This is a genomic window from Streptomyces sp. NPDC054834 (genome assembly GCF_053611185.1).
The window spans coordinates 1-57,039 of record NZ_JBSGZV010000040.1 but is presented as its reverse complement, the minus strand read 5'-3'; the positions used below and the strand labels follow the sequence as shown (position 1 = coordinate 57,039).

Here is a 57,039-nt window from a genome sequence, read left to right as displayed (position 1 = left end):
CGGCGTGACCGGCATCGACGGGCACACACCAGCCAGCCGCGTCGCCAACCTGTCCGAACAGCACAGCTAGGCCGAGTCGCGGACCACCAGCTCCGGGTCGAAGATGACCGACGTCGCATCGGTGCGGCCGCCGTGGATGTGCTCGTCGAGCAGGCGGGCCATCTCCGCCGCCATCTCCTCGACCGGCTGGCGGATCGTGGTCAGCTGGGGTCGGCAGGTCACGGCGATGCTGGAGTCGTCGAAGCCGACGACCGCGACGTCCTCGGGCACCCGGCGTCCGCGCTCCTGTACGACCTGGCAGGCGCCCTGCGCCATGAGGTCGTTGGCGGCGAACACGCCGTCCGTGTCGGGGTGGCGGGCCAGCAGGTCGGACATGGCCGCGAGACCGCTGTCCAGGGTGAACCCGCCCTCGGCGACCGGGACGTAGGGGTGTCCGTGGCGGGCTAGCGTGTCACGGAACCCGGTAAGGCGCTCCTGGCTCGCCGCCACGTCCAGGGGGCCGCAGACCGTGGCGGGTCGGCGACAGCCGCGCGCGAGGAGGTGCTCCGCGGCGAGGCGTCCGCCGTCCCGGTGCGCCAGGTCCACGTAGGTGAGCGGGACCGGACGGGACGGACGGGCGAAGAGCACCGCGGGAAGCCGGGCGTCGGCGAGAAGGGCGGGCAGCGGGTCGTCCGCGTGGGTGGAGACCACGAGGGCGCCGTCGGCACGGCCTTGGCGCAGGTAGGTCAGCACCTCCTCCCGCGCCTCGGCGGACTCGGCGAACAGGAGGACGGGGTGCATCGAGCGGGGGCGCAGGAAGCCGACGATCCCGCTGATGACCCGTCCGAAGAACGGGTCCGCGAACACCGATGTGGCGAAGGCGTTCTGGCCGGCGTCCGTGGTGTCCCCGGCGCCGGACACCACGAGGGCGACGGTCTCGGCCCGCCGTGTCACCAGGGAACGGGCGGCCCGGTTGGGCGCGTAACCCGTCCGCTCGATGGCCCCGCGGACCACCTCCTGTATCTCGGGATCCACGTTGCGGATGCCGTTGACGACCCGGGACACGGTCGCCCGGGAGACACCGGCCTCCCGGGCGACGTCCTCCAGCGTCGGGGCCCGTCTGCTCATGCAGGCACCCTAACGGACCTGCGAATCAGGCAATAGAGTGCTCTCCCGGAGCGGGTCGTGCGCTCCGGGAGAGGGCCGTCCGTCAGGCGTAGACGCCGAACTCGTAGAGCGAGTAGCCCCAACCGGAGCCCCGCGCCGTGCCGTTGATGCGGACGTAGCGGCCGGTCCCGGTGACGTCGAAGTCGTCTATCCCGCCGTTGCCGTCGGACACGGTGTGTACGGTCTGCCAGTTCTGGCCGTCGTCGGAGGTCTGGATGGTGTAGGCCTTGGCGTACGAAGCCTCCCAGGACAGCTGGACGTGCCGGAACGTGGTGCGGGTGCCGAGGTCGACCTGGAGCCACTGGGGGTCGCTCCAGTCACTGGCCCAGCGCGTGGCCTGATTGCCGTCGACCGCGTTGGCCGCGGTGCACGGGCAGTCACCGTAACTCGCCTGGTAGGACGAGGCGGTGGCGGGTTTGCCCCGTGCCACATTGGTGCCGGAAGGAACCGGTGGGACGACGCGGATCGAGCGGGTCTCGACGCCGACGTTGCCCCGGCCGTCCGTCGCCTTGACGTAGACCTTCCAGACGCCCGGGCGGTCGGGTGCGGTGATCCTGAGACGGCCGCCGCCGAGGTCGGTGGAGGGCAGCGAGGCCAGGTTCTTGCTCTGGTCGATGTACATGCTGTTGTCGAGGACCTCGTAGGAGATCCGGTCGCCGTCGGGGTCGGAGGCCTGCACGGCCAGGACGAGGTCACGTCCGGCCTGCACCTGGCCCGCACCGCCCTCCACGGTCAGGTCGGAGATGACGGGCGGGGTGTTGTCGTGGCTGGTGTCGCCGCCATAGGCCTTCTTCACGGCGTAGTACGACAGGCGCTTCTGGCCGGCGGGCAGCAGGTTGAACCAGATGCCGCCGAAGTCGTACTCGGTGCCGTAGTGGAACATCGTGGCGCCGAGCGCGACCCCCTTGTGCCCGGTGACGCAGCCCCAGGCCCGCGTGTAGCCGTCGGCCTTGGCCTGGTCGGAGGGCTCCGACGGGACGCCGTTGGCGTCGTCGGGGACCTCCCACTCGCCGGCCGGCCCGGTCTCGGTGACGATGTAGGGCTTGGTGTAACCCCCTTGCTGCCAGGCCGACTTGATGTCGCAGACCGCGTTGTAGGAGTTCACGGCGTACAGGTCGAGGTCCGGCGCGTTCTTCTTGAAGTAGGGCCAGGCGCCGACCCATGCGTCGGTGGACGTGACCGGGTGGTCGGGGTCGACGGCGTGGATCTTCTTGGTGATGTCGTTGACGAGGGTGGTGTAGGCGTCGCGCTGTCTCTCCAGTTCGTCGCCGCTGTAGCAGTTCTGCAGCCCGAGGACAGACTCGTTGCCGACGTCCCACATGAGCACGCCGGGGTTGTCCTTGTAGGTCTGGACCCACTTGGGGAACTCATCGAGCACTTGGTTCTTGTAGGCGGTGTCGGTCAGGTAGTTGACGCAACCGCCGCTGCCGGGTCCGCCACCCGGTTGCAGCCAGAAGCCCGCGACGACCTTGATGCCCTGGGCGGCCGCGGAGTCGAACAGCGGCTTGCTGGTGGCGTCGGTGCCCCAGGTGCGGATCGTGTTGACGCCCATGGACTTGAGATCCGGCATGTACTTCTCGGCGTCCGCAACGCTCGGGCCCCAGGTCAGGCCCTTGATCTGGTACGGCTGCCCGTCCACCGTCAGCTGCCAGGCGCCCTGGCTGCCGGTGACCTTGACGACGCTGCCCGCGGCGTGGGCCTGGGTGGCGGGCAGAGCGGCGAGGAATCCGGCTGCCAGCACGCCGGCGGTGAGGGGTGCCGCGATGCGGCGGGTGCGGGGTCGTGGGGTCATTCGCGAACTCCTCAAGGCAGTCGGTAGTGCTCGTCGAGCGCGGCGCCCGCCTCCGGGTGGGTCTCGTCGTAGCCGCGCGCGTCGCACTGGAGCCCGCCGATGACGCAGTGGTCGACCAGGGCCTTGAGCGTGGGAGCGTCCCAGGCGTTGAAGAAGTCGTAGTGGAAGCTGTGACCCGTTCCGCTGGACAGCCGCACCTTCGACATGTCGCCGTTGACGGGGAAGGCCATCTTGAACTCGATCATCGGCAGTGCGACCGGGTGGTCGGCCGGGCACATGTTGTCGTTCGTGCCGGGCTTGACCACGGGGTAGGCCATGTGGCTCTTGTGGTCGGGGGTGTCGAGGTACTTGCCGTCCCAGCAACTGGGCGCCTGGAAACGGATGTTGAGCTGGACGTCCGCGCGGTCGGGGCAGGTCGCGGGGAACTCGGTGTTGAAGAAGCTGTCACCGCACTCCCAGCCCTCGACGAAGCCGGGGTGGTGCCGGAACTCGTCGGCGCTCTGCATGGGGTTGCCGACGACGAAGCGCAGGCCCTTGGGGAAGGGCCGGACGCTGGTGTAGTCAGTGACACCGGCCTTGTAGTAGATGACCTGCGGTCCGACGGGCAGGATCTGCTGGTCGCCGTTGTAGAGGGTGGGCATCCAGTAGCCGGACAGGTCGCCGGGGGCCTTGCACGTGGTGCCGCCGGCCGCCAGCGAGGCGGTCGTGCTGTTGGCGTCGGTCGTCGTGTTGCCCATGAAGGTGTGGTCGTGGGACTTGCCCGGTTGCTGCGGGTAGACGATGGGGTCGTCCGGCCTGGTGTGGGTGACAGAGCAGTTGGCCTGGAACTCGTGGAAGTAGCGGTGCGGCGGGTCCTGGGTGGACGGCGTCACGCCGGTGACGGGCGGGTTCGCGGGGATGTAGCCGTCGCCGTCCGGATCCTCCGGGGAGTTGGCCGTGGACGCGGCCATGGCATGACCGGAGTGGGTGGCCGCGAACGACTGCGCGGCGGCGCTGTGCGGTGTGGGCGGCCCGGCGCTGATGGCGACGCCGCCGAGGCCGAGCGAGGTCAGCAGGAACGCGCCGGTGATCAGCGTGGCTGACAGGCCTTTCGATCTCTGTGGCATGGAGACCTCCTCCTGAACGGTGGGGGTGTCAGAGGCCGTCGCGAGGCGTCCCTATGACGTGACGTCAGGCGAGCTGACGTGGGGGCGCCAGGAAACGTTCGGGAGAGCGCTCTCCCGCCGAGGAGTGTTGAGGGCATGCCATCAAGGTGTCAAGGGATCCGGCAGAAGAGGGACCCGGAAACGGGGGCGTTCACCTGGGTTCAGGAGCGGCCGGCCTGCTAGGAGCTGCGGACTCGTTCCGTCCAGTGGGAGTGGTTGGGCAGGCGGCCCCGATGGGCGTGCACCGGGCTTCGACGCGTATCGCCTCGACGTCCGTATGCATGGCCACAACGGTGACTCCCGGGACCGATGGGAACAACAACTCCTGCAACCGGGACAGCACCTCGTTCTCGGCCGTCGAATCCAGTCCGTTTCATCGGCCGCAAGCCCGTTTCATCGGCCGCAAGCCCGTTTCATCGGCCGCAAGTTCACTGTCCAGCTGAGCGGCGACACCCTGCTCGCCGACGGCGACTGGAGTCTGACCGCGGGCCCGTTGCTGCTGCGCTGGTACGGCCGTTCCGCCAATCCCAAGCGGCTCGTCATGCTGGGGGGCGAGAGGATCTGCGTCGCCGCGTCCCCGGGCCGACGGGTCTCGCAGACCCGGGCGAGCGACTTCCGGACCGTCGCGGTGTTCACCGCGGAACAGGCGAGCGCCGAGGGCGACGCGGGCCGGCTGCGGGGCTTCGCCACGTTCCGGCTCCGCTTCCACGACGGTTCCTGGCTGGAGCTGGGCCGGCTGGCCGAGCCAGAGGATGCCGACCACTTCCTGCGCACTGTAGACGGCTGACCCGCCGGCTCCACGCCGCGTCGCGCGTGAGCCCCGCCGCGAGTTCAGTAGACCGTGACGTCCCAGTGGTTGCCCTCGTCGCAGTAGAGGTTGCCGGAGGCGGCCTGCCACTGCGGGTAGCCGTCACCGCGGTAGCCGATGTAGGCGAAGCTGTTGTGCACATAGCCGTCCAGACACGAGTTGTGCGCCAGATCGACCTTGTAGCCGTTGTAGTGGCTGTAGGTGCCGGACGCGTGGCCGACCTCCGTGCCACCGGTGATGTTGACGGCACAGCCGCTGGCCCGCTTCAGCGTGATCATGGCGTCGACCGTGCCGGAGTTGATCTGGTCGAAGGACGTGCACGTCGAGTTGGAGCGAGTGGTGCAGTTGCCGCTGGAGCTCCAGGTGATGCCCGCGGCGGAGAGTTTCGCGGCCGCGGCCGACTGGGTCATCTTGCTGCCGCTGGCCTGGGCGGCCGGAGCCGCCACGGCGAGGGCGGCCGCCGTGAGCAGAGCGGGCACGGCGAGCCGGCGAGGACGGATGGGCACGGAGCCTCCTGTGGTGGGGGAGAGGCGGGACCTGCTGATCTGGCGCCCCCACGCTAGCGGGAATCGACGGTGGGACAAGTACGCGTCGTCGCCCTGCTCATGGATCGGACGCCGTCCTTGCGGGGGCGCGGGGGCGGATGCGCGGGAGATACGGTCGCCGGATGGCTGACGCACGCTTGACGACCTCCGCGTTACTCGTCCTGGGCATCATCGACAAGCTGAAGGAAGCCAGCGCCTACGACGTGAAGGTGGAGGCGGGCCGGACCGTCGCGCCGTTCTGGCCGGTGCCGCACGCGCAGCTCTACGCACAGTGCCTTCGCCCAGGTCATGACCCAGACCCCGGGCGGTCGCATACTGGCCGAGCTCAGCGGCGAGTCACAGACGGACCAGGACCTGGCCACCGCTTACCGGAAGCTTTTCTCGTCGCAGCGGCGCCGGCTGGCGGGAGAACGCCTCCACCGAGCCCGCGAGCTCGGCCAGATCCGCACCGACATTGACGTGCAATCCTCGTCGACCAGCTCTGGGGCGCCGTCTACCACCGACTGCTCATCCCCGACGAACCCGTCACCGACGACTTCATCATCGGACTCGTGAACAACCTGTTGGACGGAGTCCGTTTGAAGTTGTGCGGTGATGAACCCGGTGACAGCGGCGGGAGTGCGGTCCGCCGCCGTCCGAACGGCGGCGGACCGCACCCTTTTCATGGACGGCGCAGGACACTCGGCGCGGCGCGGGGAGGCGTTCGCCGATTCCGGGTGGGCGTCAGGCGCACCCGGCCGGGGTGGCCCGTGAGGCGTCGGAGATCAGCGCCTGTTGGGCCGTCCTGAGCCGTTGGACGTCGGGCTTGACGACCTTGCGGTCGTACGTCAGCAGGCCGTTGAGCTCACCCTCGACGTCCGAGATCTGGGTGTATACCGCGCCGTTGCCGCCCTTGCAGGCCAGCGCGTGGACCTCGGCGAGCTTGGCCAGGTAGTCGTCGGTGTAGGTCGCCGGGTCGACGTCGACGTACGACTGCTGCACGGACCAGGCGTGTCCCGGTACGGCAAGGCCGAGTCCGCCGTACTCACCGCTGACCAGGGCACGTCGACCGTCGGGGTGGGGCGGCAGGGCCGGACTGGGATAGCCGTGTTCGTCCATGATGTCGCCGGTGCCGCCGTCGTCGCCGAGGTTGAGCCCGGACATGGAGTTGACCAGCCGGGTCGGGTCCCAGGACTTGGCCTGGTCGGCGATGCGGGCCATGTCGTACTGGCCCCAGCCCTCGTTGAAGGTGACCCACATGACGACCGACGGGCTGCTGAAGTGCTCGTCGATCATCTGCTTCATCTCGCGCTCGTACTCGGCGCGCGCCTGGGCGGACGGGTTCACTCCGGCCGTCATCGCGGGCATGTCCTGCCACACCATCAGGCCGAGCCGGTCGGCCCAGTAGAACCAGCGGTCGGGCTCGACCTTGATGTGCTTGCGCACCGCGTTGAAGCCCATGCTCTTGTGCATCTTCAGGTCGTAGCCGAGAGCCTCGTCCGTCGGGGCGGTGTACAGGCCGTCCGGCCAGAAGCCCTGGTCCAGAGTGGCCATCATGAAGATCGGCTTGCCGTTGAGGAGGGTGCGCGGGACACCGTTCACCTTCTCGACCTTGATCGACCGCATCCCGAAGTAGCTGCCGACACGATCGGCTCCGACGCTCACCTTCAGGTCGTAGAGGAACGGGTCGTCGGGCGACCACAGACGCGGGTTTCGGATGCGCAGGGCCAGGGGCTTGCCGCTGCGGCCGGTGACGGTGGCCACCTTGCGTTTGCCCTCGTAGGCCGTCGCCGTGACCGGCAGGCCGTCGCGGACGCCCTGCGGCTCGACGGTGAGAGTGCCGGCGTCGACGTTCGGGGTGAGATTGAGCTGGTCGACGTGGTCGGCGGCCACCGGTTCCATCCACACCGTCTGCCAGATACCGGAGGTCGGCGTGTACCAGATGCCGCTGGGGTCCAGGCGTTGCTTGCCGACCGGCGGGTTCTCGCCGTCGGCCGCGTCGGTGGGGTCGTAGACGCCGACGATCAGCTCCTGGATGCGGCCGGGCTTGAGGGCGTCGGTGACGTCGGCACTGAACTTGTCGTATCCGCCCTGGTGTTCGGCCACCTTGGTGCCGTTGACATACACCTCCGCTCGCCAGTCGACCGCGCCGAAGTTCAGTTGCAGCCTCTTGCCGGAGCCGATCTTCCAGCCGGCCGGGACGGTGAAGGTACGCCGGTACCACATGCGGTCCTCGTGCCGTTCGAGCCCGGACAGCTGCGACTCGACGGGGTACGGGACGAGGATCTTCTCGCCGAGCTTCCTGCCCACCGGCGGTTGTTCTCCCGCCGTGGCTGCGGCGAACTGCCAGGAGCCGTTGAGGTTCTGCCAGGCACCACGCGTGAGTTGGGGCCTCGGGTACTCCGGGTGGGCGTTGCCCGGCCCGACCTTGTCGGCCCACTTGGTGCGCAACTCGTACGTCGACCTGTTGGCACCGCTGCTCCAGAAGGAGTTGACAACGTTGCCGTCCGTGCCGGTCAACCCGCCTTTACCGTCGTAGCGCACGTCGGCGAGACCTGACGCGGTGCCGGTCTTGTTGCCGACGACGGGCTCCTTCAGCGTGATGAGCAGCTTCCGGGGGTCGGCGGAGTCCAGCCGGGCATCCCCCAGGGGCCAGGCGGCGCCCCCGATCACGGCGTCGAGGTGCTCGCCGAGACCGGCCGGCGGCGCGTTGAGCGGCTGCGCGAACTCGAGGGCGAGGGTACGGCCGCTCGCCAGGACGGCGGTGGAGACGGCTCCGTCGTAGTCGAAGCCGTCGGGCAGGCGGAACGCGGACTGCGGTACCGCGGTCTTTGTGCCGTCGGGCGGGGTCCAGCGCAGGTGGAGGTTGGAGCCGCCGTAGTGCTCGAAGTATTCGACCTTGATGTCGTAGGCCTTGCCCGCAGTCAACTCGACGGCTTGGCCCGTCTGTTCGCGGTCCCAGTCGTCCACCCAGTGGTCGATGACCGCCTTCCCGTCGACCCACAGCCGGAAGCCGTTGTCGCCGATGATCGAGAAGGTGTGGGGGCCGGTCTTCTCCGGGACGATCTTCCCGGTCCAGCGGACGCTGACGTCGTCCGACTGGCCGGTGGCGAAGTTCAGACGCGGCTCCAGGGTGTCGAAGTCGAGGTTCGGGTCGAACCCGGTGGCTTTGAGCTCGTGGAAGTCGAAGGCGCCGGGGGCGGACTGGGTGTAGTACTCGCCCTTGAGGCCGTGGACTTCGACGGGATCGTCGGCCGCGGTGGCGGCGGGTGCCGCGGTGAGGCCGGCAAGGCCCAGTGCCGCGGCGAGCAGCAGGGCGAGGCGTTGTCCGAGAGGTCTGATGCGCACGAATCCTCCTTGGGTGAGGAAGGGTGGCGGCTCGTTGCTTCAGTCTGTACAACGTTGGAAGGAACGGCAGTTGGCATGAGAGCACGGCTCTCGACCTCTGTCCAGTGGCATGACAATCCCCGGGGTACGGGGCACTCATCGATGCTGAGGAGATCCCTTGCGGGTCAGCCTGAGGGACGTGGCGGAACGCGCGGGCGTTTCGATCAAGACCGTGTCCAACGTTGTGAACAACTATCCGCACGTCACCCCGGCCATGCGCGCCAGGGTGCAGGCGGCGATCGACGAGCTCGGTTACCGGCCCAATCTGACCGCGCGACATCTGCGCAAGGGCCGTACGGGGATCATCGCGCTCGCCGTTCCCGAGCTCGGTAACCCGTACTTCGCGGAGCTGGCCGGCGCCGTGATCGACGCGGCCGCGGAGCACGAGTTCACCGTCCTGCTCGACCACACGCGGGGCGAGCGCGAACAGGAGATCCTGGTCAGCCAAGGATTCCGGGGCGGTGTGATCGACGGGCTGATCCTCAGCCCACTGACCCTGGAGGCCGAGGATCTGCAGGGCCGGTCCGGCGACGTACCGCTGGTGCTGCTCGGTGAGCGCGAGTACGGCCTGCCCTTCGACCACATCGCGATCGACAACGTGGCGGCGGCCCGGTGCGCGGTGCGTCATCTGCTGGGCCGCGGCCGGACCCGGATCGCCTACCTGGGCGTGCGCACCGACTCCTTGAACCAGCCCGCCCACCTGCGACTGGACGGCTGGCGCGCGGAGTTGGCGGCGGCCGGGGTACCCGCGCCGGACAGCCTGGTGGTGCCGGTCGGCGGCTGGGACCGGGACGACGGGGCGCGTGCGATGGCCGAGTTGCTGGACTCCGGCGTGCGTCCGGACGGTGTCTTCGCCTTCAACGACCTGATCGCGATCGGGGCGATGCGGGTGCTGCACGAGCGGGGTCTGCGGGTGCCCTGGGACGTGGCGGTGGTGGGCTTCGACGACATCGCGGAGGGGCGTTTCGGCGCCGTCACCCTGACGACGGTCTCGCCGGACAAGCAGGCCATCGCGAAGATGGCCGTCGCCTCGCTGCTGCGCAGTCTTTCGGGCCGCGAGGAGCCCGGCGGGCGCGAACTGACCGCGAAGTTCGAGCTGGTTGAGCGGGAGAGCACCTTGGGCCGACGGTGACGAGATTTCGGACGGAAGGCTTTACACGGCTCTTCCAACGATGTAAAAACCTCCCCTGAACGACGAGCACGCCGAGTTGACGCAAGAGCAAGCCTCCCCGAGAGCGCTCTCAGCTCCGGGGCCGTGCCGTTTGGGGACACTCATGAAGCCCACCGCACTTGTCCGTCGCACCTCCGCGCGAACGCTTCTCGCCGCCGGCCTCGTGACGAGCCTCGCGCTCGCGACCGGATGCACCAAGTCCGAGGACGATTCGGGCACGAAGCCCTCCACCTCGAAGCAGGACGACGCCGGCCAGGTGGTCGCCTCGCCCGGCACCGCCGCCGGCCCGACCTGCACCATCGACGCCTACGGCGGGCGGAAAATCGATCTGAAAAGCGCCACCGTCGGCTTCTCCCAGTCCGAGAAGGAGGCCAACCCCTTCCGGATCGCGGAGACCGCCTCCATCAAGGCCGAAGCCAAGGCACAGGGCGTCGAACTACTCACCGCCAACGCCCAGTCGCAGTTCTCCAAGCAGATCAGCGACGTCCAGGACCTCATCGCCAAGGGCGCGAACCTGCTGGTGATCGCCCCGCTCAACTCCGACGGCTGGGAGCCGGTGCTGCGCACCGCGGCCGCCAAGCACATCCCGATCGTGACCATCGACCGCAAGATCAACGCAGCGGCCTGCAAGGACTATGTGAGCTTCATCGGCTCCGACTTCGTCGAGCAGGGCAAACGGGCCGCGGACCAGATGATCGAAGCGACCGGCGGCAAGGGCGAGATCGCCATCCTGCTCGGCGCGGCCGGCAACAACGTGACCACCGAGCGCACCGCGGGCTTCGAGGACCGCATCAAGGAGAAGGCCCCCGGCCTGAAGGTCGTGTTCCGTCAGACCGGCGAATTCGCCCGCGAGAAGGGCCAGTCGGTCACCGAGAACCTCATCCAGTCCAAGCCCGGCATCACCGGGATCTACGCCGAGAACGACGAGATGGGCCTCGGCGCCGTCAACGCCCTCAAGGGCGCGGGAAAGAAGGCCGGCGACGTCAAGATCGTGACCATCGACGGAACCCGCAATGCCGTACAGAGCATCGTGGACGGCTGGATCTACGCGGTGATCGAGTCCAACCCGCGCTTCGGGCCGCTCGCCTTCCAGACCCTCGACACCTTCACCAAGGGCGAGAAGGTCGGACAGGACATCGTTATCAAGGACAGCGCCTACGACAAGACCAACGCCCGGTCGGACCTCGGCAAGGCCTACTGACGTGCTCTCGGTCACCCAGCTGTCCAAGACCTTCCCCGGCGTGCGCGCGCTGTCCGACGTGGACTTCACCGCGCGCGCCGGGGAGGTGCACGCGCTCGTCGGCGAGAACGGCGCGGGCAAGTCGACGCTCATCAAGGTGCTCACCGGGGTGTACCGGCCCGACCACGGCGAGGTGCTGTACGACGGAGAACCGGTCCGCTTCACCACACCGCTGCAGGCCCAGCAGGCGGGTATCTCCACCATCTACCAGGAGGTCAACCTCGTCCCGCTGATGAGCGTGGCCCGCAACCTGTTCCTCGGCCGCGAACCGCTGGGCCGGCTGGGCCTGGTCGACTTCCGGCGCATGCACCGCGAGGCCGACGAGGCGCTGCGCGGACTCGGCATCCGGGTCGACGTACACCGGCCGCTGCGCGAACTCGGCGTCGGCACCCAGCAGATGGTCGCGCTCGCCCGTGCCGTCGCCGTCGAGGCCCGCGTCGTCATCATGGACGAGCCGACCTCCTGCCTCGAACCGCGCGAGGTGCAGACTCTGTTCGAGGTGATCCGCATGCTGCGCGAGCGCGGCGTCGCGGTCGTCTACGTCAGTCACCGCATGGACGAGCTGTACGAACTCTGCGACACGATCACCGTCCTGCGCGACGGACGCGTCGTGCACACCGGCCCGCTCGCCGACCTCGACCGGCTGCGGCTGGTGTCCATGATGCTCGGCCGGGAGATCGGCGAGGTGCGCGCGGAAGGCATGACCAAGTTCTCCGGCTCGCACGACACCGGCGCCGAACCGATCCTGACCGCAGTCGAGTTGACGGTACGTCACAGTCTGCGGAACGTGTCGCTGTCGGTCCGGCCCGGTGAGGTCGTGGGCCTGGGAGGGCTGCTCGGCTCCGGCCGCAGCGAGACCGCCAAGGCCATCGCCGGGGCCTTGCCCACCGACACCGGCCGGGTCGTCGTCGCCGGCGTCCCGGTACGGGCGGGCTCGACCGCCGCCGCGATCCGCGCCGGCATCAGCCTGCTGCCGGAGGACCGCAAGACCGAGGGCATCATGCCGGGCCTGTCGGTCCGCGAGAACATCGCGCTCGCCGCCCTGCCCGGGCTGTCCCGCTTCGGCCTCGTCGACGACGCCCGCGTCGACCGGATTGTGGAGACGTTCATGAAACGGCTGCGCATCAAGGCCGCGGGAGCGCACCAGAAGGTCGGCGAACTCTCCGGCGGCAACCAGCAGAAGGTCCTGCTGGCCCGCTGGCTGGCCCTGCACCCGAAGGTCCTGCTCCTGGACGAGCCGACCCGCGGCATCGACGTCGGCGCCAAGGCCGAGGTACAGGCACTCATCGACGAACTCGCCGACGACGGCCTCGCCGTGCTGCTGATCTCCTCCGACACCGAGGAACTGATCGAGGGCAGCGACCGCGTGGTGGTCCTCAAGGACGGCGTCGTGGTCCGTGAGCTGACCGGTGACGCCGTCACCGAGGGCGAGCTGATGCGTGCCATCGCCGCCGTACCCGCTGGAGAAAGCGATGACTGAACTCACCCTCGCGCGCGGCGCGCTGGACCGTACCCGGCTGCTGCGCCTGCTCCAGGACTACGGCGTGTACACCGGCGTCCTGGCGCTGCTGCTGTTCAACTTCGCCTTCACCCCCCAGTTCGCCTCCGCGGAGAACTTCCGCACCCAGGCCGTCCAGGTCGCCCCCGTCCTGATCGTCGCGCTGGGCATGGCGCTGGCGATCGGCACCGAGGGCGTCGATCTGTCGGTGGGTTCGGTGATGGCACTGGCCACCTCCCTGCTCTCGCTCTACCTCGGCTACGGGCCCTGGATCGCCGCGTTGATCGCGGTGACCGCGGGTGCCGTGGTCGGCGTCGCGAACGGCGCCCTGATCGCGTTCGTCGGCGTCCAGCCCATCGTCGCCACCCTTGCCCTGATGGTCGCCGGACGCGGGCTTGCCCTGGTCCTGCTGCCCCAGCTCAAGGACGTACGCGACCCCGGCCTGGCGGCAGTCGGCTCCGGAGACGTGCTGGGCGTGCCCTACCTGGTCCTCATCGCCGCGGCGCTCGCGGTGCTGGTCGCGTTCGTGATGCGCCGCACCACCTTCGGGCGGCAGGTCCTGGCCATCGGCGACAGCCGGCCGGCGGCCCGGCTCGCCGGACTCCCGGTACGCCGGGTTCTGGTCGTGGTCTACGTCTGCTCCGGCGCCCTCGCCGCGATCGCGGGCGTGCTCGCCACCGCCCGCCTCGCCGCGAGCGACCCCACCTCCCTCGGCACCCTGATGGAACTGTCCGCCATCACCGCCGTGGTCGTCGGCGGCACCCCGCTCAGCGGCGGACGGGTGCGCATCGGCGGCACCGTCGCGGGTGCCGCGCTCATCCAGCTGCTCACCACCACCCTCATCAAGCACGATCTGCCGCCGTCGTGGACCCAGATCGCCCAGGCCGTGGTGATCGTCCTCGCCGTCTACGCGGCCCGGGAACGAGGCAGGCGATGACCACGCAGACCGAAGAGGCCGGAATGCCGACCGACACCGTGAGCCGCAAAGGTGCCGGTCCCGGGCGTATGAACCGCTCCGAACGGCTGAGCGGGCTCGCGCAGCAACACGGCGCCCTCGTCACCCTCGTGATCGCCATGGCCGTGGCGTCGCTGGGCTTCGACACCTTCCTGACGGGCGACAACCTGGAGAACATGGCGCTGTCCTCGGCGTTCCTCGCCGTGGTCGCCCTCGGCATGACGTTCGTGATCGTCACCGGCGGCATCGACCTGTCGGTGGGCTCGCTGTTCGCCCTCGGCGGCGTCCTCGCCGCCTGGGGCTCGCGGTACGGCACGGCGGTGGCCCTGTTGCTGCCGCTTGCCGTGTGCGGACTGATCGGCCTGGTCAACGGGGTACTGATCGCGCGCGTGCGGCTGGCGCCGTTCATCGTCACTCTGGCGGCGATGCTGGGCGCCCGGGGCATCCTGCTGGCCATCACCGACGAGGGCTCGAAGACGTATCTCGTGGACAAGGACTCCTTCTTCGCCTCCCTCGGACAGGGCTCCTTGGGTGGCATCGGAGTGCCCGTGTGGATCACCGTGGCGCTGTTCGTGCTCGGCGCCGTCGTGCTGCGCCGGACCAGATTCGGGCAGTACGTCTACGCGGTCGGCGGCAACGAGGACGCTGGAGCCCTGATGGGTGCGCCGGTGGCCCGTACGAAGGTCTCCGTCTACACGCTCTCGGGCCTGTGCGCCGGGCTCGCCGGCGCACTCAACGCGGCCTGGCTGCTGTCCGGCGTCACGATTCTCGGCAGCGGCATGGAGCTGGAGGCCATCTCCGCCGTGGTCATCGGCGGCACCCTGCTCAGCGGCGGTTTCGGTTTCATCAGCGGCTCCCTGGTCGGGGTGCTGTTGCTGAAGGTCATCCAGAACGTGATCAACCAGATCGGCTCGCTCGACTCTGCCTACCAGCAGGTCGTCAGCGGGGCGTTCCTGGCCGTGGTGGTGGTTGCCCAGACCTGGCTGGGCCGGAGACGGAGAGTGCTGTGAAACCTTCCTTGCCGGGATGCCGCCGCAGGCTGGGCCGCCCCGTCGTCGTTCAGATGGTGGCCGTCACGGCACTGGGGCTCTGCCTGGTCACCCCAGGCGTGGGGGCGGCGGGCACCGGGAGCCGGCCGGCCCGCCCCTCCGCCGTGACCGTGCAGGACGCCCGCTTCGAAGTCCTGTCACCGACGTTGATCCGGACGGAGTACGCGGGGGACGGCCGCTTCGAGGACAGCCCCACCTTCAACGCCGTCGGGCGGGACTCCTTCACACCGCCCCCCTACACCTCGTCCGTCAGCGGCGGCGTCCTGACCATCGCCACCAGCGCCATGACCCTGCGCTACCGGGTCGGCTCCGGTCCCTTCGACGCCGACAACCTGACGACGTCCTTCAAGGCAGGGCGGACGCCGGTGCTCGCGGCTCCTTGGCAGCACGACGTCTGCGCCGTCGGCGCCCTGTGCGAGGCGGAGGACCAGCTGTACGACGGTCCAGGCCTGGCCACGGATCACAGCGGGTTCAGCGGCAAGGGTTTCCTCGCCGGTTTCGAGGTGGACAACAACTCCCTCGCCGCGGACTTGCAAACACCGTCCGCCGGAACCTACGACCTCGCCGTGCGCTACGCCAACGCGGTAGGCAGCGACGGTCGCCACGAGTCACGCACCCTCAGCCTCAGCGTGGACGGCGGCGCCGACAAGACGTTCACGCTTCCCGCGACATCGGACTGGAACACCTGGGGTGTGGCCCGCCTGCCGCTGACGCTCGGCCCCGGTCCCCACACCGTCAGACTCCACCGCGCCGCCGCCGACTCCGGAAGCGTCAACATCGACAGCCTCGCCCTCCTCACCTCCGGCGCCACCTACCCGTCCCGAGCGCAGACCGCAGTCAACGGCTGCCGCTTCGGGACCAGTTGCGAGGCCGAGGACGCCCTCCTGTCGGGCTCCGCGATCACCGCCACCGATCACCAGGGGCATGCCGGCTACGGCTTCACCGCCGAACTCAACCAGGGGTCCGCTGTCTCGGACCGGATCACCGGCGTGCCCGCCGACGGCACCTACCTGCTGAACCTGCGCTACGCCAACGGCACCGGCAGCGACGGCCTGCACCAGTCACGGACGATCGAAGCCGCCACCGGCGACGGCGCCTCCCACACCCTCACGCTCCCGGCCACCGACAACTGGGACACCTGGCAGTCGGCCTCCGTCCCCGTCGAGCTGAAGGCGGGCACCGACGAAGTCACCCTGAACTGCCCGGAGTCCACCAGCTGCCACGTCAACCTGGACACCCTCGCCCTGAGCCGGCAAGGAGAGGCCGCCCCCGCACCCCACCTCGCCCTGGGCGGCTACCGCCGCAGCCTCGACGGACTCAACGGCGACAACGACCCCACCCCCTGGACCACACCCGGTCTCCTACACCGCGACGGTTGGCACCTGCTCGACGACACCCCCTCCGCGGTCTACGACACCGGCACCAAGAAGGCCACCCCACGCCCCGCCCACGGCGGCCGGCCCTACCAGGACGGCTACGTCTTCGCCTTCGGACACGACTACCAGCAGGGCCTGTCCGACCTGGCCACCCTGACCGGGCCGTCACAGCTGCTGCCCCGCTGGGCCTACGGCGTCTGGTACTCCGAATACATCGACCGCACCGCGAGCGACTACGAGAACGCCATCCTGCCCGCGTTCCGCGCGGCGGACGTACCCCTGGACGTGCTGGTCACGGACACCGACTTCAAGTCGCCGAACACCTGGAGTGGTTGGAACTTCGACCCGGCCAAGTTCCCCGACCCCAAGGCATTCTTCGACTGGTCCACCGGCCAAGGGCTGCACAACACACTGAACGTGCACCCGAGCATCCTCGGCTCCGACCCGCAGTTCGCGAAGGCCCAGAGCACGGCCAAGGGCAAGCTGAGAAAAGGCGGTTGCGCAGGCAGCGCAGGCTCGGACTGCTACACCTTCGACTTCGGCGATCCCGACCAGCTCAAGGCCTACCTCGACCTGCACCGGCCGATGGACCGGGCCGGCAACGACTTCTGGTGGCTGGACTGGTGCTGCGACGCCTCCCGCTCCTCGCAGTCCGGAGCCACCCCGGACGCATGGATCAACCAGGAGTACGCCGACCTCACCTCTGAGACCAGCGACCGCGGCTTCGTCCTGTCCCGCGCCTACGGCTCCCTCCAGGCCGGCGGCTACAGCGGCGGCGTAGGCCTGCCCACCGGCCCCTGGGCCGACAAGCGCAGTACCCTCCACTTCTCCGGTGACACGACTTCGAACTGGGGCACCCTGCGCGCCGAAATCGGCTATACGCCGGGGGAGTCGGCCGCCACTGGCCTCGCCGCCGTCAGCCACGACATCGGCGGCCACAACGACGGATACGGCATCCCCGGGGCCGAGACATACACCTCGAACGGCCAGACCCACCGCACCACCAAGCTGCCCGACGACCTGTACGCACGGTGGGTGCAGTTCGGCACCTTCCAGCCCATCGACCGGCTGCACAGCAACCACAGCGACCGACTGCCGTGGCAGTACGGCCCCGAAGCGCAGAAGTCCGCGGAGAAGTTCCTCCGACTGCGCGAGGCGCTCGTGCCGTACACGTACACCCTGGCGCACGAGGCCAACACCACCGGCACCCCGATCGTCCGCCCGCTGTACCTGCAGTACCCGGAGGAGGAGAACGCCTACACCAAGGCGGACAGCGAGTACCTCTACGGCCCCGACATGCTGATCGCACCCGTCACCACACCCGGCACCGACACCACCACGTCGGTGTGGTTCCCTCCCGGCCAGTGGACGGACTACTTCACCGGCCGCACCTATACCGCACCCGCCGGCGGAGCCACGCACGACATCACGACCACCCTGGACACCATGCCGGTCTTCGTCCGAGCGGGCGGCATCGTCACTACCCGGTCCGACAACGTGCCCAACGACGGCCAGAGCCCGCTCGACAAGGTCAGCGTCACGGTGGCCCCAGGAGCATCCCGCGCCTTCTCCCTCTACGAGGACGACGGCAGCACCTCGCATGCCGGACGTACGGCAACCACCCGGATCCGCTACGCCGAACACAAGGGCACCCACCTGCTGACGATCGCACCCGCCAAGGGAACCTTCGCCGGACAGGTCAGCCGCCGCACCTGGACCGTGTCCTTCCTCGCCGTCGACGAACCACCGAGCCAAGTGAGCGCGGCCGGCACCCGTCTGACCCGCTCGGCCTGGCACTGGGACGCCGACACCCACGTACTGCGGATCACCATGCCCACGCAGAGCATCCACGCTGCCACGGCCATCGCGTACAAGTAGAAGGGCGGGGACTCGTGCGGGCCCTGCCGCGCATGTCGTACCTGGGGGCAGGGCCTGGCAGACCTCGGCGCGAGTCGGCGAACTCACCCGCTTCCGCCGACTGCAGACCAACCCTCCGCTTCCTCGACGACGCCTCCAACGTACTGTTCGCGGGGCCGCCCGGGGTCAACAAGATCATGCTGTCCGTGGCCCCGGGAAGAGCGACGGTCGAGGCGGGCAACCGCGTCCACTTCACCACCGCGGCCGCCCTGGCCGCCCGCTGCCACAAGGCCGCGCTGGAGGGCCGGTGGAAGACATGCATGAACTTCTTCGCCGGCCCGAAACTCCTGATCATCGATGAACTGGGCCACCTCCCGTTGCCCGAGGACGACGCGTCCGTACTGTTCCAGGTGATCAACCAGCGGTATCTGAAATCAAGCACCATCCTGACGACCAACGGCGGTATCGCCGACTGGGCCCCCGCGTTCGGCGACGCCACGGTCGTCCGCCGCGATGCTGGACCGGCTCCTGCACCGGGCCGCTGTCGTCGGCATCGATGGCCCCTCCTATCGGCTCCGCGGCCACCGGAACCAGGCCGAAACCATCCGAGCCGGGGTGAAGGCCCGTGTCTCCTGACAACACCCATTCGAAACCACCGAGGTTGATGCCGAGATGGCACGTCGCTGCCCGGTCTGCGAGACCGTCTTCACCGTCGCCTACCGTTTCAGCCGACAGGTCTTCTGCTCACCCACCTGCAAAGCGGCCAACCACAACAGCAAACCGGTCCGGCAGACTTGTCCGGTCTGCGAGAACGCGTTCACCACTACGGTCGCCCGCCGCCGGACCTACTGCTCGGAAGAGTGCCGCGGCGCTGCCCGCACCAGCGACGACATCCGGGACCGGCGCGTCTGCCTGGTCTGCAACGGCCCGTTCGAGGCCCTGAAAACCACCCGCCAGATCCACTGTTCTCCGGCCTGCCGCAAGGACGCCGAGCGCCGCCGCGACCAGGCAAGAGACGAAGACCGCGCGCATCGTCTCGGTGAGACCACTTCTCTGCCGTCGTGGCCTGAGCTGCCTCCACCGTCTAAAGCTCTCAGCCGGCCCCTCTCGCGTCAGCAAGTGTCCAGAAAGGCGCAGAGTGCCGTGGCGCGGCTCGGGTCCCGTGCCGCGATGGGGTCGCTCGCATTCCTTCGGTCGTCGGCGGTTGGCCGTGCGTCAGGGCACGGACCCCTCGCCGTCACGTGCCGACGACGTGCCGGAAGCAGCGGAAGCGTGTTGTGTCGTGTGTTCACGGTGTCGAGCATTTCGTCCGGGCGCTTCCGCCTGCCGGATCAAATAGCGACTTCGCCTCTTGTACTGGACGGACGAAGGGAGATACCGGCGGCGGAATGTCCACTGAGCTGCACAAGATGCCATAAAATGGAAGACGCCGTCACCCCGTGCACCGTTTGACCAGAGCTCGAGGTGAGGCCATGAATGCCGTTGCACAGGACAACGTTTCAAGGCGCCGGGGGTCTGTCATCGGGTGCCGAACCTGCTCTCCTGGCTCGTGCCAGCCGCACGGCACGCAACAGGCGCACGGGGAAGAGCCCCACCAACGGTGCCCGTCGCCCGAGGTCCTCGGCGTCCGCGTGGTCGAACGCCCGCGCATAACGCTCCGCGTCCTCGGCGCTCGGATACCGCTTGCTGCCGTGCGCCCCGCAACCGCGCTCGCAGCGCCAGCGCATGGTGGCGCCCTCGCTCTGGAAGCGGAACCGGTGTCCGACAAGACGGCAGCGCAGCACAAGGAGGGACGTTACGCCGGACACGGGGCGCAAGCCCGGTCCCTCGCCCGTACGGCGGATCGGCCGTGTCCCGAGGCGGAAGGGGCGGCGGCATGACTGCCACCTCCGAACTCCGTGTCATCACCACGAAGGTCCCCGCCCGCCTCGACCGGCTGCCGTGGTCCCGGTTCCACTGGCGGATCGTCATCGGCCTCGGCACCGTCTGGATCCTCGACGGGCTCGAAGTGACCATCGTCGGCGCGGTCGCCTCACGCATGACCGAACCGAACAGCGGCATCCACCTCACCAGCGCCGACATCGGCACGGCCGCCGCGATCTACGTGGCGGGCGCATGCGTCGGTGCCCTGCTCTTCGGCCGGCTCACCGACCGCTACGGGCGCAAGAAGCTGTTCATGCTGACGCTCGGCATCTACATCCTTGCCACGGTCGCGACCGCCTTCGCCCACGACGCCTGGTACCTCTATCTCGCCCGGTTCTTCACCGGCATGGGCATCGGCGGGGAGTACGCGGCGATCAACTCGGCCATCGACGAGCTGATCCCCGCCCGCAACCGGGGGCAGGTGGATCTGGCTATCAACGGCAGCTACTGGGTGGGAGCCGCCCTCGGCAGCCTGGCCGCCCTGGTGCTCCTCGACGAGAACCTGCTCCCGGCCGGCCTCGGCTGGCGGCTGGCCTTCGGCCTCGGCGGCATCCTCGGCCTCGGCATCATGATGGTTCGCCGCCATGTACCGGAGAGCCCGCGCTGGCTGTTCATCCACGGTCACGAGGACGAGGCCGAACGCATTGTCGACCAGATCGAGGCCGAGGTACGCCAGGAGACCGGTCAGGACCTGCCCGAACCGGCCGAGGCCGTCACCGTCCGGCAACGTGACGTGATCCCGTTCACCGAGATCGCCCGAGTGGCCCTGCAGCGGTACCCGCGACGCGCCCTCCTCGGCCTTGCCCTCTTCGTCGGCCAGGCCTTCCTGTACAACGCGATCGTCTTCGACCTGGGCACGCTCCTGAGCGGGTTCTTCGGCGTGGGCTCCAGCTCGGTGCCGTACTTCCTCACCATCTTCGCGGTCGCCAACTTCCTCGGCCCGCTGTTGCTCGGTCGGCTGTTCGACACCGTGGGCCGCAAGCCGATGATCGCGGGCACCTACTTCGGCTCGGCCGCCGTGGCGGTGGTCCTCGCCGGCCTGCTGGTCAACGGCTCGCTGACGGCCTGGTCGTTCTTCCTTCTGGTCTCGTTGACCTTCTTCGTCGCGTCCGCCGGAGCGAGCTCCGCCTACCTGACCGTCAGCGAGGTCTTCCCCATGGAGACCCGAGCCCTGTCCATCTCCCTGTTCTTCGCCGTCGGCACCGCTGTGGGCGGCATCACCGGGCCGCTGCTGTTCGGACACTTCATTCACAGCGGCAACACCACCCTCGTGGCCACCGGCTTCTTCATCGGAGCGGCGGCCATGGCCCTCGGCGGGCTGGCCGAGGTCGCCTTCGGAGTGAAGGCCGAACAGCAGTCCCTGGAGAACATCGCCAGGCCGCTGACCGCCGAGGAAGCCGACGCGGCCTGGCGGGGTGAGCGGGCGCCCCAGGACGAACGGGACCGCCTCCGCCCCGCGGACGTACGGCAGGCCGCGCGCGAGCGGGACCAGCGGATCGCCGACCGCACGGCCGGCCGCCGGGTGCGAGAAGGCACCGGGGCGCGGCGGTACCGTCCGGGCGCCGGCGCGGGCAGTTCTTTCTACTCGCCGGGGATGGCCGGAACCACAGGCGCCACGAGCCGCACCTCCGCCATGGCCGAGCAGCGCCTCGACGAGGAGATCGAGGAACTGGTCCGGGCCCTCGAAGAGAGCGGGCCCGCCACGCGCGAAGGGCTCGAGCAGGCCGTCCACGGCCGGTCGTGGGGACCCGGGCGCTTCGCAGGGGCCTTGCGGGAGGCCGTCGGGGAGTCGCGCGCCCGCCACCTGCCGGACGACCGCTACGCGCCGCCGGACCGGCCCGGCAAGCCGGGCGGAGCATCCGGCTCCCACCGGAACCGCAGCGCGTGAGCTCTGGCCGCTACCGTGCTCACTTCCCCGGCCCCGGTGGTGGACCTGGTCAGGCGGCGCAGGGAACCCGTCGTCCGGACGCTGCGGTCGACCGCCCCCGCGGTCCTCGCCCACCTCGCCGGTCTGTGGCTGTCCGGCAATGCGCGGCCCCTGCCGGCTCCGCTTACGGCCTTGCTCGTCGTGCAGGTCACGCCGTACGCGACCTTGACCTGGTCCTGCGCAGCGGTCTGGACGCCATGGAGCACTGCGCCGTCGGCCTGCGCTCCCTGTGCCGGACCTTCGCCGACCTAACTGGACATCGACAGACGCCTGCGCGCCTCGCACACCGAGGACCGCCCGGAAGCCCGGCGCCGACGCGACCGGACCCCGCTGGGAGGTCTGCTGCGCTCGCTGCCGTCCGGCGAACTCCGGGGGGTGGTGGGGCGGGCGGTCGCATGGATCCGAGCAGGAACTGGTCGTTCGGCCGCTCCGGACGATGAACAACACATCGCGAGCTGGGAGGAACAATGCGGAACCGGACACTGAGCAAGATCGGCACACAGCTGTTGCGTCTGCGTCACGACTCGTCACAGAGCTCACAGGACCGGGCGGCGCCGGCCGACTACGGACTGGACCACAGGCAGGTCGCCGAATTCGTCGCCGGCACGCTGGACGCGGAGGACGAGTCGGCGCTCGCCCATCAGGTGGCGCGGCTGCTGCCCTTCCACTGGACCTGGCCCCACCGGGTGGCGGAGGCGATGTCGCAGATCATGGACCACTTCGGTGATCAGCGTGAGCTGATGGCCTGGCTGGATCGGCACCCCGGCCTGCCACGGCTGGTGGCACGCCTGTACGTCTTCATGGGCCTCCTCGACTGGTACAGCGCGGTGCCCGCGGTCGTGACCGCGATGCGTGAGTACCGGGAGCGGACACCGTATCCGCCGGGCCTGGAGCCCTACTTGGTGCCTGCCACCGATGACGACACGCTCGCGAGCATTGCTTTCAAGGTCGAGAAACTGCTCGGCGAGGAGCGGACCCGGGAGGCCGTCGAACTGGCCCTGGCCACTGCGGCATGGCTGCAGCAGATCGCGCCGCGCGCGCGGGAACTCACTCCTGAGGTCGGCGACTTGGACGAGCTGATGGGGCAGGCTCGGCAGGATATCCGGGCGGCAGCAGCCGACATCTGAACACGACTATCGATGCGGCGGTAAACGGCATGACGGTGAAACTGAACGCGATGGCGTTCGACCACGCAAAGAAACTGACCGAAGAGGGCCGGATCGTCCTGGACGACCGGGACGAGTGGAGCGAGCACCGGCCTTCGGCAGCGGACGAGAATGCCTACCTCGAGGAGCACGGATTCAACGAGTACGCCGGGTGGTACCTGGGCATCGACGACGAGATGGGAAAGGAGACCAAGGGCCGGTACAAGTTTCCCTACGGCGATTTCGAGCGCGTCCACCGCTGCGGTGTGCTCTCCGCCGAGGTACGCGCCGGACAGCAGAAATACGCGGACATCGAGAACGCCGCCGCGCACCTGCACGGACTGCTGGACGGCAGGCGGGCCGGGAACCGGTGACAGCGCCGAAAAAAGTGCACCCTCACCCGGCCCCCTGCGACGGATCGTCCAGTGGCGCTAACTTGACTCTGTCGGGGATCTTGGAGTTTCGCGGTGCGGCAGCATGAATCAGCGGGCATGCTCGGGCAGTTCCGATGACCGATGCAGCTGTCGAGGTGCTCGTTGTCCCTCCGCCCCCGTTCCGGTGAGGAAGTCCCGCCTCTGACTGCGCAGGTCGCGCGGGCGAGCAACCCGGACGGAACGACGGCGATATGGGTGCGCGACCGCCTCGATGGGCTGTGGCACGACGAGGACTGCGCCGACTGGTACCCGCGAGACGGGCGTCCGGGCCTCTCGCCCGCCCAACTGGCCCACCGTCTGAGTGCTGCAGTTCCTGCTCGGCCTGTCGGACCGGCAGGCCGCCGAGGCGGTCCGCTGCCGCATCGACTTCAAGTACGCGATGGCCATGGAGCTGGACGACCCAGGCTTCCACCACAGCCTGCTGGCCGACTTCCGTGACCGCCTCACCGAAGACGACCGGGCCGGAGCGCCTCCTCGACCTCGTCCTGGCCCGCCCCAAGGACGCCGGACTCGTACGCGAACGCACCACGCAGCGCACCGACTCCACCCACGTCCTGGCCGCGGTGCGCGACCTGACCCGCCTGGAACTGATCACCGAGGCGGTACGTGCCGCGTTGGAGGAGATCGCCGCAACCGCCGGCCACCTGCTGGACGGACTGGTCGACGAGGAGTGGGGGCGCCGCCACGGCCGGCCGGTTCGCCTGGGCAAGGACCCCACCAAACCCAAGATCAGGATCCTCGCCACCGGCAACGACGCCGTCCTGCTCCTGGAACACCTCTACCGAAACGGGGAAGGCCGGGCGTTCGGCCCCCGCGTCCAGGCGCTCGCCAGATCATGGTGCAGAACTATCACCGTGACGCCGCAGGACGCCTGCTCTGGCGCACTGCCGAGGACGACGGACCGGGGCTGCCGCCCTCGTCCCGGGCGATCGTCTCGCCCTACGACACCACGGCCCGCTACGCACGGCACGGACACATCATCAGCTGGAGAGGGTTCTCCGCTCATCTGACCGAGACTTGCGCCCCGGACAGCCCCAACCTGATCACGGACGTGGCCACCAGCGCGGCTACCACCCACGACAGTCAGGTCCTGCCCGGCATCCACACCCGCTTGTCGCGGCGCGGGCTGTTGCCGCACGAGCACCTGGTCGACAGCGGCTACACCTCCCTGGTCCACCTGGAACAAGCCGCCCGTGATCACCAGGTCACCGTCTCCGGGCCGATCAGGGGCAACCCCACCCGTCAACATCGCCGTAACGAGGGCTTTGCCCGGGACGGCTTCCGCATCGACTACGACCACCAGCAGGTCACCTGTCCCCAGGGGCAAGTCAGCCAGGGCTGGCACGGCCCCTACCCGACCTCCTCGCCCACTGCGGCTCCGCTGATCGTGGACAGGTTCACCAAGGCTCAGTGCCACCCCTGCCCGGCCCGCGGGCACGTTCCGCTGCGCGTGGCCTTGCTGCTGGCCGCGGTGGGGGGGGGGCATCCTGGACTCGTCGAAGGCCCGGCGGTAGCCCGGACTACCGGGAGCCCGCCACAGGCTGCCGCTTGTAGAAGGACTCCTCCAGGTAGGCGGCCTCGTGCGGCTGGTAGGGCTCCTCCAAGTAGGCGGCCTCGTCTTCGTCGAGTTCGACGTCCACCGCGGCGACCGCGTCGGCCAGCTGGGCCGGCTTGGTGACCCCGACGATGGGCGAGGTCACCGCCGGGTTGCGCATGACCCAGGCCAGGGCGACCTGGGCCGGGGACAGACCCCGCTTGCCCGCGATCTCGTGGACGCGCTCGGCCACTACCTGGTCCTCGTCGCGGTAGAGGATTTTGCCGCCCGCGTCGGTCTCGGCACGCGCCGTGGCGGTGTCCCGGGCCCGCGTCAGCCTGCCCCGCGCCAGCGGGCTCCACGGGATCACGCCGATGCCCTGGTCGGTGCAGAGCGGGATCATCTCCCGCTCTGCTTCTCGGTGGATGAGGTTGTAGTGGTCCTGCATCGACACGAACCGGGTCCAGCCGTTCAGGTCAGCCAGGTACAGGGCCTTGGCGAACTGCCAGGCGTGCATGGAAGAGGCTCCGATGTAGCGGACCTTCCCGGACTTGACCGCGTCGTGCAGCGCCTCGAGGGTTTCCTCGATCGGGGTGTCGTAGTCCCAGCGGTGGATCTGGTACAGGTCGATGTAGTCGGTCCCCAGTCGCTTCAGGGAGGCGTCGAGCTCGGCGAAGATCGCCTTGCGGGACAGCCCGGCGCCGTTCGGGCCGGGGCGCATCCGCATCCAGACCTTGGTGGAGAGAACGACCTCCTCGCGCCGGGTGAAGTCCTTGACCGCCTGGCCGACGATCTCCTCGCTGCTTCCGGCGCTGTACCCATTGGCCGTGTCGAGGAAATTGACGCCGCTCTCGAGGGCCTGCTTGATGATGTCCCGGCTGGCGTCCGCACCCAGCGACCAGGGCTCGCCGCCACGGTCCGGCTCGCCGAAGCTCATGCAGCCGAGGGTGATGGCGGAGACTTCCAGTCCGGTCGTTCCGAGTTTGATGTATCGCATGCTTCCGAACCTAGGAGTTGGAGTGCGCGCTAACGCAATACGTCTCGGTCCGGAATTCGGAGGCGTGAGGCATGTGTGCCCTGTCAGGTTTCGACCGTTTCGGCCAGACGTACCAGAGAACCCAGTGGTAGCGAGTAACAAACTGTCAATTCTCGGCCGAGCGCGTGGGGCACTACTCAGCCCCCGACGGAAACCGCCCTCGCGGGTCCGTCGCCACGACCGATCATCGCTCGAGCACTAAGAGATTCCGCTGGTCCGGGCGGCGGTATCGCGGCGCTCGCGACGGCGCCCCTACCCGCGGCATCTCTTAGTTCAGAGGAGAGTTCGCCGTCGCCATACGGATCGGAGCCGCCCGCCGCGAGCTCCGTCTCGCGCAGCTGGTCACCCTGCTCGCGCAGCCCGTGGAGGTCGACGGCGCCGCCCTGGTCGACGTCGCCGCGTCGATCGGCGCCGCTTCCTCCGGCGTCCTCGGCATGACGGACCTGTCGCAGTTGCAGCGGGCCGCCGGCCGTGCTCGCTGACGACCGGATCCCCTTCCCCCACACCGACGCCCCGACTCGCTGCCAGGACGACCCGAAGCTGTTCGCCACAACAGGCAGCTCACCCCGTCCGGCGTGTGGGCGGCGACCACCGCCCGGAAGCGCAACAAGCTCCGCAAGGACCTGGTGCGGCGCCTCAGGCCTGACCGGGTCAGCGTCGTCGCCGAACAGGACCGCCGCCGGCAGGAGAAGCATGCGGCCCACCTCGCGCCGCCGACTGTCCGCGAGACGGGGATGGCCCGCCTCGAGCTGGAGCTCATCCCCATCCGGCCGGCCCCGTACGAGCCGTTGAGGAGCCGATAACCCCGGCCCGGCAGGCGCAGAACATGGCGATCCTCAAGGCCGCCAGGTCGGCCCAACCACGAGCCCGACCATGGCCCTTTGTCCAGGTCGCCGCGGCCGCGGCCGCGACCACGGCAGCGTTTCCCCTGACCACGCTCGCTACCGGCCGCTGTCAGACCGCGGACAGGGGGTCTTGTGCACGCTGCTCCCTCGATCACCGCCCATCGAAGCGTGGCCCGGAGCGAAGGAGCCACCGCGATGACTACACACCGACCACCCGCAGGCGCCCGGTGCGCCCGCCCCGACCACGGGCCCGACCAGCACCGGGCAAGCCGCCCCGGCCTCCTGCGGTACGCACTTGGGATGCCACTTTTGGACCCACTTTGGTGCCTCGCACCGAACAGGACGGAAAATCCGCAGGTCACCAGGCAGATACGGCCGTGCGCCGCGTTGTTACTACCCTCTTCTCTCCTCCTGAACTTGCTAGTGATGTCCGTGGAGGAGGAGATCATCGGGTCCGGGGGTGCCTATGCGGAGGCACCCGTCCCGCCCTTGCCCCGGCTCGTCTTCAAGCTGGGAGTCAGCACTCCAGCGCGACTTTGTGATCTATGCGCTGAATGAGCGGGTGAGCCGTCGTCGGTAGTGGCTTCGTCGGGCTGTGGACTGGTGGTGCCCTGCGCCAGTTTGACCAGGACGACGGGGGAGCCAGGAGCTTCACTCCGTGGTGCGTACGTGAGGCCGGTCAAGTCGCGATGGACCAGTCATTCCTTCCGGTGAAAAGGGGACTGATCTGTGATTACGGAACATGAAGATTGCGCCATGTAGAACTCAGGAGCGGCAGCCTTCTGGCCGCCGCGCGTTGAAAAGGACGCCACATGGCTGCCCGTCGCCGGACCTTCACCACCGTTGCTCTTGTCTTCGCGACAATGGCTTTCCTGGCCCAAGCGGCTTCGCCCGCCCTCGCTGCGCCTGGCTGCCGGAGCGATGCCTGTACGGGCAAGAACCCCAAGTCGCAGGGGTGCAACGCCGACGCGAAGGACGTGCCCAAGAGCGTCGTGCACCCCGACTCTGGACAGCACCCCATCGCTTGGCTTCGCTCCTCGGCGAAGTGTCACGCCGTCTGGGCGAAGGCAGAGAAGTCCGAGGGCTGGGAGTTTCGGATCGAGGTGATGAACGGCAAGTCCTATGTGGCAGCCACACAGCTCTCGTTCGAGGCCTACACCGCGATGGTGGGCGCTGACCGCAGCTATCGGATCTGCTGGCGAGATGTGGATGGTGCACCGTCATGCGGGCACTGGTGGCACTGACCCGCGCTCTCTTACGGAGCCGCCCCGCGTGTGCCATCTGGCGGCGCGCGCCCTCTCAAGGCGTCGCCGGGGCACTCGTGGTGCCCGCCGCGCAGTCGCCACTTCAGCCGATCGAGCAGGGTCCGGAGCGTTCGTCAGTGAGAGGCCTGCGGCAGCGTTCGCCCGATGCCGCCGGGTTTTGGACTCAGGACATGACGATGGATATCCGCGCTGATCACCGCCGGGCAGATGTACCGCTACTACTTGCGCCAGGTCGTCGTTGGTTACGGCCGGCGCCCGGCGCGCACGCCGCTTGCCAAGGCTCAGGAGGAGGCCGGTGTCCCGGCCGGACGATGGATGGGCCGCGGACTCGCCGCCCTCGGCCTAGATGATCTAGTCCAAGAGGTCAGTGGTCACAGGCGGTCAGTGAGCGCAGGACGGGCTGTCCTGGGTGCTCGTTGTGCCAGATCGCGGCGGTGATCGCGAGGATTCGTTGCATGACTCGGGCGACGACACCGCCGGGCGTGCGCCCTCGGTGCTGTTCGAGATCGAGCTGTCCCTTCCTCGGCAAGGAGCGCTTCAGCCTCCGACGGTCGGCATCCGCCGAGCGCGGTCGACCGGCTCGGAGGTCAGCCCAGCACCTCTGCGATCGGGGCGTCGGCGTCCACGTAGCGCACGAGCTTGCGGTTCGCGAATTCCACGATGCCCACGTCGCCGAGTTCGCGCCCGTAGCCCGAGCGCTTGATGCCGCCGAAGGGCAACTCCGGTCGGGACGCGGTCGGGTGGTTGATCCACACCATGCCCGTCTCCAGCCGGTCCGCGACCCCGCGAGCACGTTCCGCGTCGGCGGCGAAGACCGCGCCTCCCAGGCCGTAGGGGGAGGTGTTGGCCAATGCCACGGCCTCGTCCTCGTCGGCGACCCGGTAGACCGTGGCGACGGGGCCGAAGAGCTCTTCCCGGTAGGCCCGCATGTCCGGTGTGACGTCGGTGAGGACGGTCGGCTCGACGAAGGCGCCCGGCAGGTCGGGCCGACCGCCGCCCAGCACCACCGTGGCTCCCTTGTCCACCGCGTCACGGACCTGCTCCATCAGGAGTTCGGCCGCGGCCTCGGAGGACAGCGGGCCGAGCGTGGTGGCGGGGTCGGCCGGATCTCCCGGTTGCACCTCGCTCATCCGGTCACGCAGCCCGGTGAGGAAGGCGTCGTAGACGTCGGCAAGGGCGATGAAGCGCTTGGCCGCCACGCAGCACTGCCCGGTGTTGCCCATCCGGCCGAGGAACGCGGCGTACACGGTGCGCTCGAGGTTGTGACCGTCCAGCACGACGAAGGGATCACTGCCACCCAGCTCGAGGACGGACTTCTTGACATTGCGGCCGGCGATCTCGCCCAAGCTCACGCCCGCCCGCTCGCTTCCGGTCAGTGACGCTCCCTGCACACGAGAGTCATCGATGATCTTCCCGACGTCCCTGCCCCGCACGAAGAGATTGGTATAGACCCCGGTCGGCACACCCGCATCCGTGAACAGCTGCTCGAGTGCCAGTGCGGACTGGGGGCAACTGCTCGCGTGCTTGAGCAGGATCGTGTTGCCGAGGACGAGGTTCGGACCCGCGAACCGGACCACCTGGTACAGCGGGAAGTTCCAGGGCATGACACCGAGAAGGACGCCGAGCGGCTCGTTCACCAGCACGGCCGTGCCCTCGGGCACCGGCAGGGATCGCTCTTCCAGCAGCTCGGGGCCGTGCTCGCCGTAGTAGGTGAGGATGTCGGACGCGAGGTCGACCTCTGCACGGCTCGAGTTGATCAGCTTGCCGACCTCGAGGGTCAGCAGCCGCGCCAGTTCCTCCTTGCGTTCCCTCATGAGCCGGCCGGCGCGTTGCACGAGGGCCCCACGTTCGGCCGTCGACCGGGCACGCCAGTCCGGAAAGCTACGGTGCGCCGCGTCGATCGCGCGCCCTACGTCCTCCGTGCTCAGCGCCGGGAACTCCCGAACCCTTTCACCGGTGTACGGATTGACCGTGGCGATGGGGCTTCCCTGGGTAGTGACATTGGCGTCCATGGCGCCTCCCTGGGGTCGGGACACCTCGGGTTTCCACGCCCGGACCTGCTCACACCTGCTGTGTCTCTGCCGTGGCTCGGCCTGCCGTGGACCCTTGACGAGCGGCGATGGCAGTTGAAGCGACAACGGTTGCCCGCCTGGGGGCAAGGACACGCTCGGTCCGGCCCAAAAGGCGCGAGCATGGATACGGCGGCAGCGGACCATTCGCCCAGAACACCGTCAGGCAGCTCGGCGGCCAAGGAGACGGTGTCCGGATTGCCGGACGGCTGCCGTGCCCTCCCCGTCTGCGGATGTCGGAGAACCGGGGCGCTGTCGGGTGCCCGGTCCGGCCTAGACGCCCAGGCTGACCGACGCCGAACTGTTGACGCTGGGGGTGATGCAGGCCTTGCTCGGGTTCGGCTCGGAGGCCCGCTGGCTGTGGTTCGCCCGCGTCCATCTGTCGGCCGAGTTCCCCTGCCTGCCCGGGCAGTCCGGCTACAACAAGCGCATCCGGGCCGCGAACGCGCTGATCAGCAGGTTCATCCGCACCCTCGCCCGCGACACCGACCTGTGGCACGACGACGCCTGGATCGTGGACTCCACCCCCGTGGAATGCGCTCGCTCACGGCCCACCGCCAAGCGCTCCAACCTGGCCGGCTGGGCCGAATACGGCTACTGCCCCTCCCACTCCCGGTTCTTCTGGGGCCTGCGGCTGCACCTTATGTGCAAGCCCGGCGGGCCGCTGATCGCCTGGGCCCTGGGCAACCCCAAAACCGACGAACGCGAGGTGCTGGCCGACATGCTTACCGGTGACCAGGACCTGCTGGCCACACACCCCGGGCAGACGATCGTCGGCGACAAAGGCTACGTATCCACACACCTTGACGTCTTCATGGCCGAGCACGGCCTGAATCTGCTGCGGCCGACCTACCGCAACCTCCGCCCCGGCCCGGCGAACGCCTGCTCAAGCCCATCCGCCAGCTCATCGAGTCGGTCAACGACACCCTTAAGGGCCGACTCGACCTCGAGCGCCACCTGGGCACACGGCATCCTGCCGTTCCTGCGGGAAGCCCTCGCAGACCCCAGCACGGCGGCTGCGCAACGGCGTGATCCGCGCACAACCAGTCCCATGCCGCACCTGGGCTACGACCCGCCCTGGCTTCTCCAGCCCCGACAATGGTCCCGCTGTGGAGCCGCAGCCCAGCTTCTCCAGCCCGGACTACACAACTCCTGACTCCGGGGGCCAAGAGCGCCAACCGGAGTGACCGGCTTCGGCGCTTGCGGCTGCCCGCAGGTGCCGGGCTGGTCACGTTCCCCGAGGCCCAGCGGTGCCTCCCTCCCAGCCTTCCTCTTGATCTGGTCCGCTCTGCGCGGCGACCAGCCGGCCACCTGCAGGGAGGTGCCTTTTGAGTCGACACGGGGTGCGATGCCGGTGTTGCCACCGGTCCGTTTCTCCGTGCCGCTCGCCGAACCCGGCGTATCCGTTCCCCCCCTTCCGGGTGCGGGGCCCCGGGCCGAGGGCTGTTCGAGCGTCCTGACGACGCAGGCGGAAGGGATGCCGGTTCGGTCGCGTGGAGAGTGGCGTAGTGTCAGTTGGTTGGGCTGCCCGCGACCCACTCGCTCCACGACATGTTCCAATCGCTGAGGCCGTTGGCCGGGGCCAACATGGTCTTGTCCTCGGAATTCTTGACGATCACGACGTCACCGATCATCGAGTGGTCGAAGAACCACGCGGCGGGCCGCCTGCGGTCGCCGCCGCCCCTGACATCCTTCAGGCCGACGCAGCCGTGACTGGTGTTGACCTTGCCGAAGACCGAGTCGGTACCCCAGTAGTTGCCGTGGATGAACGTGCCCGAGTCGGTCAGGCGCATGGCGTGTGGTACGGCCTTGATGTCGTACGAGGGCTTGCCGTCCTTCTCCGTGAGGCCGACGCTCGCACCGTTCATATGGATCTGCCTGAACTTCTCGGAGATCACCATCTGACCGTTATACGTCGGGTGCTCGCGGCTGCCTGACGAGATCGGGATGGTCTTGATCGTCTTGCCGTCCCGCACGACGGTCATCTGCTTCGTCTTTGCGTCGACGGTGCTGATCTGGCTCCGGCCGATCTTGAACGTGACCGTCTTCTGGATGCCGTGGCGGTTGAGCGTGACGGTGACGGTGGAGCCGGGCGTCCAGTAATTCTCAGGGCGGAAGTCCAGGCGGTGGTCATTGAACCAGTGACCGACGACCCGCTGGCCGCTGCTGGAGCTGATCTGGATCTCCGACTCCACGGCGGCCTTGTCGCTGATCGCCTTGTCGAAGCTGACCGTCACCGGCATGCCCACTCCGACCGTCGAGCCGTCCTCGGGGGAGACGTGCCCGATGAAGTCGTTGGCCGGGGAGACCGTGATGATCGTGGCGTTACCGGTGGCGGAGCGGCCCTTGGCGTCCTCGGCCTCTGCGGCGATCTGATACTTGGTGGCACGCTCCAGCCGGCCGTTTGGCTTCCACGAGGTGCCGTCCGCGGACAGAGTGCCCGGGATCTCGGCACCGGTCGCGACGGCGGTCATGGTCACCTTGGTGAGCATGCCGTTGCTGACGGTGACTCTCACCGGGTCGTTGATCCCGACGGTGTAGGCACCTTGCCCGGGCGTGATCTCTATGCGGGCGTCGGAGGCTTCCTGGGTGCCCGCCTGATTTACCCGTGCAACCTGTTTCGGGTGGTTCCCGGCGTCGTTGTCGCTGGTGGCAGCGTTGCTTGTACCGCCGAGGGCCGTGACTGCGAGTACGCCGCCGAGTACGCCGGCCGTAGCCACCAGCCCGGTGCGTCGTTTACACAGCGTGATCAAACGCTTCTCCCTGTCACTGGTCTTTGCAATCCCTGTGCTGATCGCCGAAGGAGGGCAATCTGCTCTGAAACCACTTATAGGCATGCCTCTGTCCAGAAATGGGTAAATTGTGGTGAAAGACACGGCCGCACCGAGCCATTCCTTTACCGGAGTACCCGTGTGACCAGACGCGCGGCAAGACGGTCACCGTCGAAGAGCAACTCCTTGAGCTCCCAGTGGAGGTCCGGAACCGCGTCCACGTCATGCTTCTGAATCGCGCTGAGATCGTTCCGGGTGGCCGGCTCACCGTTCAGGATGGTCCGGTCGTTGATGAACTCGTCACACCATCGAACTTGTGAGCGTTGAGGGCCTCGATGTAGCGCAGGTAGAACGCGCGCAGATCGCTGTCGGACATGAGGTGACCCTTCTGTGGGGCAGCTCTCGGCCAGGGCTGCAACCGGATGATGATGAGATGCGACGCTCTCCACGGTTTCGCCGTGCCGGCCATCGCTGAAGCACATATCCGCCGATCGGAGTCACTCCTGGCTGTTGCACTGCGCTCTCCTCAGCTTGGCCATCAGCTCATCGCGGGTCTGATGCGCAAGCTCGGTCCAAGCAGGTTGCCCGGGAGTAATACGCCAGGAATCGCTCAGCGGACTGTTGTCCACGGTGGTGTCGAAACCGAACTGGTCGTACAGGCCGCGTCACGAAGCGTTGTCCCGTAACTCTGGGAGCGAGGACACCGGGCCGTTGCCCTGTGAAGAGCCAACCCCCTGTTCTGAAAAGCTGATGGGATAACGACCCCCACCCCGCCGCTGAGGAAGCCGCCCGCGTCGTCGTCCTCGACGAAGATGCGGTCGATCTGGTTGCCCGCCTTGTCGTACTGGTAGGTGACGGCCGCTCCGCGCCGGTCGGTCTCCTGGCGCTCGAGCTCCGCCTGGGCAGCAACCTCGCCCCTGCAATGTCCGGCAGCGGGGTGTTGCACTGCCCTTTGGCCAGGGCCTTCTGGGTCTGTTACTCACTTCGGGTGAGGTCCTGAACGCTGCCGGGGTGGCGTGACGTGGCGGAGCGGGAGCCCTATCCGGTGACCGTACGGCCGACCGGACCAGTGGGCCGTCAGCATGGTGCATTCGGTGCATTGATGGACCTTGCAGGTAAGGGCTACGAATATCTGTCCGTACACCAGCCACGAATTCGCCCTTCCGGCAAGTGAGTCGGGCATTCGACTCTCGACCGGCCGCACCGGCCGGTGCTGGGACACGCACTGGCCGGGTCGTTCTTCGCCACCCGGCAGAGCGAACTGATCGGCGACTGCCCCTCGCCCAGCCGGGCCGGCCACACCGCGGTCTTCGAATGGGGCGAAGGCTGGTACAACGTGCACCGGCTGCACAGCAGCCCCGGCTACCGCAGTCCCGCCGACTACGAGGCCGCCCTGGCGGCCCGGCCACCATACCGGTGGTGTCCGCCCAAGCGCAGCACGCTCAAGTCCGCCCGCTGCCCCGGTTTGATGTCAGGTCACGCCCGAGCCGGGAGACCGCGGATTATGTCCGCCGCCTTTTCCGCGATCATGATCGTGGGTGCGTTGGTGTTGCCCCGCACCACGGTGGGCATCACTGAGGCGTCCACCACCCGCAGGCCCCTCACGCCGTGCACGCTGAGCCGGGAGTCCACGACGGGGCCGATGGAGCAACTGCCCGCCGGGTGGTAGAGGGTCTGCAACTCGCGCCGTGCGAAGTCGAGCAGGCCGGCGTCGTCCGTGGAACGCGGTACGCGGAAGTCGGCTCGGCGGTGCTTGCGCAGGCTGGGCCGGCCGGCGATGTCGAGCAGCATCCGGAGCGCCCGGATCATCGTGGCGCGGTCCTCTTCGGTGGTCAGGTAGTTGTGCAGGATGCGCGGTTTGGCGCTGGGGAGCGCCGACCGCAGAGAGACCTTGCCCCGGCTCGTGGGGGCGAGCAGCACCGCACCGAACATGAAGGCGTGGTCGGTCACGGGGCTGATGCCCTCCTCGTAGAACATCACCGGCGTGGCGTGCACCTGGACGTCGGGGGCGTCGAGTCCCTCGCGGGTGCGGTGGAAACCGCCGGCCTCGCCGATGTTCGAGGTGAGCGGGCCGCGGCCCTCGGTCTCCAGCAGGCGCACGTTGTCCGGTGTCTCGGCCGTGAACAGCGACTCCGTGTCAGTGAGGTAGCACAGCCCGACATGCGGATGGTCCTGCAGATTCTCCCCCACTGGAAGATCGACGCGGGGCGTGATGCCGTGGGCCGCCAGCTCACCGGCCGGACCGATGCCGGAGAGCATGAGCAGCTGCGGCGAGTTGTAGGCACCGGCCGACAGCACGACCTCCCCTTCGGCGTGCAGGCACAGCAGTTCGCCGTCCCGTTCCACCTCGACGCCGGTTGCACGCTCGCCGTCGAACAGCACGCGGGTGCACTCCGTACCGGTCAGCACATCGAGGTTCGGCCGGGACAGGGCCGGCCGCAGATACGCGTCCGCCGTGCTGCAACGCAGACCGTCGCGCTGAGTGAGGTGGTAATAGCCGACGCCGTCCTGTCCGAGGCCGTTGAAATCGCTGGTGGAGGGGTGTCCGGCCTCCTGAGCGGCCGCCACGTACGCGTCCGTCAAGGGATGCCGGGAACGGCCTTCGCTCACCGTGAGCGGCCCGCCGGTGGAATGCCACGGGGACGTGGCTCCCGTGAAGTGCTCGGCGCGAAGGAAGTACGGCAGGACTTCCGACCAGCTCCACCCGTCTGCGCCGGCCGCCGCCCAGGCGTCGTAGTCGCGGCGATTGCCGCGGATGTAGATCATCGCGTTCATCGACGAACAGCCGCCGAGCATCCGGCCGCGGGGCAGATAGCGGCGGCGGCCGTCCAACCCGGGCTCGCACTCGGTGAGGTAACTCCAGTCGTACTTCGTCTGGAAGAGTTTGCTGAACGCGGCCGGAACGTGGATGTCCGGGGCATCGTCCACCGGGCCGGCCTCTATGAGAAGAACGCGCGTCCTCTCGTCCTCGGTCAGACGGCCGGCCAGGACGCACCCCGCCGACCCGGCACCCACGATGATGTAGTCGTACACCTGCCCCCCTCGCTCCACGTGGCTGCTCGACTCCCTCACTCAAGCCGCATCGGAGAGCGGACGACACCCAGCTGTCGGCCATTGTCGACGCCGTGCTCCTGTGGTCCGTGGCTGTGCCACGGACTCGTGCTCGACGGCCGCGCAGCCCCAACGCGCCGGTGAGCAGCAAGTGGGAAGACGCAGGCGAGTGGGATGCCGTGCGCCGTCCGGGCCCGAGGAACTGCGACCGTGTACGAAGAGGTCAGCCGGCGCCGCTGGAACCGAGCTTGTCAGTGGCGCCTCGTACGCTCCTGACATGGGTATCACCTCTGCCTGGTCCATCAGCGCCCATGACGACGACTTCATCAGCGCTTTGGCTCCGCGGCTGCTCCCGCTGATCGCTGCGGAGCGGGACGAGCCGTTCGCACGAGCACGCTGGGACCGCTGGCGCCGAGAGCCTCTGCCGGACTTCAGGACCTGGTGGAAGCCCTTCGGTCGGGTCTGCCGCGGGGAGGCGGACGCGCTTGACTCCTTCCTTGAGCTGACCGCTTCAGGGGAGCACGTGCAGAAGATGTACGACGGCCTGTCGCCCGACGACTTCTCACTGCTCACGGATGTGTGGGATCTGGTCACCGGCGCGGAGGACATCTTCCTTTCGGTCCAGAGCAAGGAGTTCGCGCTGAGAGTCTTCTTCCACGCCATAGGCCCCGACCGGGCCGTCCTCCTGCCTGGCTGGTGCGGCAACTTCTTGCTCACCTCCGCCCAAGTGCGCGAGACGCTTCCTGCTGTCGAGCAGGCACTGGACTTCACGGCAGATGAACGCGCGCAGGCCGAGGACCAGGACTGGCTGGCCTACAGCGACGATGAGGAGAGCGTCTTGGACGGTCCGCTGCGGATGTGGCGGCAGGCCGCGGCGGACGCACGCGGCCTGTGCGGGGTGTCCGTCACCATCTACTGAGAGGGACCAGACGACGATCAACGACGTCATTGCGCACGTCGCGCCGTCCGGACGCCAAGTGGGCCGTCACGTCGTCGCCCCGCGGGCGACTTCGTTTCGAAGACCGCGCGCCTGGCTGACGTGGCACCGTGGACGCAGACGCATCCGCCGCCCCCGTGGTGGCAGACCATGTCCTCCGTGGCTGGCGCTCGCTTCACCGGGGAAGCCTCTTTGAGGACCTGGCGCGGGTCGGAGTACATCCGCAGACGCACACCGGGCTGGCCGCGATCCCTGGTGGTGCGCTCGGCGGTCGAGGTGCCGCCGGGTGCGGGCGATCGCGGCCTGGAAGGTGAGGACGGTGTCATCGTCGAAGCCCGCCACGTCGATGACGAGCCCGCCGGGTTCGCTGCGGATTCACCCGATCGGGCGAGTTGTCGGTGGCGACGTCTACCGTCCCTTGCATGACCAATTCGCCGAACTTCGCTGAACCGGCATGGGTGTTGGAGGTCACCATCCGGGCCGCGCCGGCTGCCGATCCGCAATGGCAGGAGCAACTGGCCAAGCTCCGCGGAATCGCCTCGTACGACCCGGGCACCCAGACGTGGCATACCCGCCTCGGCGCGCTCGACCTGGCCGGCGTGGGGATGATGCAGACGCTCTTCGATGCTGCGCGCATCCACGGGACCGAGGTGTGCCTGACACCAGTGGCGGTCCCGGCGTACTGGGGCGGCCCCGCTTTCACACGGGGCCCTGACGTGGCCGCTCTGCTGGAGGCACAGGCCGACCGCGGTCGGCCGCTCGGTCAGCTGCCTCTGGCCTGATGAGCCCGCGCCGGGTATCGGACTGGCGTGTGGCTTGTACGCGACGGGCGGTGCGGGGGCCTAACCGCGGTTGCCTGGTCCTCGTAGATCGGTGATGTGGGCCCCGGTGTGCCGCTCAACGAGACGGTCTTCCTGACCGTTGCTGAAGTGGCGTCTGTCATGCGCATCTCGAAGATGACGGTCTATCGCCTGGTCAACTCGGGGCACCTGCCGGCCATCCGAGTCGGACGATCCTTCAGGGTCCCCGAGCAAGCCGTCCATGAGTTCCTTCGGGACAGCGCGGCCGAGACCGTCGGCGTTGAAGAGGTCCCCGATAGCGCTGAAACCATCGACCGGCCCTGACACTCGAGTGAGCCTGTACCCTCCCGCCCCGGAGCCCGGCCGAGCGCACCATGCCCTCGGCCGGGTGAGCATCCCAGCCCGTGCTGAACCGAGAGTCGCCCGTGGACGTCGACCAGAGCATGAAGCCGATCAGGGAAGAACACATCGCGGAATCGGGGCTCGTCGTCGTAGATGTCGCGGCCGCGGACGACGCCACCGCTTTCGCTTTCCAAGTAGCGCTCGCCGAACGCTGGGCGACGGCGACAGATGACCGGACGACCAGGACACCCGGCGAGCCGGGCGTCCGGCTGCGCTGCTACCTCGATCTGCGCCAGGAGCTTCCCGCCGTGGTCGGCCCGACCACGAAGCCGACCACGGCGTAGGACTCATGGCGAGGCAGGGGCCTCGCCGAACGGTGGTACCTGCTCGGGTCCCCGGCGCAGGCGTCGGCGGGCCTGAAGGACGCGCTCCTCGACCTCGGGCGGCGTTCGCCCGGGGCAGGTGTGCGGGCGGCTGGAGCGGTCGTGCAGCCCTGGCCAGCCCTCGCTCCGGTAGCGGTTGACCCAGCGGTGACCACATTGCCGGCAGACGCCCAGCTCCTTGGCCACATGCGCCACCGGACGCCCGTCGAAGACGACGCGACGCACCAGCAGGCATCTGCCGTGAAAGGTCAGCCGGGCATTAGCGTGGGCCACCTGGACCTCCGAGGTGAGTGAAGACGGCAATCTCCACTACGCCCGGAGGTCCACCCATGATCAACAACCGACAGCAGGCGTGTCACCAACCTCCCGGCCGAGTACACCTAGCCCCGCGCCGGGCAAGGCGCTGCTGAAGCCGCTCGAACGCGAGCCGGCCCTGTTCCCACACCACCAGCTCGCCGTCCAGGCCGGTGTCCGCGGGCAGCTGTGCGAGGGCCGCCGTGCGGATCTCGGGGAAGGAGGACGTCATGTCCGTCCCCTGCCGGGAGCGCAGCAGCACCCGTCGGTCAGCGTGCACAGCGAGCTGGGCACGGTAGCCGTCCTTCTCCAGACTCTGGCGTGTCCCATGAGACATGGGTCCGTCGAGACGACCCGGCTTACGGGCACCTTGGCTCCGGCTGCCTGAAATGGGGCGGCTTCGAGCCAGGTCCCCCGTCGAGTTTTGCGCCAGAGCAGCCGTGAGGGCCGTGCGCGGCGAATGGCGGGCTTACTCACCGTGAACGTATGAGGTGACCCTCTTCACGTACCTGACTGCTCACGGATTGACGCGCGCTGCGCCGATTCCCAAGCTGGTGGGAGGGGCTGCTGGAAGGGGCCGCGGTCGTGAGTGATGGACAGAGCGGACTGCCCCGGTTGCTGACGGCGGCGGAGACGGCGGCGCCGGCGGACGCCGTCGACGTGATCGCGAAGGACCTGCGGCGGCGCTTCAACGCCGCGAAGGTCTCCTTCCTCATCGTGGACCTGACGGGGAAGGCGGTGGCGCGGCTGTCGACAGCCGCTGCGGAGAGCGAGCGGGAGGCGGAGCGGATCCCCCTGTTCGGCAGCGTCTACGAGGAGGTGATCCGCACCCAGCGGCTGCACCAGGAGGCGACCAGTCACGGACATCGGGTGATCGTGCCGGTCACCAACCGGGGGGACGCGATCGGGCTGCTGGAGCTGCTCCTGCCGGCCGATCCCGGCGAGGTCGTCCTTGACGCGGTCGGGGAAGCCGCACACGCCTTGGCTTACATCGTGATCGCCAACGGTCGCTTCACCGACCTCTACACCTGGGGCAAACGCTCCAGGCCGCCCACCCTGGCGGCTGAAATCCAGTACCAGCTGCTGCCTCCGTCGCTGTCGTGTGAAGCTGCACAGTTCACGCTGTGCGGGAACCTGGAGCCCTCCGAGGACCTCAGCGGTGACACCTTCGACTACACCCTGGACCGCGATACCTTGCACGTGTCGGTGACCGACCCCATGGGCCACGACATCGATGCCGCCCTGGCCGCCACGGTCCTGGTGGGCGCCCTGCGCGGCGCCCGCCGGGCGGGCGCCGACCTGGCCGAACAGGCCCACCGTGCCGACCAGGCACTGATCGACCACGGCTGCGGTCACGCCACCGGACAGCTGCTGCGCATCAACCTCCACACCGGGTGGGCCCGGCTCGTCAACGCGGGTCATCCCTGGCCACTGCGTATGCGCGAGGGAGCTGTGGAGGCGATCACCTGCGAAGTGGACCATCCATTCGGGCTGTCCGAGCTGACTCCCCACCCCTACCGTGTGCAGGACCTCGACCTGCGGCCCGGTGACCGTCTGCTCATGTTCACCGACGGCATGCTCGAACGTCACGGCGAGAAGGTCGACCTGGCCGCCATACTGGAGCGCACCCGGAATCTGCACCCGCGGGAGACCACGCTGGCGTTGACGTCCGCGGTCCGGGACGCCGCCAACGGCCGGCTTGAGGACGATGCCACCGCCGTGTGCCTGGACTGGCACGGTCCCCAGGAAACCCAGCGGCACGTCGGATCCGGCGCGGACACTGAGCAAGCCTCAGCCGCACGCACGAAGGACCAGCCGTGACTCAGCGCTCTCTTCGACGGTGCCGGACGGCTCTCATGCCTCGCCTCTTCCTGGAGACCGAGATTTCGCACTCCTCTACAGCTCTTGCGGGGCGGCTCGGGACCTATCCGAATGAGACATCACGAGGTGTCTGGAGAACCGTCCCACTTCGGCTCGGCGGCCCACCCAGCGGGCAGGGCAGGGCTGTCCACGGCTATGGTCAGCATCGGCTCCGGCAAGGACCAGGTCATGGCGTGATGCCTTCCACGCCGGACCACCACAGCGCGACGTGTAGGGCTCGGTCGTTCGGCAGCCGGTCGAAGCCGCCTGGATCTAGTCGAGGATGCCGAGGGCTGTGTCCGGTCGGCAGTGGATGCACGCCGGGCCCTGCTGGCGCAGTGCCTCGATCGCCTGCTGCCGGGTGACCGGACGGCACCGGCCGCTCTTGGCCGCTGCCCAGCACTCAATTGGCACGAGCTCCAATGACGACGACCGATCCGGCTACGCCCAGCGCATCCCGATCGCGGACAGCTGCTCCGCCCGCTCGGGCGCCAGCGTTGCGGCTCTGCTCCGCTGGTTCCCGATCCATGCACCAAGTCGGAGCTGCCGCTCCTCCTGGTTCTCGCCGACGATTCGTTCGACGTGCTTCCTAGGCACCCGAAGGTGCCCCTCGCGCTCGTAGAACTGCTTGGCGGCGGCGTAGTTCATCGCCCACTTGTCGGCCTGCGTACGGCGCGGCTGCGGCTTCTCGTCCTCGGCGGCGGGCTCGATCCCGAGGATGTGCTCACACATCCACTGCTGGACGGTGGAGAGGTTGTCCCGTCCGAGCCGGACCGAGCGCACCCACCGGCCAAGGTCCTCGCCCTGGTGCACGACGGTGCCCGGCGACATGGGCAGCGTGCCGCCGGCCTTCAGGTGCAGCCGGACCAAGTGGAAGGCGCGCTGCCACTCCACCGGCCAGGCCGGGCACCACGACGGGTCGATGTTCTCCAGCTGCTCCCGCCGTTCCTCCGACAGCGTCCCGGCCGACGACTGAACCGGCAGGCCCTCGGCACGCCGCTGCTCGATCTCGGCAGCCTTCCGGGCAGCGCGGGCGTTCTTTGAGCGACCTGCGGTACGAAGAGTTGTTTCCGCGGAGTGGGCCGAGGCAGTGCAGGGCTACTTTGCGGTTGTCGTCAGTCTGGAGGCTGGGGCCGGGGGAGAGAGCGGGCGGCGGGTGGAGTACTTGTCTGCCTGTTCACAGTCGCCTTGCCGACGTGTCGGCTTCTTGCGTCGCGGCCCAGGTGGCGAGCAGTCGCAGCCCCTCTTCGGAGGGTGAGCCGGGTTCGGCGGTGTAGATGGTGAGGGTGAGGCCGGGTTCTGCGGCCATCTCCAGTCCTTCGTAGGCGAGGGTGAGTTCGCCGACGGTGTGGTGGTGGAAGCGTTTGGTGCCGGTGCCGTGGTGGCGGACGTTGTGGGCGCCCCAGCGGGTACGGAACTCGTCGCTGCGGGTGGACAGTTCGCCGACGAGGTCGTGCAGGTCCTTGTCGTGGGGGTTGCGGCCGGCTTCGGTGCGCAGGATGGCGACGGCGATGTCCGCGGCCTCGTTCCAGTCGGGGTAGAAGCGGCGCGAGGCGGGGTCGAGGAAGTTGAACCGGGCCAGGTTCTCCTGGTTGTGGTGCGCGGCGTAGACGTCGGCGTAGAAGGCGTGGGCGAGCTGGTTGCCGGCGAGGATGTCCATGCGGCCGTTGCGGACGAAGGCGGGGCCGGCGGTGACGGCGTCCAGCACCCATTGCAGGCTGCGGTGCGGAGTCCATGGCCGGGCGGTACGTCGGCGGGGCCGGGTGAGGGCGGCGGAGCCGTCGGCGGCCTGTGCCAGGTTCAGCAGGTGGGCGCGTTCGGCGTCGTCGAGCTGGAGGGCGCGGGCGACGGCTTCGAGGACGGCCGGGGAGGCGCCGGTGAGGTGGCCGCGCTCCAGCTTGGAGTAGTACTCCACGCTCACATCGGCGAGGGCGGCGACCTCGCTGCGGCGCAGGCCGGGTACGCGCCGGCGGCGGCTGGAGGGCAGGCCCGCCTGCTCGGGGGTGATCTTTGCGCGCCGCGAGGTGAGGAACTCGCGGACCTCTGCCTGGTTGTCCACGCCTTCGACGGTACGTCCCGGCCGCGCCCATAGGGATGTACTGGCAGTACACCCCTTGATGGTGTCTCGCTACGCGCGCCGGGAGCCGGTTACCTGGATGACGTGGTGCTTTCCGTCCGCCCCTTCACGACGGGCGCGCACCTGGCCCTGCACTCGGCGACGGCTCCGGACATCCGGCGGCTGCACGCCTCGGCACGCAAAGGAATCCCTCTCATGCGCGGCGCAGTGATTCACGCCCCCGGCGACATCCGCTTCGAGACCCTGGACGACCCCACGCTCCTCCACCCGACCGACGCGATCATCCGGACGGCCGTGACCTGCGTGTGCGGCTCTGACCTGTGGCCTTATCGCGGCGCGGAGCAGGTCGGTGATCCGCATCCGATGGGGCACGAGTACGTCGGTTTCGTGGAGGAGGTCGGGTCCGAGGTCACCTCGGTGCGGCCGGGCCAGTTCGTCGTCGGTTCCTTCGCCACCTCGGACAACACCTGTCCGAACTGCCGTAACGGCTTCCAGTCGAACTGCCTGCACCGCGAGTTCATGTCCACCTGCCAGGCCGACTACGTGCGCATCCCCAACGCCCAGGGCACCCTGGTCGCCACCGACGGGGTGCCTGGTGAGGAGGTGTGGCCCGGTCTGCTGGCCGTCTCCGACGTCATGGGCACCGGCTGGTGGGCCGCCGAGGCCGCCGAGGTCAAGCCCGGTTCCACCGCCGTGGTCGTCGGCGACGGCGCGGTCGGCCTGTGCGCGGTGATCGCAGCGAAGGAGATGGGCGCGGAGCGGATCATCGCCATGTCCCGGCACGAGCCCCGCCAGAAGCTCGCCCGGGAGTTCGGCGCCACCGACATCGTCACCGAGCGCGGCGACGAGGGCGTAGCCCGGATCAAGGAGATGACCGGCGGAATCGGCGCCGACAGCGTGCTGGAGTGTGTCGGAACGGCCCAGGCCATGCAGCAGGCCCTGCACTCCGCCCGCCCGGGCGGCAACGTCGGCTTCGTCGGCGTCCCCCACGAGGTCGCCGTCGACGGCCAGGAGCTGTTCTTCTCCCACGTCGGCCTGCGCGGTGGCCCCGCCCCCGTGCGCCGCTACCTGCCCGACCTCATCGACCGCGTCCTTGACGGCCGGATCGCCCCGGGCAAGGTCTTCGACCTCACCCTGCCGCTGGACCAGGTCGCCGAGGGCTACAAGGCCATGGACGAGCGCCGCGCCATCAAGGCCCTCCTCACGCCCTGACCCGCCCTTCCCACCACCCATGCAAGGAGCAACCGTGCAGCTCACCCGCAGCTCGATCGACACCGTCAAGGGCCCCGCCGACTGGTTCACCGGTGATGTCTACATCGACGCCGTCGCCGCCGCGCCGGCCCCGTCCCGGGTCACCGCGTCCCTGGTGCACTTCATGCCCGGCGCCCGCACCCACTGGCACCGCCACCCGCTGGGCCAGACCGTCTTCGTCACCGAAGGCATCGGCCTGTGCCAGCGCCGCGGCGGCCCGGTCGAAGTCATCCGGCCCGGCGATCGCGTCCTGTTCGAGGCCGATGAGGAGCACTGGCACGGCGCCGCGCCGAACCGGCTGATGGTCCACGTGGCCATCAACGAGGGCGACGCCGACCACGCCGTCGTGCACTGGCTGAACCCCGTCACCGACGAGGAGTACGCCGCCGCCCCGGCCACCAGCTGAACCCGGCGCCGGGCCGCCACGCCCACAAGCGGTCTCCGGATTGCCGCGTTCACGGTTGGGCGGCTTGTTCGGCCCCGCCGAGTGAAGTGAGACAGGACCGTGCTTCGCGCCCTACTTCGTACCCTCATCCCTCCCGTGCTGGTACTGGCCGTGACGGCCTGCAATCCGTCGTCGCCGACCCCCTCCTCCTCGCACCAGTCGACTTCGATGCCCGGCACATCCGTACCGTCCGACAGGGGCCACGCCATGCGCATTCGCCTGACGATCGACGGCCACGAAACCCACGCCACACTCAACGGCAGCCCAGCCGCCCGCGACCTGGCGAGCCTGCTTCCGCTCACCCTGGAGCTGGAGGACTTCCACGGCACCGAGCGGATCGGCTATCCGCCGCGCGAGCTCTCCACCGACGGCGCCCCCCAGCCGTCCGCGGCCAAGGCCGGAGACCTCGCCTACTACGCGCCGTGGGGCAACCTGGCCTTCTTCTACCAGGACGGCCCCGTCCCCTCGGCCGACCTCCTGATCCTCGGCCACCTCGACGCTCCCGCCGAGCAACTGGCCCGGGCCGAGCGGATCACCCTCGCGCCCGCCACCTGACCAGACCCCAACCGCATGGAGGAAATACCTCATGCCCCACCCCGCCGCTCCCGCGTCGGGCAAGCTGCCCTTCGTCGTGTGGGTGCTCGCCGCCGGTACCTTCCTGATGGGCACCACCGAGTTCGTCATCGCCGGGATCCTCCCGGACATCGCCCCCGACCTCGGCGCCAGCGTCTCCCACGCCGGGCTGCTGATCACGGCCTTCGCCGTCGGCATGATCGTCGGCGGGCCGACCATGGCCCTGGCCACACTGCGCCTGCCCCAGCGCCTCACCCTCGTTCTGGCCTTGGCGGTCTTCACCGCCGGTCACGTCGTCGCGGCCCTCACCAGTTCCTTCACCGTCGTCCTGGCCGCCCGATTCGTCACCGCACTGGCCACCGGCGCGTTCTGGGCCGTCGGCTTCGTCATCGCCACCACCGCCGCCGGCCCCGCGAACGCCACCCGGGCCGTCAGCGTGATGATGGGCGGTCTGACCCTGGCCAACGTCGTCGGCGTCCCCGCCGGCACCCTGGCCGGGCGCGTCACCGGCTGGCGCGGACTGTTCTGGGCCCTGGCCGCACTCGCCGCCCTCGCCGCCCTGGTGATCGGCCGCTTCATCCCCCGCACGGAGCAGCGGCGCGTCCAGGTGTCCGTGCGCAGCGAGATCCAGGCACTACGGCAGGGCCGGCTATGGCTGGCGCTGGCCGCAGCCGCCCTGATCATGGGCGGTGTCCTCGCCACCTACACCTACATCACCCCGCTGCTGACCGACCGGGCCGGCATCCCGGCCGGTGCCGTGCCGCTGGTCCTGATCGCCTTCGGCGCCGGCGCCCTGGGCGGCACCGCGATGGGCGGCCGGTTCGGCGACCGCCGCCCGATGGCCACGACGATCCCGGCCGCCGCAGCGACCGCGCTGGCCCTGCTCGTGCTGATCCCGCTGTCCGCCAACCCGGCCGCCGCCGTCGTCCTGATCTTCCTCATGGCACTGGCCGGGTTCACGATCAACCCGGTCGTCACCGCCCTCGCCGTCCGCTTCGCCGGCGACGCGCCCACCCTGACCTCGGCGCTGACCACGTCCGCCTACAACACCGGCATCGCCGCCGGCTCCGCCCTCGCCGGACAGGCCCTCGCCTCTTCCCTCAGCGTGACCGGGCCCGCCCTGGTCGGCGCCGTCTTCGCGGGCCTGACTCTGCTGCCGCTGATCACTCTGGCAACCGTCGCCAAGCACAGCACGACCCGCATCGTCGCCCAGAGCACCCCCGCCGCTCAGGCTCCAGTCCCGCGCAAGAGCGCTCAAGCGGCAACAACGCGCCCCTGAACCCGTCCGCCCATCCCGCACCCCACCCACCGGGAGAAACCCGTGAACCCCACCTACGACTTCACCGGCCAGGTCGCCTTCGTCACCGGCGCCAGCTCCGGGATGGGCTTGGCCGCCGCCCAAGCTTTCGCCGCCTCCGGCGCCGCCGTCGCCCTCGCCGACATCGACGAGACGGCCGTGAACGAGGCAGCGAAGGACCTTACCGACGCGGGCCACCAGGCCCTCGACCTGGTCTGTGACGTCACCGACGAGGACCAGGTCGCGGCCGCCGTCGACCGCACGGTGGAGACCTTCGGACGCCTCGACATGGCCTACAACAACGCGGGCATCCAGGTCCCGCCCACCGACGCCGCCGACGAACCCCTCGACCAGTTCGAGAAGGTCCACGCCATCAACCTGCGCGGCATCTGGGCCGCGATGAAACACGAACTGCGCCACATGCGCACCCAAGGCAGCGGCGCCATCGTCAACTGCTCCTCCCTCGGCGGCCTCGTCGGAATCCCGGGCCGCGCCTCTTACCACTCCTCCAAGCACGGCGTGATCGGCCTGACCACCAGCGCAGCCCTCGAATATGCCCCGCGCGGAATCCGCATCAACGCCATCTGCCCCGGCACCATCGACACCCCCATGGTCAGCAACATGATCGCCAAGGGAGAACTCGACCGCGCGGAAGCCGAAGGCAACCAGCCCATCGGCAGGCTCGGCACCGCCGACGAGATGGCGCAGGCAGTCCTGTGGCTGTGCAGCCCCGGCGCGAGCTTCGTCATCGGTGTCGCCCTCCCCGTCGACGGGGGCTACACCGCCCAGTAGCCACTCGCTCGGCGTCTCTTCGCGGTTGCTTCCTTCATCTGGTCGTCGGTGCGCGTGCTGTGCCAGATGCTGCCCTCCCACTTCACGGCCGAGCGGCTACGGCGTCTCGGGGCCGCCTTCACCGCGGCGGCCAGACCACCGGCAGGCGCCCGGCGCGCCGCCCCGACCATGGGCCCGCCACGACGTCCGCGCCTACGGTCGCGGCACCACCAAGGGCGGGGTCATCATGCTCACGAGGTCGCTCGCACTGAACCTCGCCAAGGTCGGCATCCGCGTCAGTGGTGGCTGCAAGGCTGAACGGATGGACCGTGATGACGAGCAGCTGCTGCGCCGCCGGGTCTACGGCGCCGACTACGACCACCCGGGCCCGCGGCCAGACCGGCTCTACGCCGAGCTGGTCGGCGGGCCGCTGGACGGCCTGCTGCTCGACATCACCGGCTGGACGCAGACGGAAGTCGACACCGGCGTGTCCCTCCAGACAGAGCTGGGGCAGTTCGGCTCCGATGGGCAGGCGCTGTACGACCCGCGCCCCGGCGACCCGACCCGCTGGGACTGGGGTGGTGACACTCCCTGACCGCCCCGGCCGACTCGCCGCGCGATCCCGTCAAGGGCACGCTGGGAGGCGTGACCAGCGTACCGATCATCGTGCACCGGCCCGTCGGAACGGGCGGCCGGAGAGTCACCGTGCACCGTCACGGCCGGGACGAAGTCCTCGGCACCGCCTACAGCGACCACGACCTGGTCGTGTTCCTCGAAGGCGCCGGCGTCGCCGACCCCGAGGCCATCCTGGACGACCCTGAGTGGGTGGAGTGGCGCGGCGGCCACGCCCACGAGTTCCACGCCGCCTGACGTCCGAGAGAGGCGGTGGGGCCGGGCGCAGCAGGTGCACTCGGTGCCCCGCCGATGGTCAGCCGATCAGCTTGTGCAGCACTGGAACGCTGCCTCCAGCGGCCGCCAGGCCCGTCGCGACGGCCGCGGGCACGGACTTGTCGTGGAGGAGCATGAGCCCGCCCATGACGAGGCCGATGATGACGGCCGCCAGGAACACCACGGCGGCGTGCACCGACAGCAGCGGGGCCTCCGACGGCACCCCCGTGCTGGGCGGGCCGGGCGGTGATGGCGATATCCGAATCTCCCCACCCGGTGCTCGGGGTGGCTCGGAGTTGCTCGGCTTGAATCCCCAGCAAACCTGCGCTGACCTGCGGACGGGCGCCACAAGGGAGGGGCCGCCCGATAGCCGAAAAGGACAAGGCCCTTCCAGCGGTGAAGCGGCATGGGGATCACTTTGCGTTTCCGTTCCGGGCCTGTGAGAGCAGCTGGACCACGACGTCGTCGGTGCAACCGTGAAGACGCGGACGCCGTCGTCAGCGCACGGGGCTCGGCGTACGAGGGGCCGGCGCGGGATCCGCGCTCCGGTCCCGGCTCTCGTCGTCGCCCACGCGGTAGACGCCCGGCGCGATGCTGACGGAGTTGTCGAGCACCTCACGGCCGAGGTCCGGCTGGGCCTGGGGCCATCGGGTGCTCGTCGACCACCTGGCGCCTCTGAGGTCGTCGATGTCCAGCCGGCCGGACACCGTGCCCAGGTCCGCGCCCGCGAGGTCGCAGTTCCGCAGGTCGGCGAAGTCGATCGCCGCACCGCTCAGCACCGCCCCGGTCAGGTCGGCCTCCGTGAGGACGGCCCCCCGCAGATCGGCAGAGGTCAGATCCGCCGCGTGCAGGGACGCCGATTCCAGCCGGGCCCTGGAGAGATCCGTACCCACGAGCCGCGCGTCGTCGAGGACCGCGCCGCTGAGGTCGCAGCGGGCGAGGTGGGCTCCCGACAGGTCCGCACCGGTCAGATCGGCACCGGTCAGCGCCGACGCGTCGAGCCGGGCCCCGCGCAGGTCCGAGAAACCGAGGTTGGTCCGGCTCAGATCCGCCCCTTCGAGATCGGCGTCCGGCAGCCGGACGTGGTACAGGTTGCCGCCCGCCAGGTCGGCTCCCCGTAGGCGCACGCCCCGCTCGCCGCCTTCCTCCTCCGGCTCGCGCGGCCGCAGGGCCTCGGCGAGCCGAGTCACCTCGCTGTCGGCCAGCGCTTCGTCACCATGACGGGCGATGGCCTCGGCGGCGGAGGCCCGGCCGTCCTCCGGGCTGTCCGGAGAGGCCAGATAGAGAAGTTCCCTCAGCAGCTGCTCCGTTGTCCTCTTCGTCATCGTGGCTCCATCATGGGCCGGGGTGCGCGGGGCGGACTCTGCGGTGAGGCGATCGCGCACAGGGGGCACCGGGTGGCGGCCGGTGATCGCAGCAACGACAGTCCGAGGTTCAGTGCCTCCTGTTCGGCGGTCCGTAACGCGTCCCGCCGCTTGAGTCCTTCCATGTCGCTGCTCTGCAGCAGCTTGTTGACCAGCCGTTCCCAGTGGTCCTCGGCCAGGCTCCAGTCGCCGTCGTGCCAGGTGCTGGCGAACTTCTCGACGAACTCGGCGGGCGCCCCGCCCTCCTCGTGGAGCTCGTACAGGGATCGCACGCTCATCCCCCGTCGGCGTTCGACGGCGCGGTGGAACTCCGCCTCAGCTCTTCGAGTATCTCCGACAGCTCCCGCGTGCGGTGCGCCTGGATCTGGGCCGTCACCACATACCCGACGGCCCCTCCCACGAACGCCGGGATCGCCGCCCACCCCGCGATCGACAGGGGCCACGCGGCCCACTGGGGACGGGCGTCTCCCGGTGAGGCGATGCCTATGAGCACGTTGTAGGCGTCGGTCCAGCCCATCAGCGCACCGTTGAGGACGTACAGGCCGCAGAAGACCACCAGGACGGGAACGGCGCGCAGCAGGAGCCAGCGGTGCAGCCGCGACAGCGCGTCCCTCGACCGCCACCAGCGCGAGACCCGGCGGCGCAGGCCAGGGTGCGGAGGAGGCTGGATGGCGGGCGTCCCTGAGGTCACACATCCGAAGGTAGCCGATGCTCAGGCGCTGGACACCGGTGCGTCGTCCGCAGGGCGGTCGAGCAGGGCGGTCAACTTGTGCGGCCACCAAGGAGGTTGACGTACGGTCCGCCTGCTTCACGGCTGGACAGAACCGCCGGCCTCCCCGAGGATGAGGGGCACCGGGCTGCGGGAGACACGCCGGCACCGGACGCCGTACCGGACGCGGCGGAGAACCGATGTGGCCAGCCGTGCGGAGAGGCGATGCTGCCGGACCCCAAGAGCTTCCTGGCACCCGCCGTCCGTCGCCTCGCCCGGGCCGACGGTCCGGCGCAAACCGCGCGGGAACTCTGCTCGGTGACGGTGCCTCACGTCGCGGACGCCGTCGTCATCTACCTCGCCGCCCGCCCGGGCAGCGGTGGCGTCCGGCCCGTGGACGGCCTGGTGGAGCTGCGGCTGAGCGGGAGCGGCTTCCGGCGCTCGCGGACTCCCTCGCCCGGCCCCGCCACGGCGCCCCATCCGACGCAGGCTCTCATGAGGGCCAGGTTGCGCACGATGGGCCCGTCGGCGGCCTCTTCCGTGCTGCGGGTCGCCGAGACCGTCATCGACGACCCGGCAGGCTGCGCCGCTCTCGGCATCACCGAACTCGCTCACCTCACCGGCACCAGCGAGGCGGCCGTCGTCCGCGCTGCCCGCGTGCTCGGCTACTCCGGCTACCGGGATCTGCGGTCCGCGCTCGCCGAGATGTCCGCCCAGCCAGGGCCGCCGGGCCCGGCTCCCGAAGGCAGTGCGGAATGGCGCTTCGCACCGCAGGAGGGGCTGGGCGGCGCGATGGGCGGGGCCGCTCGCCCGGACGTCTCGGTGGCACCGTCCGGCATCCTGGCCAAGGTCCTGCAGGCGGGTGAGCCCCTGGGCAGGGACTCCGGTGAGCTGGATCCGGCGCTGCGCGAGTTGCTGGGGCCGAACCCCCGTCTGCCGAGGGGGGATCGCCTCCTCCTCGCCCCCCTGGTCGCTCCGCATCCGCGGGGCGTGGTCGGCGCCGCCGTGTTCCTGCGGCGCCCGGATCGGGACGCCTTTCACCCGGAGCACAGGCATCTGGTCGGTGAGCTCTCGACGCACGCCGCGCTCGGTGCGAGCCAGGAACCCGCCACCTCGCCGCCGGCAGTCACACGAGAGGCGGCACCACCGCCCGCCCCGGCGCCGGGAAGCACCGTCACGCCGATGCGGCGGGACGGGGACCGGATCAGGTTCGTCGGGGCGGCGACCCGGCGGATCGCGCGCGGCATCGACCTGGACGAGATCGTGCTGGGGCTGTGCCGGGCCACCACCCCCACCTTCTCCGACGCGATCCTCGTCTACCTGCGCGACCCGCTGCCCGTGGGCGACGAACGACCCACCGGCGCCCTGGTGCTGCGGATGCGCCGCACCGACCAGTACCCGGCGGAGGAGGCCGAAGGCGGTCTCCCGTTCCTGGAGCTGACGTCCTTCGCCGCCGAGCTGTGCGAGGTGCGGCCGGGCAGCGCGCTGGTCGAGGTGCTGCGCGGCGTGCGGCCGGTGTTCACCGACGCGCCCGCCGCGCGTGCCGCGCTGCCCGAGCTGCTCGGGGACGGCGAGGGATTCACCGTGCCGGGCGGACAGCGCGCGATCCTCGCGCCGCTGCGCGGCCGGCGCCGGGTCATCGGCGCGGCGCTGTTCCTGCGCCGCCCCGAACGCATCCCCTTCGAAGCCGACGACCTGCTGGTGGCAGCCCAGCTCGCCACCCACAGCGCCCTCGGCATCGACAAGGCCGTCCTCTACGGCCGCGAGGCCTACATCGCCGACGAACTCCAGCGCACCATGCTGCCGGAGACCCTGCCCCGCCCCACCGGCGTGCGCCTGGCCTCCCGCTACCTGCCGGCCGCCGAGACCGCCCGCGTCGGCGGCGACTGGTACGACGCCATCCCCCTGCCCGGCAGCCGGGTCGCCCTTGTCGTCGGCGACGTCATGGGCCACTCCATGACCTCCGCCGCGATCATGGGCCAGCTGCGCACCACCGCCCAGACCCTCGCCGGCCTCGACCTGCCGCCCCAGGAAGTCCTCCACCACCTCGACGAGCAGGCCCAACGCCTCGGCGCCGACCGCATGGCCACCTGCCTGTACGCCGTCTACGACCCGGTCTCCCACCGCATCACCATCGCCAACGCCGGCCACCCCCCGCCCATCCTGCTGCACACGGGCGGACTGGCCGACGTCCTGAGCGTCCCCACCAGCGCGCCGATCGGCGTCGGCGGTGTCGACTTCGAAGCCGTGGAGATCGACGCGCCCGCCGGGGCGACCCTGCTCCTCTACACCGACGGCCTCGTCGAATCCCGCCTGCGGGACGTCTGGACCGGCATGGAACAACTATGCGAAAAACTCCAGGCCATCGCCCGGCTGACCGGCCCGGACCATCCCCCACCCCTCGAAGCCCTGTGCGACGAGGTGCTGAACATCCTCGGCCCGGGCGACCGGGACGACGACATAGCCCTGCTGGCCGCCCGCTTCGAGGGCATCGCGCCCACCGATGTCGCCCACTGGTTCCTCGAACCGGTTGACGCCGCCCCCGGCCGCGCCCGCCGCCTGGTCCGCGGCGCCCTGGCCCGCTGGGGTCTGGAGGAGCTCAGTGACTCGGTGGAGCTGCTGGTCAGCGAAATCGTCACCAACGCCGTCCGCTGCGCCTCCCGCCCGGTCGGCATCCGCCTGCTGCGCACCGACGTCCTGCGCTGCGAAGTCGGCGACGACGTCCCCGAGCTCCCCCGCCTGAGACAGGCACGGGTCACCGACGAAGGCGGACGCGGCCTCTACCTCGTCAACCGCCTCGCCCGCCGCTGGGGAGCGACCCGGCTCAGCACCGGCAAGGTCGTGTGGTTCGAGGTCGCCCACGGCGGCACATACTAGGCACCATCATGCTCGCGGCAGTGGCTGCTCCGTCCAGATGACCTTGCCGTAGGGCGTGTCGGCCCCCGCCGCCCGGATCACCGGCCGCGGAAGCGGCACCGACCCGGCTTTGATGGAACGGCTCACCGCACAAGTCCTCGACGGCGACACAGTGCTGGACGACCTGGCCCGCCAGGCTCAGCACGGCACCGGCGACGTCGTGGCCCAGCTGCTCTCACAGGCCCGGAACGGAAACGCAACCGGTCGAACCGCCGCGCTCGCATCAATATCGCGCTCTCGGAGAAGCGCTATGCGGCGCGGCCGTGGCGGAGGCCTCTTCCTGGCAGCGGCGGCTGGCTCCTCACTGCTGGACGAGCTGAACCTTGGGGTGCGTGTCGTCGCCGGCGAGCACGGCATCGACGGTCTGGGTGAACTCGACGAGTTTTTCGGCGCCCAGCCCGGCGGCCGTGCGCAGCGGACCCTCCGAGGCAACCAGCCACGACTGGTAATCGCGCAGGAATTCCCGGAACTGCACGACACGCCCGTCGTCGGTCAGATAGTCGTCGGCGCACACGTCTGTGAGGCCGTTGGGCTGCCGCCCGATCGACCTCAGCCAGAAGGCCTGCCATTCGCGCAGCCACGGCACCGCGCGATAGGTGGGGTTGGCCTCGACGTACATCGCCGCCAGCGCCATGAACGTCTCTTGCTGGACGTCGTGCGCGTGTGCCCAGCGCTCGCGGAACCTGAACATCGACCAGCTCAAGGGAGGTCCGCCTTTCCGTGTCCAGGCCGGCCCTGCAGACCGGTTCCCTGTGGTGGCCGTTGCCGAACGGCCCGCATCCGGCAGTAGCTCACGTACAGCGCCACCGACCGTGGCATTCACGGTAGCCGCCAGACCCCACGGCTCCCGCGCATTTTCCGGCACGCCGGTTCCGTCGCGGCCGCACCAGAGCACCGGAACTCCATCGAGATCGGTGAGCGGGACCCCCAAGGCCCCCTGGACGCTCGGGTGTTCGAGTAGGGTGAGCGCCTCCAGAGCGGCAAGGGGGACTCGATGGCTTCGTCGGCCGACGGCTGGCAGTCGCGGGTGTACGAGCTCTACCAGCAAGGCGTGGCGGCCCGCGCGCAGGCTCAGCGAGCCGAAGGCGCGGAGCGCCGTCGGCTCGTTCTGCGGTCGCTGGACCAGCACAGCCAGGCGGCAGGGATCCTGCGCGCGGAGCTGGCCAACCGGCCGGACGAACCGCGGCTGAACGAACAGCTCGCGTCGCTGCTGTACTCCATGGGGTCCTCACAGATCGCCGTGGACCTGATCGAAGAGGCCCTGTCGTCACTCGATGAATGCGAGAGCTGCTACAAGCGATCCGGGCCCACGTCACCGGAGCTGGCGGCACGGATCGGCGATGTCCGTGTACGCCGTGCCACGGCCCACTCCTTCGCCGGACACGCGGCTTCCGCACTCACCGACGCCGACCTGGCCGTGGAGGCGTACGTAGGAGCTGGGTTGCAGGCCGCGGGGCCTCCCTTCTCGCTTGACTTCGCCCGCCTGCTCAGCATGGTCGCGGTCGTTCAGGCACAGCACGGTGACCCGGACCAGGCGCTGTACTGTGCCGGACAGGCCCTGAGCCGGTACCAGGACGCGATCGACACCGTGGTCGCCGACCCCGGTGCGCACCTCGGCTACGCCGCCGACATGGCCGCGGAGGTGGCCTCCCGAATCGAGGCCGCCTATGGCAACTGGGACTACGCCCTGGCCGTGGACGGCTTCACGCTGAGCACCGCCGAGCAGGGCTGGGGCGACCTCGCGGGTGCGCTGGCCCGCACAGGTGTGCACCTGCGCGCCGCGGGACGCCCAGCTGATGCAGCGCCGTTGCTCGCCCGGGCGGCCTCCCTCGATCCAGACGCCGTACCGGCCCAGAAGCGCATCCTGGCCGACGGGGTACCGGTCACTCTCGGCGAGGCGGTTCTGCGAGCGGGAGCGGCCTTGGGCGAGCCCGTCGAGGCCCTGCACCGTGCCCTCGCCTTCGGCGAGTCCGCCTCGGTGACGGGCCGGTTGCCGCATCCGGAGGCGGCCCCACCGCATGCCCGACGCCTGGGCCAACTGGCAGCGGGTCTGTGGCAGTCGGAGCGTGATCCGGATGTCGCCTGGCGGCTCGCGCTGGAAAGCCACTTGTTGTACTACACCGCCTTTCGGCACTTCGTGGGAGATCCGCGGAACTGGCTGCGGGAGCACGGCGAGGGGTGGGCGCAGACCGGGATCACCGCCCTGAGTCTGGCCCTTGCGGACGGCAGCGGGGCGGCCTACGACGACCTGTGCCGCCCGCTGGCAGCGCTGTCCGGGCACCTGGAGGAACTGGCGAAGGCGGGCCACCCCGTTGCCGCGGCTGCGGAGCTCGCGCGGATGACAGCAGGATGAGCCCCCGGGCCGGACCATTGCCGTTCAGCCGTCGGCTCGGTGCTGACGGCTGAAAAGATCTCCGGCTCCTTGCCGTGGAGACGTACGAGACCCAGCGTCTTCAGCCGCACGAGACACTCCCGCACGGCATCGGCCGACGCGCCCAGCCGCGTCGCCCGACCGGGCAAGTACCTCTGGTGGCCCACTCAAGCATGCGGCTGCTTCATGCGTTGAGAAAAAGACCGGGCCCCTCGCCACGGGGGAAGGTGAGGGGCCCGGTAACTCCACGATGCCACAGGCCTGTGAACTGAAGGAGTGCCTTCGGTATTGCGTCTGGCCTTCGCGGAGCGCAGGGATGAGGGGCGAGCCCGATCCCGCTGCCGCCCCTCACGCGCGGGCGCCGTGTAGAGCGGTCAGTGCCGGCCGGCGTCCTTGAGGGACTCCTTGGCCTCGCGGGCTTTGCCCGTAGCCTGGGCCGCGCGCCCTTTGGCGAGTGATCGTCGCTGCATGACTGCGGTGCATCAGATGCCGGAGAGGGGGAAGCGCGCATCGCGCACACATGCCCCTCATCCCGTGGAATTAACTCCTCGAGTCCTGGGAAAAGAAGTACCCGGCGATCGTGAAGCTGTGGTTGGACGCCTGGGCGGAGTTCGTCCCCTTCCTCGCTTACGACGTGGAGATCCGCGAAGTCATATGTGCAGCGAGCGCGATTGAGTCGGTGAAGCCCGCATCCGCAAGGCCGTGCGGGCCCGCGGGCACTTCCGGGTCGAAGCCGCCGCCTTCAAATGCGTCTACCTCACTCGCACTGAGGAGCCTGGACCCAACCGCGTGGGCCGACGCAGGTGGACCATGTGCTGGAAGGCACCGCTGAACGCCTTCCAGATCCCCCTTCGACGGCCGGTTGAGCCCGGGCAACCGCCGACCACTCAACAACCTGTCCCAGCCGTCAAGTTGACACTCCATCATCGAAGGACTCCCGGTCGGTGATATTCCGTCATGAAACCGACCTGCCAGGAGTGCGTGCCGGCCGCCGGGAACAGCCGTGACGTGCCGTCACGGAACGTACGCGTGACGTTGCGCTTCGCTTATGATGACGTGGTGAAGTTCGTGTTGGTGCCGGGTGGTTGGCAGGGTGGGTGGGCGTTCGACGCGGTGGCGGCCGAGCTGCGCCGCGAAGGTCACCACGTCGAGGCGGTGACCCTGACAGGACTGGAGTCGGACGGCCCGGCCGACGTGGACCGACCGCCGAATCTCGACACCCATATCGACCAGGTGGCCGAGATCATCGACAGCGGCGGTGAAGGGCCCATCGCGCTGTGCGGGCACAGCTACGGCGGGATGGTGATCGCCGGTGTCGCGGACCGGCTCGGCGACCGCCTCGATCAGCTCGTCTTCATCGATGCCTACGTCCCCGAGGACGGTGATTCGTGCTGGTCCCTGACCAGTGACCACTTCCGGCACCTGTTCATGGCCGGTGCCCGCGACGACGGTCGCTGGGTCGCGGTCCCCTGCGGGGCCGACCCGCGCGCGCGACCGCACCCGCTGGCGAGCTTCCTCCAGGCGCTCAGACTGCGGAGCGGTCCCGGACGCGCGGTCGGCCGCACGTTCATCAGCGGTGGCGCGTGGCCGGGCAGCCCGTTCGCAGCCGTGACCGAACGGCTGCGCCACGACTCGGGCTGGCGGGTGCACGAGATTCCCGTCGGCCACAACATCGCCCGTCACGATCCGAGCGGTCTCGCAGCAGTCCTCGGGGCGCTCCCGCCGGCCGGCGGGAGCGCGTGACGCGGATGCGCGGTCCTGACCGGGAGCCGGCACTCGGCACGCCACGGCGGCGGCCCGCGGGTCACTCGCG

Annotated in this window: 49 protein-coding genes and 7 pseudogenes; 35 read left to right on the top strand and 21 right to left on the bottom strand. The window is 69.4% G+C overall.

All coding sequences use genetic code 11. The features are described 5' to 3' along the window. Positions 1-66 precede the first annotated feature (66 nt). The 3 genes from ACWGJM_RS36875 to ACWGJM_RS36865 form a co-directional block, all read right to left on the bottom strand. Positions 67-1,107: a LacI family DNA-binding transcriptional regulator gene (locus ACWGJM_RS36875; RefSeq protein WP_453416116.1), complete on the bottom strand. Its 1,041-nt coding sequence runs from the start codon at positions 1,105-1,107 to the stop codon at positions 67-69. 82 nt (positions 1,108-1,189) lie between these two features. After that, positions 1,190-2,938, bottom strand: a complete 1,749-nt coding sequence (locus tag ACWGJM_RS36870; RefSeq protein WP_453416115.1) for a discoidin domain-containing protein — start codon at positions 2,936-2,938, stop codon at positions 1,190-1,192. A gap of 11 nt (positions 2,939-2,949) precedes the next feature. Then, a complete protein-coding gene (locus tag ACWGJM_RS36865) occupies positions 2,950-4,044 on the bottom strand; it encodes a DUF1996 domain-containing protein (protein WP_453416114.1) in 1,095 nt (364 codons plus the stop codon). 316 nt (positions 4,045-4,360) lie between these two features. Here ACWGJM_RS36865 and ACWGJM_RS36860 point away from each other — a divergent pair, with 316 nt between their 5' ends. Next, positions 4,361-4,870 carry a hypothetical protein gene (locus ACWGJM_RS36860; protein ID WP_453416113.1) on the top strand — a complete coding sequence of 170 codons (510 nt, stop codon included), beginning with the start codon at positions 4,361-4,363 and terminating at the stop codon, positions 4,868-4,870. 44 nt (positions 4,871-4,914) lie between these two features. Here ACWGJM_RS36860 and ACWGJM_RS36855 read toward each other — a convergent pair whose 3' ends face one another. Next, positions 4,915-5,397, bottom strand: coding sequence for a hypothetical protein (locus tag ACWGJM_RS36855; protein WP_453416112.1), 483 nt, complete (start codon positions 5,395-5,397; stop codon positions 4,915-4,917). A gap of 327 nt (positions 5,398-5,724) precedes the next feature. Between ACWGJM_RS36855 and ACWGJM_RS36850 the strand changes: the two genes are divergently transcribed. Further along, positions 5,725-5,991, top strand: coding sequence for a TetR-like C-terminal domain-containing protein (locus tag ACWGJM_RS36850; RefSeq protein ID WP_453416111.1), 267 nt, complete (start codon positions 5,725-5,727; stop codon positions 5,989-5,991). A gap of 168 nt (positions 5,992-6,159) precedes the next feature. Here the strand turns inward: ACWGJM_RS36850 and ACWGJM_RS36845 are convergent, their stop codons facing one another. After that, positions 6,160-8,763: a PA14 domain-containing protein gene (locus ACWGJM_RS36845; protein ID WP_453416110.1), complete on the bottom strand. Its 2,604-nt coding sequence runs from the start codon at positions 8,761-8,763 to the stop codon at positions 6,160-6,162. A 157-nt stretch (positions 8,764-8,920) separates the two neighbouring features. On the opposite strand from ACWGJM_RS36845, the gene ACWGJM_RS36840 reads away from it, so the two are divergent. The 13 genes and pseudogenes from ACWGJM_RS36840 to ACWGJM_RS36780 all read left to right on the top strand — a co-directional run bounded on the left by ACWGJM_RS36840 (position 8,921) and on the right by ACWGJM_RS36780 (position 24,387). Beyond that, complete coding sequence (locus ACWGJM_RS36840) at positions 8,921-9,934, top strand: LacI family DNA-binding transcriptional regulator (protein WP_453416109.1); 1,014 nt, start codon at positions 8,921-8,923, stop codon at positions 9,932-9,934. Positions 9,935-10,076: 142 nt separating this feature from the next. Then, positions 10,077-11,174 carry an ABC transporter substrate-binding protein gene (locus ACWGJM_RS36835; protein WP_453416108.1) on the top strand — a complete coding sequence of 366 codons (1,098 nt, stop codon included), beginning with the start codon at positions 10,077-10,079 and terminating at the stop codon, positions 11,172-11,174. Between the two features lies 1 nt (position 11,175). After that, positions 11,176-12,693, top strand: a complete 1,518-nt coding sequence (locus ACWGJM_RS36830) for a sugar ABC transporter ATP-binding protein (RefSeq protein ID WP_453416107.1) — start codon at positions 11,176-11,178, stop codon at positions 12,691-12,693. Then, positions 12,686-13,648 carry an ABC transporter permease gene (locus ACWGJM_RS36825; protein WP_453416106.1) on the top strand — a complete coding sequence of 321 codons (963 nt, stop codon included), beginning with the start codon at positions 12,686-12,688 and terminating at the stop codon, positions 13,646-13,648. The genes ACWGJM_RS36830 and ACWGJM_RS36825 overlap by 8 nt, the downstream gene beginning before the upstream one ends. After that, positions 13,645-14,676: an ABC transporter permease gene (locus ACWGJM_RS36820; protein WP_453416105.1), complete on the top strand. Its 1,032-nt coding sequence runs from the start codon at positions 13,645-13,647 to the stop codon at positions 14,674-14,676. Before ACWGJM_RS36825 ends, ACWGJM_RS36820 begins: the two co-directional genes overlap by 4 nt. 53 nt (positions 14,677-14,729) lie before the next feature. Then, a complete protein-coding gene (locus ACWGJM_RS36815) occupies positions 14,730-17,969 on the top strand; it encodes a TIM-barrel domain-containing protein (protein ID WP_453416148.1) in 3,240 nt (1,079 codons plus the stop codon). A gap of 14 nt (positions 17,970-17,983) precedes the next feature. Further along, a complete protein-coding gene (locus tag ACWGJM_RS36810; protein WP_453416104.1) occupies positions 17,984-18,613 on the top strand; it encodes an ATP-binding protein in 630 nt (209 codons plus the stop codon). A gap of 1,211 nt (positions 18,614-19,824) precedes the next feature. Further along, on the top strand, positions 19,825-21,759 hold the full coding sequence (locus ACWGJM_RS36805) for an MFS transporter (RefSeq protein WP_453416103.1): 1,935 nt from the start codon (positions 19,825-19,827) through the stop codon (positions 21,757-21,759). Between the two features lie 3 nt (positions 21,760-21,762). Further along, a pseudogene (locus tag ACWGJM_RS36800) lies at positions 21,763-21,969 on the top strand (hypothetical protein); the annotation flags it as partial. Between the two features lie 296 nt (positions 21,970-22,265). Beyond that, positions 22,266-22,925 (top strand): hypothetical protein, encoded by a 660-nt coding sequence (locus tag ACWGJM_RS36795; protein ID WP_453416102.1) that lies wholly within the window; start codon positions 22,266-22,268, stop codon positions 22,923-22,925. A gap of 29 nt (positions 22,926-22,954) precedes the next feature. Then, positions 22,955-23,317, top strand: coding sequence for a hypothetical protein (locus ACWGJM_RS36790; protein WP_453416101.1), 363 nt, complete (start codon positions 22,955-22,957; stop codon positions 23,315-23,317). 361 nt (positions 23,318-23,678) lie between these two features. Next, positions 23,679-23,768, top strand: a pseudogene (locus ACWGJM_RS36785) (transposase); the annotation flags it as partial. 43 nt (positions 23,769-23,811) lie between these two features. Continuing rightward, on the top strand, positions 23,812-24,387 hold the full coding sequence (locus ACWGJM_RS36780) for a hypothetical protein (protein WP_453416100.1): 576 nt from the start codon (positions 23,812-23,814) through the stop codon (positions 24,385-24,387). 510 nt (positions 24,388-24,897) lie between these two features. On the opposite strand, the gene ACWGJM_RS36775 is transcribed toward ACWGJM_RS36780, so the two are convergent. Next, positions 24,898-25,908 carry an aldo/keto reductase gene (locus ACWGJM_RS36775; protein WP_453416099.1) on the bottom strand — a complete coding sequence of 337 codons (1,011 nt, stop codon included), beginning with the start codon at positions 25,906-25,908 and terminating at the stop codon, positions 24,898-24,900. Positions 25,909-26,522: 614 nt separating this feature from the next. Between ACWGJM_RS36775 and ACWGJM_RS36770 the strand changes: the two genes are divergently transcribed. Both ACWGJM_RS36770 and ACWGJM_RS36765 read left to right on the top strand, forming a co-directional pair. After that, complete coding sequence (locus ACWGJM_RS36770; RefSeq protein ID WP_453416098.1) at positions 26,523-26,750, top strand: hypothetical protein; 228 nt, start codon at positions 26,523-26,525, stop codon at positions 26,748-26,750. 854 nt (positions 26,751-27,604) lie between these two features. Continuing rightward, positions 27,605-28,036, top strand: coding sequence for a DUF2690 domain-containing protein (locus ACWGJM_RS36765; protein ID WP_453416097.1), 432 nt, complete (start codon positions 27,605-27,607; stop codon positions 28,034-28,036). A 385-nt stretch (positions 28,037-28,421) separates the two neighbouring features. Here ACWGJM_RS36765 and ACWGJM_RS36760 read toward each other — a convergent pair. Together ACWGJM_RS36760 and ACWGJM_RS36755 are read right to left on the bottom strand one after the other, a co-directional pair. Continuing rightward, positions 28,422-28,577 (bottom strand): annotated as a pseudogene (locus tag ACWGJM_RS36760) (IS982 family transposase); the annotation flags it as partial. 67 nt (positions 28,578-28,644) lie between these two features. After that, positions 28,645-30,069, bottom strand: coding sequence for an NAD-dependent succinate-semialdehyde dehydrogenase (locus ACWGJM_RS36755; protein ID WP_453416096.1), 1,425 nt, complete (start codon positions 30,067-30,069; stop codon positions 28,645-28,647). 337 nt (positions 30,070-30,406) lie between these two features. On the opposite strand from ACWGJM_RS36755, the pseudogene ACWGJM_RS36750 reads away from it, so the two are divergent. Next, a pseudogene (locus ACWGJM_RS36750) lies at positions 30,407-31,158 on the top strand (IS982 family transposase); the annotation flags it as partial. A gap of 479 nt (positions 31,159-31,637) precedes the next feature. Here ACWGJM_RS36750 and ACWGJM_RS36745 read toward each other — a convergent pair. Next, positions 31,638-32,879 (bottom strand): Ig-like domain-containing protein, encoded by a 1,242-nt coding sequence (locus ACWGJM_RS36745; RefSeq protein ID WP_453416147.1) that lies wholly within the window; start codon positions 32,877-32,879, stop codon positions 31,638-31,640. Positions 32,880-34,373: 1,494 nt separating this feature from the next. Further along, complete coding sequence (locus ACWGJM_RS36740; RefSeq protein WP_453416095.1) at positions 34,374-35,930, bottom strand: GMC family oxidoreductase; 1,557 nt, start codon at positions 35,928-35,930, stop codon at positions 34,374-34,376. A 295-nt stretch (positions 35,931-36,225) separates the two neighbouring features. Here ACWGJM_RS36740 and ACWGJM_RS36735 point away from each other — a divergent pair, with 295 nt between their 5' ends. Continuing rightward, positions 36,226-36,867, top strand: coding sequence for a hypothetical protein (locus ACWGJM_RS36735; RefSeq protein WP_453416094.1), 642 nt, complete (start codon positions 36,226-36,228; stop codon positions 36,865-36,867). Positions 36,868-36,893: 26 nt separating this feature from the next. Here the strand turns inward: ACWGJM_RS36735 and ACWGJM_RS36730 are convergent, their stop codons facing one another. Next, positions 36,894-37,211 (bottom strand): DUF6207 family protein, encoded by a 318-nt coding sequence (locus tag ACWGJM_RS36730; RefSeq protein ID WP_453416093.1) that lies wholly within the window; start codon positions 37,209-37,211, stop codon positions 36,894-36,896. A 96-nt stretch (positions 37,212-37,307) separates the two neighbouring features. Between ACWGJM_RS36730 and ACWGJM_RS36725 the strand changes: the two genes are divergently transcribed. From ACWGJM_RS36725 to ACWGJM_RS36715, 3 genes are all read left to right on the top strand, one after another. Then, positions 37,308-37,667 carry a hypothetical protein gene (locus tag ACWGJM_RS36725; RefSeq protein ID WP_453416092.1) on the top strand — a complete coding sequence of 120 codons (360 nt, stop codon included), beginning with the start codon at positions 37,308-37,310 and terminating at the stop codon, positions 37,665-37,667. 96 nt (positions 37,668-37,763) lie between these two features. Then, positions 37,764-38,009 carry a helix-turn-helix domain-containing protein gene (locus ACWGJM_RS36720; protein ID WP_453416091.1) on the top strand — a complete coding sequence of 82 codons (246 nt, stop codon included), beginning with the start codon at positions 37,764-37,766 and terminating at the stop codon, positions 38,007-38,009. Between the two features lie 119 nt (positions 38,010-38,128). Continuing rightward, complete coding sequence (locus tag ACWGJM_RS36715) at positions 38,129-38,371, top strand: DUF6207 family protein (protein ID WP_453416146.1); 243 nt, start codon at positions 38,129-38,131, stop codon at positions 38,369-38,371. A 12-nt stretch (positions 38,372-38,383) separates the two neighbouring features. Here ACWGJM_RS36715 and ACWGJM_RS36710 read toward each other — a convergent pair. Further along, a pseudogene (locus ACWGJM_RS36710) lies at positions 38,384-38,683 on the bottom strand (leucine zipper domain-containing protein); the annotation flags it as partial. Between the two features lie 82 nt (positions 38,684-38,765). Next, complete coding sequence (locus ACWGJM_RS36705) at positions 38,766-39,041, bottom strand: ATP-dependent DNA ligase (protein ID WP_453416090.1); 276 nt, start codon at positions 39,039-39,041, stop codon at positions 38,766-38,768. 248 nt (positions 39,042-39,289) lie between these two features. On the opposite strand from ACWGJM_RS36705, the gene ACWGJM_RS36700 reads away from it, so the two are divergent. Continuing rightward, entirely contained in the window at positions 39,290-40,525 is a 1,236-nt protein-coding gene (locus ACWGJM_RS36700; RefSeq protein WP_453416089.1) for a PP2C family protein-serine/threonine phosphatase, read from the top strand. A gap of 312 nt (positions 40,526-40,837) precedes the next feature. Here ACWGJM_RS36700 and ACWGJM_RS36695 read toward each other — a convergent pair whose 3' ends face one another. The 3 genes from ACWGJM_RS36695 to ACWGJM_RS36685 form a co-directional block, all read right to left on the bottom strand. Next, positions 40,838-40,978 (bottom strand): DUF6233 domain-containing protein, encoded by a 141-nt coding sequence (locus ACWGJM_RS36695; RefSeq protein WP_453416088.1) that lies wholly within the window; start codon positions 40,976-40,978, stop codon positions 40,838-40,840. Between the two features lie 27 nt (positions 40,979-41,005). Next, positions 41,006-41,458, bottom strand: a complete 453-nt coding sequence (locus ACWGJM_RS36690) for a helicase associated domain-containing protein (RefSeq protein ID WP_453416087.1) — start codon at positions 41,456-41,458, stop codon at positions 41,006-41,008. A gap of 283 nt (positions 41,459-41,741) precedes the next feature. Next, on the bottom strand, positions 41,742-42,623 hold the full coding sequence (locus ACWGJM_RS36685; RefSeq protein ID WP_453416086.1) for a helix-turn-helix transcriptional regulator: 882 nt from the start codon (positions 42,621-42,623) through the stop codon (positions 41,742-41,744). 213 nt (positions 42,624-42,836) lie between these two features. Between ACWGJM_RS36685 and ACWGJM_RS36680 the strand changes: the two genes are divergently transcribed. The 7 genes from ACWGJM_RS36680 to ACWGJM_RS36650 all read left to right on the top strand — a co-directional run bounded on the left by ACWGJM_RS36680 (position 42,837) and on the right by ACWGJM_RS36650 (position 47,848). After that, a complete protein-coding gene (locus ACWGJM_RS36680) occupies positions 42,837-43,853 on the top strand; it encodes a zinc-dependent alcohol dehydrogenase family protein (RefSeq protein WP_453416085.1) in 1,017 nt (338 codons plus the stop codon). Between the two features lie 34 nt (positions 43,854-43,887). Continuing rightward, positions 43,888-44,298 (top strand): (R)-mandelonitrile lyase, encoded by a 411-nt coding sequence (locus tag ACWGJM_RS36675; protein ID WP_453416084.1) that lies wholly within the window; start codon positions 43,888-43,890, stop codon positions 44,296-44,298. Positions 44,299-44,544: 246 nt separating this feature from the next. Next, on the top strand, positions 44,545-44,892 hold the full coding sequence (locus tag ACWGJM_RS36670) for a cyclophilin-like fold protein (RefSeq protein WP_453416083.1): 348 nt from the start codon (positions 44,545-44,547) through the stop codon (positions 44,890-44,892). Between the two features lie 31 nt (positions 44,893-44,923). After that, the gene (locus ACWGJM_RS36665; RefSeq protein WP_453416082.1) at positions 44,924-46,189 is read left to right on the top strand and encodes an MFS transporter; all 1,266 of its coding nucleotides are present in this window, start codon (positions 44,924-44,926) and stop codon (positions 46,187-46,189) included. Positions 46,190-46,231: 42 nt separating this feature from the next. Further along, positions 46,232-46,999: a glucose 1-dehydrogenase gene (locus ACWGJM_RS36660; protein ID WP_453416081.1), complete on the top strand. Its 768-nt coding sequence runs from the start codon at positions 46,232-46,234 to the stop codon at positions 46,997-46,999. Positions 47,000-47,300: 301 nt separating this feature from the next. After that, entirely contained in the window at positions 47,301-47,573 is a 273-nt protein-coding gene (locus tag ACWGJM_RS36655; protein WP_453416145.1) for a hypothetical protein, read from the top strand. Between the two features lie 50 nt (positions 47,574-47,623). Continuing rightward, positions 47,624-47,848, top strand: coding sequence for a hypothetical protein (locus tag ACWGJM_RS36650; RefSeq protein ID WP_453416080.1), 225 nt, complete (start codon positions 47,624-47,626; stop codon positions 47,846-47,848). 58 nt (positions 47,849-47,906) lie between these two features. Here ACWGJM_RS36650 and ACWGJM_RS36645 read toward each other — a convergent pair whose 3' ends face one another. From ACWGJM_RS36645 to ACWGJM_RS36630, 4 genes are all read right to left on the bottom strand, one after another. After that, positions 47,907-48,089 carry a hypothetical protein gene (locus ACWGJM_RS36645; RefSeq protein WP_453416079.1) on the bottom strand — a complete coding sequence of 61 codons (183 nt, stop codon included), beginning with the start codon at positions 48,087-48,089 and terminating at the stop codon, positions 47,907-47,909. 274 nt (positions 48,090-48,363) lie between these two features. Continuing rightward, a complete protein-coding gene (locus tag ACWGJM_RS36640; protein WP_453416078.1) occupies positions 48,364-49,191 on the bottom strand; it encodes a pentapeptide repeat-containing protein in 828 nt (275 codons plus the stop codon). After that, complete coding sequence (locus ACWGJM_RS36635; protein ID WP_453416077.1) at positions 49,188-49,508, bottom strand: DUF6313 family protein; 321 nt, start codon at positions 49,506-49,508, stop codon at positions 49,188-49,190. Before ACWGJM_RS36635 ends, ACWGJM_RS36640 begins: the two co-directional genes overlap by 4 nt. After that, a complete protein-coding gene (locus ACWGJM_RS36630) occupies positions 49,505-49,921 on the bottom strand; it encodes a DUF6313 family protein (protein WP_453416076.1) in 417 nt (138 codons plus the stop codon). The genes ACWGJM_RS36635 and ACWGJM_RS36630 overlap by 4 nt, the downstream gene beginning before the upstream one ends. A gap of 243 nt (positions 49,922-50,164) precedes the next feature. Here ACWGJM_RS36630 and ACWGJM_RS36625 point away from each other — a divergent pair. Then, positions 50,165-50,596, top strand: a pseudogene (locus ACWGJM_RS36625) (hypothetical protein); the annotation flags it as partial. A gap of 135 nt (positions 50,597-50,731) precedes the next feature. Then, positions 50,732-52,816 carry an ATP-binding SpoIIE family protein phosphatase gene (locus ACWGJM_RS36620; RefSeq protein WP_453416144.1) on the top strand — a complete coding sequence of 695 codons (2,085 nt, stop codon included), beginning with the start codon at positions 50,732-50,734 and terminating at the stop codon, positions 52,814-52,816. Between the two features lie 340 nt (positions 52,817-53,156). Here ACWGJM_RS36620 and ACWGJM_RS36615 read toward each other — a convergent pair whose 3' ends face one another. After that, positions 53,157-53,558 carry a hypothetical protein gene (locus ACWGJM_RS36615; protein ID WP_453416075.1) on the bottom strand — a complete coding sequence of 134 codons (402 nt, stop codon included), beginning with the start codon at positions 53,556-53,558 and terminating at the stop codon, positions 53,157-53,159. A gap of 291 nt (positions 53,559-53,849) precedes the next feature. On the opposite strand from ACWGJM_RS36615, the gene ACWGJM_RS36610 reads away from it, so the two are divergent. From ACWGJM_RS36610 to ACWGJM_RS36600, 3 genes and pseudogenes are all read left to right on the top strand, one after another. Continuing rightward, a complete protein-coding gene (locus ACWGJM_RS36610; protein WP_453416074.1) occupies positions 53,850-55,208 on the top strand; it encodes a hypothetical protein in 1,359 nt (452 codons plus the stop codon). A 568-nt stretch (positions 55,209-55,776) separates the two neighbouring features. Then, positions 55,777-56,142: pseudogene (locus tag ACWGJM_RS36605) on the top strand (transposase); the annotation flags it as partial. Positions 56,143-56,285: 143 nt separating this feature from the next. Beyond that, a complete protein-coding gene (locus ACWGJM_RS36600; RefSeq protein ID WP_453416073.1) occupies positions 56,286-56,969 on the top strand; it encodes an alpha/beta fold hydrolase in 684 nt (227 codons plus the stop codon). Positions 56,970-57,039: the final 70 nt, after the last annotated feature.

Excerpts from the sequence above, each read along its gene's own strand:
- ACWGJM_RS36875 (WP_453416116.1), bottom strand. The coding sequence starts at position 1,107 with ATGAGCAGACGGGCCCCGACGCTGGAGGACGTCGCCCGGGAGGCCGGT.
- ACWGJM_RS36870 (WP_453416115.1), bottom strand. The coding sequence starts at position 2,938 with ATGACCCCACGACCCCGCACCCGCCGCATCGCGGCACCCCTCACCGCC.
- ACWGJM_RS36865 (WP_453416114.1), bottom strand. The coding sequence starts at position 4,044 with ATGCCACAGAGATCGAAAGGCCTGTCAGCCACGCTGATCACCGGCGCG.
- ACWGJM_RS36860 (WP_453416113.1), top strand. The coding sequence starts at position 4,361 with ATGCATGGCCACAACGGTGACTCCCGGGACCGATGGGAACAACAACTC.
- ACWGJM_RS36850 (WP_453416111.1), top strand. The coding sequence starts at position 5,725 with ATGACCCAGACCCCGGGCGGTCGCATACTGGCCGAGCTCAGCGGCGAG.
- ACWGJM_RS36835 (WP_453416108.1), top strand. The coding sequence starts at position 10,077 with ATGAAGCCCACCGCACTTGTCCGTCGCACCTCCGCGCGAACGCTTCTC.
- ACWGJM_RS36825 (WP_453416106.1), top strand. The coding sequence starts at position 12,686 with ATGACTGAACTCACCCTCGCGCGCGGCGCGCTGGACCGTACCCGGCTG.
- ACWGJM_RS36820 (WP_453416105.1), top strand. The coding sequence starts at position 13,645 with ATGACCACGCAGACCGAAGAGGCCGGAATGCCGACCGACACCGTGAGC.
- ACWGJM_RS36815 (WP_453416148.1), top strand. The coding sequence starts at position 14,730 with ATGGTGGCCGTCACGGCACTGGGGCTCTGCCTGGTCACCCCAGGCGTG.
- ACWGJM_RS36805 (WP_453416103.1), top strand. The coding sequence starts at position 19,825 with ATGACTGCCACCTCCGAACTCCGTGTCATCACCACGAAGGTCCCCGCC.
- ACWGJM_RS36795 (WP_453416102.1), top strand. The coding sequence starts at position 22,266 with ATGCGGAACCGGACACTGAGCAAGATCGGCACACAGCTGTTGCGTCTG.
- ACWGJM_RS36790 (WP_453416101.1), top strand. The coding sequence starts at position 22,955 with ATGACGGTGAAACTGAACGCGATGGCGTTCGACCACGCAAAGAAACTG.
- ACWGJM_RS36775 (WP_453416099.1), bottom strand. The coding sequence starts at position 25,908 with ATGCGATACATCAAACTCGGAACGACCGGACTGGAAGTCTCCGCCATC.
- ACWGJM_RS36765 (WP_453416097.1), top strand. The coding sequence starts at position 27,605 with ATGGCTGCCCGTCGCCGGACCTTCACCACCGTTGCTCTTGTCTTCGCG.
- ACWGJM_RS36755 (WP_453416096.1), bottom strand. The coding sequence starts at position 30,069 with ATGGACGCCAATGTCACTACCCAGGGAAGCCCCATCGCCACGGTCAAT.
- ACWGJM_RS36735 (WP_453416094.1), top strand. The coding sequence starts at position 36,226 with ATGGGTATCACCTCTGCCTGGTCCATCAGCGCCCATGACGACGACTTC.
- ACWGJM_RS36730 (WP_453416093.1), bottom strand. The coding sequence starts at position 37,211 with ATGACACCGTCCTCACCTTCCAGGCCGCGATCGCCCGCACCCGGCGGC.
- ACWGJM_RS36725 (WP_453416092.1), top strand. The coding sequence starts at position 37,308 with ATGACCAATTCGCCGAACTTCGCTGAACCGGCATGGGTGTTGGAGGTC.
- ACWGJM_RS36715 (WP_453416146.1), top strand. The coding sequence starts at position 38,129 with ATGAAGCCGATCAGGGAAGAACACATCGCGGAATCGGGGCTCGTCGTC.
- ACWGJM_RS36705 (WP_453416090.1), bottom strand. The coding sequence starts at position 39,041 with ATGTCTCATGGGACACGCCAGAGTCTGGAGAAGGACGGCTACCGTGCC.
- ACWGJM_RS36680 (WP_453416085.1), top strand. The coding sequence starts at position 42,837 with ATGCGCGGCGCAGTGATTCACGCCCCCGGCGACATCCGCTTCGAGACC.
- ACWGJM_RS36670 (WP_453416083.1), top strand. The coding sequence starts at position 44,545 with ATGCGCATTCGCCTGACGATCGACGGCCACGAAACCCACGCCACACTC.
- ACWGJM_RS36665 (WP_453416082.1), top strand. The coding sequence starts at position 44,924 with ATGCCCCACCCCGCCGCTCCCGCGTCGGGCAAGCTGCCCTTCGTCGTG.
- ACWGJM_RS36655 (WP_453416145.1), top strand. The coding sequence starts at position 47,301 with ATGGACCGTGATGACGAGCAGCTGCTGCGCCGCCGGGTCTACGGCGCC.
- ACWGJM_RS36640 (WP_453416078.1), bottom strand. The coding sequence starts at position 49,191 with ATGACGAAGAGGACAACGGAGCAGCTGCTGAGGGAACTTCTCTATCTG.
- ACWGJM_RS36635 (WP_453416077.1), bottom strand. The coding sequence starts at position 49,508 with ATGAGCGTGCGATCCCTGTACGAGCTCCACGAGGAGGGCGGGGCGCCC.
- ACWGJM_RS36620 (WP_453416144.1), top strand. The coding sequence starts at position 50,732 with ATGGGCGGGGCCGCTCGCCCGGACGTCTCGGTGGCACCGTCCGGCATC.
- ACWGJM_RS36610 (WP_453416074.1), top strand. The coding sequence starts at position 53,850 with ATGGCTTCGTCGGCCGACGGCTGGCAGTCGCGGGTGTACGAGCTCTAC.